The organism is Streptomyces sp. NBC_00670 (assembly GCF_036226765.1).
Lineage (GTDB): Bacteria > Actinomycetota > Actinomycetes > Streptomycetales > Streptomycetaceae > Streptomyces.
The window spans coordinates 4,155,001-4,212,671 of sequence record NZ_CP109017.1 but is presented as its reverse complement, the minus strand read 5'-3'; the positions used below and the strand labels follow the sequence as shown (position 1 = coordinate 4,212,671).

Here is a 57,671-nt window from a genome sequence, read left to right as displayed (position 1 = left end):
TCTATTACTCCTTCATGGAGCAGGAGAGCGACCCCAAGGTCAAGGCGATCTGGGAGCTGCACCTCAACATGGAGCTGGAGCACCTGCACGCCGCCTGCGACCTCATGCGCCGCCACGACGGCCGCGACCCCGCCTCGGTGCTGGCCCCGGAGCTGCCGAACGTGCTCACCTTCGAGCCGAACAAGGGCTACCTGCGCGAGCTGCTCGGCACCCAGATGGACCTGACCACGCTCGGCGCCGGCTACGTGCGTGAGGCGCACGAGCGGTTCGAGAAGATGCAGGAGCAGATCCACGGCGGCGAGGCGCCGCCGAGCGACCGGGTCATGACCGGGCACGACGAGATGTTCGGCCGCGAGTACCGCGTCCAGTCCGAGGGTGAGCACCCCGACCCCACGCAGCGCGAGAAGTAGGGGAGAGCCGAGATGTCCGATCTGCGCACCCCGCACGCGGGGGACGACCAGGCCGAGGACGACGACGTCGTCGCGTTGCTGATGCGCCAGCACGGCGACATCCGCAACCTCTTCGACGAGGTCGAGGCCACCAAGGGCGAGGAACGCCGCGACGCCTTCCACCGCCTGATGCGGTTGCTGGCCGTGCACGAGACCGCCGAGGAGGAGGTCGTCCATCCCTTCGCCCGGAAGGGCTTTCCCGGCGGCGAGCAGGTGGTGAAGGACCGTCTCGCCGAGGAGAAGGCGGCCAAGGAGACGCTGGCCGCCCTCGACGAGCTGGACACCGACGACCCGACGTTCATGCCCCAGTTGCTCAAGCTGCGCAAGGACGTCCAGGCACACGCGCGGGCCGAGGAACGCTACGAGTTCACCCACATCCGCCGCAGCACCGGCACCACCGATCTGGCCGCGATGGCCAAGGCCGTCAAGGCCGCCGAGGCCATGGCGCCCACCCGGCCCCACCCGGGCGTCGAGTCCGGGGCGAAGAACATGGCACTCGGACCGGTCGCCGCCCTCGTGGACCGCACCAGGGACGCCGTCCGCAAGGCCATGGGCAAGGGCTGACTCCACCTCCTCCCGGCCGGCCGGGCTCCGGTCGGCCGGCCGGGCACCGGTCGCGAGGACATACTCGCCGCGGCTCAGGACGTGTTCCTGCGCTTCGGGTACCGCAACACGTCCATGCACGAGGTGGCGCGGGCCGCGGGGTTGTCGCGGCAGGGGTCGTACCTGCGCTCCGCGACCAAGCAGGCGCTGTTCCACGCGGTGATCGAGCGCATGACCACCGTCCGTGCCCTCGCCGTCGATTCCCGTCGTCGCCGGTCATGAGGCCGTCGGCGTGGTCGGCGCCATCGGCTTCGCCGTCGACCCGAAGGTGCTGCCCATCGGCCGGCGCGTCGGCGTCGGCGCGTTCCTCGCCGTCATGGCGCGCATCGTGGCACACGGCCGATCGCCGTTTCGACGGCTGCCAGTCGGTCGGCGAGTACCGTCAGGGCGGTGACCGCCTGGGAGAGGTGGGCGTCCTCGGGGGTGCCGAGGGTGCGGGTGTGGGCCGTCTTCAGGGCCGTCCAGCGGGCGGCGCCCTCGGGGGTGAGTGTGCCGCGCAGTTCGGCGAGTTTGAGCAGGTTGGCCTCGGTGCCCGTGGTGAGGGTCTGCGCCTCGGCGCGGTAGTGGTCCTCGACGAGGGCCGTCAGTTCCGCCTCGTTCATGACGGGCTGGATCCGCTGGGCGATCCTGCGCATGTTCCGGTAGGAGCCCTGGAGTTGGAACGGCGGCTCGGTGCGGGTGGCGTCCGTCTGGGCGGCGGAGGCGATGTACGCGGCGTTCACCGCGAGGACCGTCGCGCGGGCGGTGAGCAGATGGCGCAGGGTGGCGAGGACCCGCTCCAGCTCGGCCGGTTCGTACGGGTGGACGAGCCGGTCCGCGCGGGCCGTCGGGTCGCCCTCGGCGAGGCGGAGCAGCAGGTCGAGGTCGGCCCGGTCGCGGCCGGCGAGCGGGGCGAGGTGCGGGTTGGCCGTCAGCGCGTTCTCCACGAAGCTCAGGCCGAAGACGTGCTCCTTGCCGGTGAGGACGTCGCCGAGGTTCCACACGTCGGCGCGGTTGGCGAGCATGTCGGGAACCCGGAAGCGGCCGCCGGACTCGGTGTACGGATTGCCGGCCATGCAGACCGCGAACCGCTTCCCGCGCAGGTCGTAGGTGTGCGGGACACCGTCTCGTACGCCGTCCACACGGCGCGTGGCGTCGCAGAGCGGGATGAACTTCTGGAGCAGTTCGGGTGAGGTGTGCTGGATGTCGTCCAGGTGGAGAAGGGTGTTGTTGCCGGCCGCCAGCGCGAAGTTGATCTTCTCGATCTCCTGGCGGGCGGTGGCGTTCGGGGCCTCGGCCGGGTCGAGCGAGGTCACGGTGTGCCCGAGCGCCGGTCCGCTGATCCGCACCAGCATCAGGCCGAGGCGGTCGGCGACGTACTCCATCAGCGTCGTCTTGCCGTAGCCCGGCGGGGAGACCAGCAGGAGCAGGCCGCCGGTGCCGGTGCGGTGGGCCGCGTCGGCGGTGCCGAGCTGCTTGGCGAGGCTGTCGCCGATCAGCGGCAGGTACACCTCGTCGATGAGCCGGTTGCGGACGAAGCCGGACAGGACGCGCGGACGGTGGTCGTCCAGGCGCAGCCGGGTCCGCTCGGCGGCGACCAGGGCGGCGCGGCGGGCGGTGTACGCGTGGTGGGCGGGGACGTCGTGGGCGCGGAACGCGCGGGTGCGGGCGAGGAGTTCGTCCACGCGGACGGTGAGGGCGCGGTCGGTGATGCGCGGGTGGGCGCCGAGCAGGCCGTGCACGGTCTCCGTCAGCGGGGCGTCGCCCGGGTAGCGGGGCAGGCCGGGGCAGAGCTCGGCGGCGACCGCCTCGGCGAGGTCGCCGGGTGCCGGGTCCGTGCCGGTGGCGGCCGCGTACGCCGTGAGCCATGCCTCGGCCAGCTGGCGGCGGGCGGCCAGGTCCTCGACGGCGGCCAGGTCCTCCGCGTACGCCGGGCCGCCGGCCGTGCGGTGGAACGTGTCGAGCAGGGTGCGGGTGCCGGCGCCGAGGACGAAGCCGTCGGGGCCGGTGGTCAGTTCGTCGAAGAGGTACGCGGCGGCGGCGGTTCCCTCCTCGACGGTCCCCTCCGCTGTCGCGCTCGCGTCCCCTTTCCCGATCGCCCGCGCCAGCTCCCCGCACAGGTCCGCGATCGCCGGCGCCGACCCGAACGTCTCCCGTGCCCGGGCCAGGGACTGTGCCCGGCGCCGCCAGTCCTGCCGCTGCTCCTCCGTCGTGCCGTGCGCCCAGAACAGCTGGGCGGCGGCGCGGGCGGCGGGCTCGTGGCGCAGCGGGCCCGCGCCCTCGTGCAGCCGCAGCAGCGCGGCGAGGATCGCCGTGGCGTCGTGGTCGTGGACGCCCCGCTCGTACCCCTCGTCGTACGCCGCCTCGGCCGCCTCCCGTACGAGCGCGGCCAGGTCGTCGGCGGCGGCGAGCGCGGCCGGGCCGTGCGCGTCGAGGAGCCGGGCCGCGAGGTGTTCGGCGCGGTAGACCTCGGGCGACTCCGACGGCAGCAGCCGGTCCCAGTGGGGGCGGGTGGCCGCGAACTCCGGGTCGGTGACCGGGGCGCGGTAGTCGGTGCCGGTGACGGCGAAGGCGAGGCCGTCGCCGTGCGGGACGAGGGTGAGGTCGAGGGGCTGGGTGGAGACGGCGAAGCGGTGGGCGCCCAGGCGCACGTTGCGGCCGTCGTCGGCGTACAGGTCGGTGCGGTCGCGCAGGGCGCGGGCGGCCTCCTGGCGGGCGGCGTCGAGGCGCCCCTCCAGCTCCTCCGCCCGTACCGCGTCGCCCAGTTCGCGCAGTTCCGCGGCGGTGCGGCGGACCTTGGCGGGCATCGGGTCGGAGGCGAAGTACGTGGTGACGGCGTCCGCGTCGGCGAGGCTCGCGGCGCGGCGGGCGACGGTGCCAAGGACGCGGGCGGCGGAGTCGGCGAGGCGTTCGGCACGGCGGGCGCGGACGTCGGCGAGGGACTGCTTGCGGGCGGAGAGCGCCTCGTGGATCTCCTCGCGCCTGTCGGCGAGCGTGTCGAGGAAGTCGTCGGACTCGGCGAACCGGGATTCCAGGTTCTCCACCTGGACCAGCAGCCGGGCGAGCTGTTCGTCACACGCCTCCGGGGTGTCGGCGACCGCGAGCGCGCCGGTGACGGCCTGGCCGAGCAGCGCGAACTCGGCGGTGAACCCGGCCCGGCCCTCCTGCTCCAGCAGGGCGCGGCGCCGGGCGTCGAGGACGGCGCGGGCCCGGTTGACGCCGCCGAGCGCCCCGGCGACGGCCTCCAGGACGGCGGTGCGGACGGTGGCGTCGCCGGTGTCGAGCCCGGCGACGACGTCGGTCACCGCGCCCAGCCCCTCGGCCAGTTCGTCGAGGCGGGCGGCGAGCGGCGCGGCCTCGGCGGCGGTGCCGATCTCCTCCGCGTCGGCGGCGATCCGTTCGACGTCGGCGTGGGTGCCGGCGAAGGCGTCCGGGCGGGCAAGGTGGGTGACGGCGCGCCGGCCGAAGGCGGCGAGGTCGGCCTCGGCGCCGGCGGCGAGCGCGTCGAGGCGGGCGGTGTCGGCGTACCGCGTCTCGCGCAGGGTCAGCAGGTGCCCCTGCGCGCGGCGCAGTTCGGTCAGTCCGGCCGCCCAGTCGGCGGCCCCGCGCGGTGCCTCGCCGCGCAGCCGGCGGACGACGGCGGCGAGGCGGGCGTCGGCCTCGTCGAGCGCGTCGGCCGCCTGCCGGGTCAGGGTGCGCACGGTGTCGAACTCGGCGAGCACCTGCTCGGCGGTGGCGCGCAGCCGGGCCAGCGGGTCGGCGAGGTCGCCGGCCTCCGGGTCGGCCAGCCAGTGGTGGGCGTCGGCGGTGCGGACGCAGGCGGCGGCCAGCTCCGCGTAGACCTCGCCGGTGGGCGTGGTCCCGGTGGCGGCGTGGGCCACGGACAGGCAGGCGGCGATGCCGCGCACGAGGTCGGCGTTGCCGATCCGGGCGAGGGGACCGGTACCGGCGGGGCGGGCGGCCTCGTAGGTGTCGGAGACGAACGGGGACGACCAGCGCTGGACGGGGTGCACCCGGGCGGGCTCGTCGCCCCCGCCGCGCAGCAGGGTGAGCGTGCCGTCGTCCGCGAGCGCCCAGCCCCGGCAGGACAGCGGGGCCGCGACCTCCTTGCGGATCGTGTGGTAGGGGAGCAGCAGGGTGCGGCCCCCGGCGGGCGCGCGGAACGCGAACAGCACGTCCTCGCCGTTGGGCGAGCGCACCTCACGCTCGAACTCCAGGCCCTCCGTGTCGAGTTCGTACGTGCGGTGAGTGCCGGTGGCCAGGCAGTGGCCGCCGGGGAAGACGATGCCCTGGTCGTCGGGGAGGCGGCGGCAGGCCCGCCCGATGCCGTCGAGGCGGACGACGGCCCTGGTGAGGGTGTTGAAGACCAGGTACCGGTCGGTGTCCTCCTTGTAGGGGCGCACCCGCAGCAGGATCAGCGCGCCGACCCGCGCGTGCGCGATGTCCGCGTCGGCGAGCGCCTGGAGCGGTTCGGCGACCGGCTCGGAGTGGATGCCGTCGGCGGTCTCGGTGTCGTTCTCCGTCTTGACGGTGAGCGTGCCGCCGACGGTGGCGACGTACACCTCGCCGCCGATGGAGACGTGCGGGTGGCGGCCGAGGACGTGGTCCTCGCGGGTGGTGGGGGTCCACGTGAAGTCGTGGGCGGGCGGCAGGACGTGGTCGCGGTCGCCGCGCGCGTCGAGGAAGGAGACGCGTCCGTCGTCGCCGACCGCCCAGCGCAGGACGCGGATGTCGTCGGCCTTCTCGCCGGTGCGGAACACGGCGAGCAGCCGGCCGTCGACCCGGCGCAGCCGCAGCAGGGTCGCCTCGCGGTAGTAGCGGTACAGGGCCGCGAACTCCCGTACGAACGCGGGGTCGTCGAGCAGCCCCGGTACGGCGTCCTCGGGCAGCCGGGCGAGATCGGGGCCGTGCAGTGCGAACACGTCCCCGACGGCCGTCCCGTCGGCGCTGCCGGCCGGGCCGGTCTCGTACCCGAGCAGCAGCACCTCGCCGAGGGCGACGGCGTCCTGCGCCACGCACGCGCTTTTGCTTTGCAACCGCTCGGTACCGGTGAGTTCGAGGCGGGCGGCGCCGAACTCCTCGACGCGGCGCGCGTTCAACGCCTCGGCGCGCCGGACGAGTTCGCCCGCCTGGGCGGTGAGCCGGTCCCGGAGGAGTTCGTAGGCGCCGGGGGCGGCGTCGGCTCCCGGGACGCCGGGGGCCGACGGTTCGTGCGTGCTGCTGTTCACCCCGGTCGTCATGGGGGTCCTTTCCTGCGGGGGCGCGAAGGTCCGTGCGGGGGCGCGAAGGGGTGTTCCGGAGCCGCCGTCCCCTGTGCGGCGGCTCCGGAAGACGAAAGGGGGCGGGGCGCCGGTCAGGCGCCGGCGCTGCCGTTCAGCGCCCCGGCCTTCAGGGACGTCAGCGGGGTGTCCGCGAGGCCCAGTTCGCCCGCCCGGTCGAGCAGCTTGCGCACCTGTCCGGCCTGCGCGCCGCCCGTCTGCATGAGCTTCATCAGCAGCGCGGAGACGGTCAGGTTCTGCACGTCCGCCGTGGAGACCGAGCCGAGCACCCGGCCGAGGTCGTCGGCGAGGCTCGACGTGCCGTCCAGGTACGGCCTGGCCAGCGCCTGCGCCGTCTGCGAGTGCTCGACGAAGCCGTCCACGCCCTTGCCGAGCGCGATGGACGACATCAGCCGGTCGAAGAAGACCGACTCGCCCCCGACGATGTCGATGTCCGCGTTCTCCAGCCCCGTGGCCAGCACCGTCGCCTGCGCCTCGGCGATCTGCCGCTGCACGTCGAGCCCGGCCAGCCGGATGTCCTTCTCGGCGGCCAGCCGCAGCCGGTACTCCTCGTGCGCGCGGGACGCCTCGTCGAGCGCGGCCATCGCCGCCGCCTTCTCCGTCAGCCCGGCCGCCTCGGCCTTCAGCTTCTCGCCGACGCCGTCCGCCTCGGCGAGCGCCTTGGCCCGGGTGCCCTCGGCGTCCGCGAGCGCCTTGGCCCGCGCTCCCTCGGCCTCCGCCCGCAGCCGCGCCTCGGCCGCCTCGGCCTCCGCCCGGCCGGCCTTGCCGATGACGTCCGCCTCCTTGTCGCGGACCTCCACCGCGGCCAGCCCCTCGGCCGCGCTCTCGGCCCGGGTGGCCTCCGCGAGCTTCAGCTTGGCCTGCGCCTCCAGCTCGGCGCTCTTCAACCGGGCCTCTGCCATGGTCAGTTCCTCGGCCGCGCGGTGCGTCGCGGACTGCTCGGCCGCCTCCGCCGCCTTGATGTCCTTGACCAGCTTCTCCTGCGCCTCCGCCTCGGCGGCGATGATCACGGCCTGCCGCTGCCGCTCCGCCTCCTCCACCGCGCGGAGCTTCTTGATGGACTCCTCCTGCTCGGCGACCGTACGGTCCACGGCGACCCGCTCGCGCACCACCTCGGCGATGTCCCGCTTCTCCGCCTCCACCTCCTTGGAGGCCGCGATCCGGGTCAGCTCGGTCTCCCGCTCCCGCGCGATGACCTCGAGGAGCCGGTCCTTCTCTATCCGCTCGCTCTCGATCGCGAGGACCCGTTCCCGGTTCTTCGCCGCGACGGCGACCTCGCGGGCCTGGTTCTCGCGCTGCACGCCGAGCTGTTCCTCCGTGCGCAGGAACGCGCCCTGCGCGCGCAGCCGCTCCTCCTCCACCACGCGCGCCGTCTCGGCCTCCTCGCGCGCCCGTACGGTCTCGATCTCCCGGCGCTGCTTGATCTCGGCGTCGGCCTGGCGCCGCTCCAGTTCCAGGACGGCCTCCCGGGCGTCCACGTTCTGCCGGGTGATCTCCTTCTCCTCCGTGCGCTGCGCCTCGTTGGTGCGCACGTGCTCCACGGCCGTCAGCTCGGTGATCTTCCGGATGCCCTGCGCGTCCAGGACGTTGGCCGGGTCGAGCTGGGTCAGCGGCGTCTGCTCCAGGTAGTCGATCGCCGCGTCCTCGAGGTGGTAGCCGTTGAGGTCGACCCCGATGACCTCGATGATCCGGTACCGCAGCTCCTCGCGCTTGGTGTAGAGGTCGGTGAAGTCCAGCTGCTTGCCGACGGTCTTGAGCGCCTCGGAGAACTTCGCGTGGAACAGCTCCTGGAGCGTGTCGCGGTCACTGGCCCGCGCCGTGCCGACCGCCTGGGCGACCTTCACGACGTCCTCGACGGTCTTGTTGACCTTGACGAAGAACGAGATGCGGATGTCCGCGCGGATGTTGTCCCGGCAGATCAGCCCCTCCTTGCCGGCCCGGGTGATCTCGATGGTCTTCACCGAGATGTCCATCACCTCGGCCCGGTGCAGCACCGGCAGCACGACCTGCCCGGTGAAGGTCACGTCCACCTTGCGCATCTTGGAGACGATGAGCGCCTTGCCCTGTTCCACCTTGCGGAACAGCCGGGAGAGAGCGAGTACGGCGAGCAGGCAGAGGACGACGAGCGCGCCCAGGCCCACGGTCATGGCATTCATCAGCGGTAACGTCCTTCACTGCTCGGCGTGCACGGCGTCCGTCCTCGACGGGTGGGGGGAGAGGAGAGGGCAGGCGCGGGCCGCGGTGCCGTCACCTGCCGGTGTCCGGCATCGAGTTGGTCCGATGCGGTTGCCCCGCCTTTATCCTGCCGACCATGTGCGCCTGCCGCATTGCCGACTTCCGGCAGTCTTTACACGCTCCTTAGTGCCGGAAGACATCGGAACCGACCAGCACCTCGCCCACGTCACCGCCCCCTTCGACCCGCCGCCCCCGACCTCCCTCGGCCTTTCCCGACCTCCCGTCCCCTCCCGTCCCCTCCCGTCCCTTCCCGTCCCCTCCCGTCCCCTCCCGTCCCCTCCCGGAAAGACTCCCGCCGTGCTCGTCGTCCGCTCCCTCGCCCTGTTCGCCGTCGCCGCGCTGTTCGAGATCGGGGGTGCCTGGCTGGTGTGGCAGGGCGTGCGCGAACACCGCGGGTGGGCGTGGATCGGCGCGGGGGTGATCGCGCTGGGGCTGTACGGGGTGGTGGCCACCTTCCAGAACGACGACCACTTCGGACGCATCCTCGCCGCGTACGGCGGCATCTTCGTCGCCGGCTCGATCGCCTGGGGCATGGTCGCCGACGGCTACCGCCCCGACCGCTACGACATCGTCGGAGCCCTGATCTGCCTCGCCGGCATGGCGGTCATCATGTACGCCCCGCGCGGCGGCAACTGAGGGGGTGGGCACCATGCATGTCGTACCGATGACCGGGACTCACGCGGACCAGGTCCTGGCCATCTACCGCGCGGGCATCGACGAGGGCGACGCGACGTTCGAGACGACCGCGCCCACCTGGCCGGTGTTCGACGCCGCCAAGCTGCCCGAACACCGGTTCGTGGCGGAGGACGGAACCGGGGCGGACGGCTCCGGGGCCGTGCTCGGCTGGGTCGCCGCGACGGCAGTCTCCGACCGCTGCGCGTACGCCGGCGTCGTCGAGCACTCGGTCTACGTCCACCCGGACGCCCGGGGCCGGGGCGTGGGCTCCGCGCTGCTGCGGGCGCTGCTCGCCTCCACGGAGGCGGCCGGCATCTGGACCGTCCAGTCCGGCATCTTCCCCGAGAACACCGCCAGCCTCGCGCTGCACGCCCGCCTGGGCTTCCGCGTCATCGGCACCCGCGAACGGATCGGCCGCCACCACGGCCGCTGGCGCGACGTCGTTCTGGTCGAACGCCGCAGCCTCGTGGTCGGCTGAGGGCGCGGAGCCGTGTCGATCTGCGGCTCCGCCGCGACCAGCCACGACGCACCCGCACCCGCACCCGCACCCGCACCACGACACGAACCCCCGAGCTGTCAGGCTCCCTTGGGCGCAGCCCCCGTCACCGTGAACCCCATGACCGAACCGCCGCCCTCCCGTCGGTAGGCGAACGCCGCGCCTCCGTGCGACGTCGCCACCTCGCGGACGATCGACAGCCCCAGCCCCGACCCCGGCAGGCTGCGCGCGTCCGCCGTCCGGTAGAAGCGGTCGAAGATCCGCTGGAGGTCCTCCTCCGCCACCCCCGGCCCCCGGTCCAGCACCTCCACCCGCACCGCGCCCGCGCGCGGCGGCGCCGCGTCCGTGCGGGTCGCCCCCGTGTGCGCCGGGCCCGCCACCGTCACCGTGATCGGGGCGGTACCGCCGCGGTCGAACTTCACCGCGTTCTCGACCAGGTTCGACACCGCCCGCTGCAACGCCGACGCCCGCCCGTCCACCGTCGTGTCCCCGGTGACCCGGACCGTCACCTCGCGCCCCGTACGGCGGCGGACGATCACCGCCACGTCCTCCGCGAGGTCGCCCAGCGCCACCCGCCGCACCGGCTCGGCGTCCGACTGCCCGGCCGCGAGGTCGACCAGCTCGTTGACGAGGTCCGTCAGCTCGCGGGACTCCTGCGCGAGGTCGGCGACGAGTTCCTCCCGCGTCGAGGGCGGCAGTTCGTCGATGCGGCGCAGCAGCGAGATGTTCGTCCGCAGCGAGGTCAGCGGCGTCCGCAGCTCGTGCCCCGCGTCCTGCACGAGACGGCGCTGGTCCTCCTCCGACTGCGCCAGCCGGCCGAGCATCCGGTCGAACGAGCGGCCGAGCCGGGCCACCTCGTCGTGCCCGGTCACCGGCACCTGGATGCCCAGCCGCCGGGTGCGGGCCACGTTCTCCGCCGCCTCCGTGAGCCGGACCAGCCGCCGGGTGATCCGCCGGGCCAGCCACCAGCCGAACAGCCCGGAGCCGCTCACCACCGCGGCGACCAGCAGGATCGTCCGTTTCTGCAGCTCCCGCAGCAGATCCTCGGTGTCGCTGAACTCCTGCGCCACCTGCACCGCGCCGCGCCCGCCGCCCAGCGAGACGATCGCCACCCGGTAGAAGTCGCCCGCGACCGCGACCTCGCCCTGCTCGACCAGCTGCCCGGCCGTCGCCGCCCCGGCCATCCGGCGGCCGGTGGCGTCCACCGGCAGCCGCGGCTTGCCGGGGTCGACGACCGTGCCGGACGGGCCGATGACCTGCACGTCCATCCGGCTGGAACGGAAGATCGCGGCACGCGGACCGTCCCGGTCGGGATCGTCCTTGGCGAAGTCGTCGGAGTCGAACCGCTGCTGCCGCACCTGGTTGCGCAGATCCTCCACGCGCTCGGAGAACACGGTCTTCTCGTCGACGCGGACGAGCCGGGCCGCGGCGTCGTAACTGAGGAACCCGATCAGCACGGTGACGCCGACGGCGACGGCCGCGAACGACACGGTGAAGGTCGTCCGCAGCGACGACACCGTCCTCAGCCGGCCGGGAACCCGGCTCACCGGGACGTCCGGTCCCGGCGCCTGCTCAGCCCTCGGCGCACGCCTAGTCCTCCCTCAGCACGTACCCCACACCCCGCACCGTGTGGATCAGCGCCGGCGCCCCCGGTTCGTCCAGCTTGCGGCGCAGATAGCCGACGTAGACCGCGAGGTTCTTGGAGCCGGGGCCGAAGTCGTAGCCCCAGATGCGGTCGTAGATCGTGGCGTGGTCGAGCACGATCCCGGCGTTGCGCGCGAGGAGTTCCAGCAGGTCGAACTCCGTGCGGGTGAGCTCCAGCTCCCGCTCCCCGCGCCACGCCCGCCGCGCCTGCACGTCCATGCGCAGCCCCGCCACCGACAGTTGCCCGCCGGACCAGCGCTCCCCCTTGAGCACCGCACCGCCGTTCGGACCGTCGGGACCGGCGTACCCGCCGTACCCCGCCGTCCCCGTGCGCCGCAGCAGCGCGCGCAGCCGGGCGAAGACCTCCTCCACGTCGAACGGTTTGACGACGTAGTCGTCCGCGCCCGCGTCCAGACCGGCGATCCGGTCCGCCGTCTCGACCAGCGCGGTCAGCATCAGGATGGGCGTACGGTCACCCTCCGCACGGAGTACACGGCAGACCTGAAGGCCGTCGATGCCGGGCATCATCACGTCGAGAAGCAGCACGTCGGGCGGGGTGCGGTGGGCGTGCGCGAGGGCCTCCACCCCGTCGGCCACGGCGGTCACCTCGTAACCCTCGAGCGTCAGGGCGCGTTCCAGGGCATGACGGATGGCACGGTCGTCCTCGGCCAGCAGAACTGTCTGGGTCACCCCACCAGTCTGCCAAGGCCGCGGCCGGGTACCCACCGGGTGGACCGGGGTGCGGGCGGGCTTCTTACCCGCCTCTCACCGCGGGCGGCCCGGTGGTTTACCTCGTCGGGCCACCGTGTCCCGTACGTCACGCGTCGCGCGTCCGGACAAGAGGTCGCGTCGGGAAGGCACTGGATGAACCGCACGACGAGCACGACGAGCCACCCCACGGGCCCCGGCCCGGCCCGGAGGGCCGCCGTCCGGCTGGCCCTCCACCTCTGGCGGCGCCGCCGCCGGAAGATCACCTTCCTGCTGCACAACGCGTACGCCATCGGCGGCACCGTCCGCACCACCTTCAACCTCGCCGCCGCGCTCGCCGACGACCACGACGTGGAGATCGTCTCCATGTCCCGGCACCGGGACACCCCCCGCTTCGACCTCGACCCGCGCGTCCGCCTCGTCCCGCTGGTGGACACCCGCCCCGGCAGCCCCGACCTGGACGACCCCGCCTACGCGCAACCCGCCGAGGACTTCCCCACCGCCGAGAAGCGGCACAAGCAGTACTCCCGCCTCACCGACCTGCGCGTCCGCGCCCACCTCGAACGGTGCGACGCCGACGTGATCATCGGCACCCGGCCCGGCATCAACGTCTACCTCGCCCGCTTCGGCCCCCGCCGCGCGCTGCGCATCGCCCAGGAACACCTGCGGCACGACGCGCACGGCAAGCGGCTGCGCGCCGAGCTCGCCCGCCACTACCGGTCCATGGACGCGGTGGTGACGATGACCGAGGCCGACGCGCGGGTCTACCGCAGGCGGATGCCGCTGCCGGGGGTACGGGTGGTGTCGGTGCCGAACATCGTGCCGCCGGTGGACGTCCCGCCGTCCGACGGCACCTCGAAGGTGATCGCGGCGGCCGGCCGGCTCGCCCCCGGCAAACGCTTCGACCTGCTGCTGGAGGCGTTCGCGACGGTCGCGGCCAAGGAACCCGACTGGCACTTGCGCATCTACGGCGGCGGCAACGCGAAGGAGGGGCTGGAGGCGTTGATCGACGAACTCGGCCTCGCGGGCCGGGCCCGGCTGATGGGGCCCTGCACCCCCATCGAGGCGGAGTTCGCGAAGGCGTCCCTGGTGGTGAGCGCGTCGGACGCGGAGTCCTTCGGGATGACGCTGGTGGAGGCGATGCGCTGCGGGGTACCGGTGATCAGCACGGACTGCCCGCTGGGGCCCGCCGAAATCGTCACGGACGGCGTCGACGGCCGCCTCGTCCCCGTCGACGACGCCCCCGCCCTCGCCGACGCGATCCTCGACCTCATCGCCGACGACGCCCTGCGCCACGGCATGGCAGCGGCAGCCCTGCGAAGCGCCCACCGCTACGACCCCGCCCCCATCACGACCCGCTACGACCACCTGTTCGCCACGCTGCGCATGACACGGGCACTCCGCGCCTGCCGCCGAAGCACGCGGTAGTGGGGGCGCCCCGAAAGGGGCGCGGGACTGTGTCCGACCTGCGGAGCCACCGCGCCCCGTAAGGGGCGCGGGGAACTGCGCGACCAGCCACATCCCACCCGCACCCGCCCACACACCCCACCCACCCGAGCTCTCCCGCGCACTCCCCACCCACCCCCACTCCCCCCCCACGGGGGGCCTGGGGGCAGAGCCCCCAGGTCAAGGACGCCTACCCCCGCAACGCCGCCAACCGCTCGGCGAACGGCACGACAACCTCCGCCGCATCCGCCACCACCGCCCGCCGACGCGGCTCGACACCCTTCAGCAGCCCGGCCAGCTCCCCCGCCGCCCTCTCGATCCGCTCCGCCAGCCCGTCCGCCCCCCAGTCCTCCGACGCCGCGTACACGCCCGTCGGCACCACCACCGCCCGCAGATACGCGAACAACGGCCGCATCGCATGCTCCAGCACCAACGAATGCCGGGCCGACCCCCCGGTCGCCCCCATCAGCACCGGCTTCCCCGCCAGCGCGTCCTTCTCCAGCACATCGAAGAACGACTTGAACAGCCCGCTGTACGACGCCGAGAACACCGGCGTCACCACGATCAGCGCGTCCGCCCCCGTCACCGCGTCCAGCGCCGAGGCCAGCGCCCGTCCAGGGAACCCGTTGGTGAAGTGGTGCGCGATCTCGACGGCGAGCTCACGCAACTCGACCACTCGGACATCGACACGCCCGGCCCCGGAGCCGGCCCCCGCACTGGCCCCGGCCCCGGCCCCAGCCCGGGCCTCCGACACCTCCCGCACCACCGCCGCGGCCAACCGATCCCCCAGCAACCGCGTGGACGACGGCACACTCAGCCCCGCCGAAACGACCACGACCCGCAGGGCACCCTCGGTCACCGCACCCTCGCCGCTCATACCGCGCTCACCCCGTCCACCGTCTCGTCCCGCCCCGCGTCCTTGGCCGCCGCCACCAGCCCCGCGTGGTTCGGCGCGTCCGGCACCCCGGCGGCCCGCCGCGCCGCGAACTCCTTGCGCAGCACCGGCACGACCTCCTCACCGAGCATGTCCAACTGCTCGAGCACCGTCTTCAGCGGCAGCCCCGCGTGGTCCATGAGGAACAGCTGACGCTGGTAGTCGCCCGCGTACTCGCGGAAGCCCAGCGTCTTCTCGATCACCTGCTGCGGCGAGCCCACGGTCAGCGGCGTCTGCTCGGTGAAGTCCTCCAGCGACGGTCCGTGCCCGTACACCGGCGCGTTGTCGAAGTACGGCCGGAACTCCCGCACCGCGTCCTGGGAGTTCCGCCGCATGAACACCTGACCGCCCAGCCCCACGATCGCCTGCTCGGCACTCCCGTGCCCGTAGTGGGCGTACCGGCTCCGGTACAGCTCGACCATCCGCTTGGTGTGGTCGGCGGGCCAGAAGATGTTGTTGTGGAAGAAGCCGTCGCCGTAGTACGCGGCCTGCTCGGCGATCTCCGGGGAGCGGATGGAGCCGTGCCAGACGAACGGCGGCACGCCGTCCAGCGGGCGCGGGGTGGAGGTGAAGCCCTGCAAGGGGGTGCGGAACGTGCCCTCCCAGTCGACGACGTCCTCGCGCCACAGCCGGTGCAGGAGGGCGTAGTTCTCCACCGCGAGGTTGATGCCCTGGCGTATGTCCTGGCCGAACCAGGGATAGACCGGGCCGGTGTTGCCGCGCCCCATCATCAGGTCCACCCGGCCGTCGGCCAGGTGCTGGAGCATCGCGAAGTCCTCGGCGATCTTCACCGGGTCGTTGGTGGTGATCAGGGTGGTGGAGGTGGAGAGGATCAGCCGCTCGGTGCGGGCCGCGACGTAGCCGAGCATGGTCGTCGGCGACGAGGGCACGAAGGGCGGGTTGTGGTGCTCGCCGGTCGCGAAGACGTCGAGCCCGACCTCCTCCGCCTTCAGCGCGATGGCGACCATGGCCTTGATGCGCTCGCGCTCGGTCGGCGTGCGCCCCGTGGTCGGGTCGGGCGTGACATCCCCGACGCTGAAGATCCCGAACTGCATGGCCGCTCACCCTCCAAATTGTTGACGGTTCAACTATACCCTGCCAACGATGCCCCCGCCCCGCCTATTCCACCCACCCCCGCGCGCCCGGACCACCCCGCATCCCCGCAAGCCGGGCCACCTATCCTGACGACCAGACCCCCAGCCACTCCCCCCACGGACGCACCGCCACTCATCCCCCTCTCCACCCACACCGCGCAGGAGCACCCATGACCTCCACCGCCTCCCGCATCGCCGTCGTCACCGGCGCGAGCAGTGGGATCGGTGCCGCGACGGCCCGGCAGCTGGCCGCCGCCGGCTACCGCGTCGTCCTCACCGCCCGCCGCAAGGACCGCATCGAGGCGCTCGCCGCGGAACTGACCGCGGCCGGCCACTCCGCGACGGCGTACGCGCTGGACGTCACCGACCGCGCGGCGGTGGACGAGTTCGCCACCGCCTTCCCCACCCTCGGCCTCCTGGTCAACAACGCGGGCGGCGCCCTCGGCGCGGACCCGGTCGCCACCGGCGACCCCGAGGAGTGGCGCCGGATGTACGAGACGAACGTCCTCGGCACCCTGCACATGACCCAGGCCATGCTCCCCGCGCTCACCGCGAGCGGCGACGGCACGGTGGTCGTCGTCTCCTCCACGGCCGGCCACGGCACGTACGAGGGCGGCGCGGGCTACGTCGCCGCCAAGCACGGCGAGCACGTGCTCGCCGAGACGCTGCGCCTGGAGATCGTCGGCACCCCGGTCCGGGTGATCGAGGTCGCCCCCGGCATGGTGAAGACCGACGAGTTCGCCCTGACCCGCTTCGCGGGCGACGAGACGAAGGCCGCGAAGGTCTACGAGGGCGTCGCCGAACCCCTCACCGCCGACGACGTCGCCGACACGATCACCTGGGCCGTCACCCGCCCCTCCCACGTCAACATCGACCTCCTCGTCGTCCGCCCCCGCGCCCAGGCCTCCAACACGAAGGTCCACCGAGAGCGGTGACGCCGAGCGGCCCGCGGCCCCCGGAGAGGGGAGCCGCGGGCCGCGATCGGTCCGTGCGCCGGTGTGCGTCAGCCCTTGACGCACACCACCTGCTTCAGCTTGGCCACGACCTCCACCAGGTCGCGCTGCTGGTCGATGACTTGCTCGATCGGCTTGTAGGCGCCAGGGATCTCGTCCACGACACCGGAGTCCTTGCGGCACTCCACGCCCCGCGTCTGGTCCTCCAGGTCCTTCGTCGAGAAGCGGCGCTTCGCCGCGTTGCGGCTCATCCGCCGACCCGCGCCGTGCGACGCCGAGTTGAACGCGGCCGCGTTCCCGAGGCCCTTGACGATGTACGAGCCCGTCCCCATCGAGCCCGGGATGATCCCGTACTCGCCGGAGCCCGCCCGGATCGCTCCCTTGCGGGTGACCAGCAGGTCCATGCCCTCGTACCGCTCCTCCGCCACGTAGTTGTGGTGGCAGGAGATCTCCGGCTCGAAGGTGGGCCGCGCCTTCCTGAACTCCTTGCGGACGACGTCCTTCAGCAGGGCCATCATCAGCGTGCGGTTGTACTTCGCGTACTCCTGCGCCCAGAACAGGTCGTTGCGGTACGCCGCCATCTGCGGAGTGTCCGCGACGAAGACGGCGAGGTCGCGGTCGACCAGGCCCTGGTTATGCGGCAGCTTCTGGGCCACGCCGATGTGGTGCTCCGCCAGTTCCTTGCCGATGTTCCGGGATCCGGAGTGGAGCATGAGCCAGACGGAACCGGTCGAATCAGTACAAACTTCAATGAAGTGGTTTCCGCCACCGAGCGTTCCCATCTGCTTCGTGGCACGCTCCTGACGGAATCTGACCGCCTCCGCGACACCCCCGAACCGCCCCCAGAACCCCTGCCACCCCGCCGTCGCCAGGCCGTGGAAGTGGCCGGGGTCGATCGGGTCGTCGTGCATGCCGCGGCCGACCGGGATGGACTGTTCGATCTTGGAGCGGAGGCGGGAGAGGTCGCCGGGGAGGTCGTTCGCCGTCAGGGACGTCTTCACCGCGGACATGCCGCAGCCGATGTCCACACCCACCGCCGCCGGGCAGACCGCCCCCTGCATCGCGATCACCGAACCGACCGTCGCGCCCTTGCCGTAGTGCACGTCCGGCATCACGGCCAGGCCCTTGATCCACGGCAGCGTCGAGACGTTGCGCAGTTGCTGCATCGCCACGTCCTCGACCCCCGCCGGATCGGTCCACATGCGGATCGGGACCTTCGCGCCCGGTACCTCCACGTACGACATGCCGTCCTCATTCCCCGTAAAACACAACAGAAGTATCGAAGCGCAAAAACCGTCGCCAAGGTCGGCGTAGCGGACAGCGGACCGGCGTCCACGGCAGCGCGTGCGATAGACATTGTCCCCAGGGGCACCTACCGCGCGGCAACCGAATAACCGCAGGGCACGCCCCGCCCCCGCCCGCCGGACCCGGCCCGGGGAACCCGACGAGAGGAGCCTGAACCGTGCAGCGGAAGGCGTACGTCCCGGCCGCCGTCGCGCTCCTCGCGGCGCTCCTCGCCGCGTGCACCGGCGGCTCCGGCGACGGCTCGGCCCAGGACGACAAGGCCGGCAGCTCCGCCACCTCCACCCCGGTCGCCCAGCCCGGCAAGTACAGCACCCTCTCCGACGCCTGCACCGCGCCCGACCAGGACCAGCTCGAGGCGCTGCTGCCCGGTCTGAAGCAGCTGACGGACGAGGAGCAGCGCGAGAAGGCGTACGACGGCACCGCGACCCTCACCTACGACAACGACCGCCGCTCGGGCTGCCGTTGGAAGGCGGAGTCGGACTCCGCCTCGGACCAGCTGTACATCGACTTCGAGCGGGTCGTGTCCTACGACTCCTCGGTCAGCGACGACGACAGCGCGGCGCGGGTGTTCGGCGAGAAGGAGGACGCGGCGGACATCCCGGAGGGGGGCGCCTCCACCTCCGTCGCCCCGTCCCGTACGGCGTCCCCCTCGCACTCGAAGGACGCGAAGGACGCCAAGGAGACAAAGGGCGCGAAGGGCTCCGAGGGTTCGGACGCCTCCGCGTCCGCCGGCCCCTCCTCCGACGCCTCCGCCTCGGCCACCGTCCAGCCGCGCGCGCTCGACGGTCTGGGCGACGAAGCGTTCCTCGACGACGAGATGAGCCCCACCCAGCAGCGCACGGTGACTGTGGTGTTCCGCACGTCCAACGTGCTCGTGACGGTCCAGTACGAGGAGCAGCCGACGCGTACCGGCACGGTCGCGGGCAGCGCGGAAATGCAGGACAGGGCCCAGATTCTGGCGCGGCAACTGGCCGACTCCTTCGAGGGTTAGCCGCCCCCCGGCGGTCGTCGGGGCGCGGGGAGGAAGCACCCGAACCGGAACCGCGGGCTGTTCCCACCGCGTACCGTGGCCCCTCGGACCCGTCCGACCGCACGAAGCACAGAAGCGTCATGAGTGAAGGAACCATGCACCGACCTGCACAGCGAGACCGTCGAGAGCATTCGCCCGCGGACGGCGCGGGGCACGAGGGGCACGGCCCGCGGGGCGCACGGCGGCCCGGCAGGCTGCTCATGGGTGCGGCCGCCGTCGTCCCGGCGCTGCTGCTCGCCGCCGGCTGCTCCTCCGGCTCCTCGGACGACGGCGGCGGCGACGCCAAGAAGCCGGAGTCGAGCGCGACTCCGTCCGGCTCGGCGTCCCAGTCGGCGAACGCGGTGCGCGAGGCGGCGTACGCGAAGCTGCCGGAGCCGTGTGACGTGTTGCCGAAGAAGACCTTGGAGGACTTGGTCCCCAAGGGCGTGAAGTCTCCCAAGAAGGGCGGTTCCGACGACACGGACACCCGCTCGAACTGCTCCTGGGACAGCCTCGACGACAACGGGGTGAAGGGTTCGCAGTACCGCTGGCTCAACGTCGCCCTGCTGCGCTTCGACTCGGACGCCTCGCGGGGCGAGGGCGAGGCGCGGGCGAAGGAGTACTACACCAAGCAGCTCGGCGACGCGCAGGCGGCCGAGGGCGCGAAGAACACGAAGACGGAGCCGGTGCCGGGCACGGGCGACGAGGCGACGCTGGTGCGGTACGACGTGAAGAAGAAGGAGGGCACCTTCAAGCAGCAGACGGTCGTCACGCGCGTGGAGAACGTGGTCGTCACGCTCGACTACAACGGCGCGGGGCTGGCCGGCGACAGGACGCCGGACGCGGACGACCTGGTGAAGCTGGCGAAGAAGGCGGCGAAGGAGGCGGTGGCCTCGGTGACGTCCGCCAACGAGGGCGGCGGTTCGGGTGCGGACTCGGACTCGGGCGCCGATGCGTCGAAGTCACCGTCCAAGGACTCCAAGGACTCCAAGGACTCGGAAGACTCCAAGGACTCGAAGGAGACCAAGGGGGCGAAGGACTCGAAGTCGTCGCCCTCGGCCGGGGCCTCCCTCAAGTCGGGTGCCGACAGCTGAGGTTGTGCGCGGAGTTTCGTGGGCCCGGTCCGGCGCGGACCGGGCCCTTCGCGTATCGGTTCCCGGTCGCTTCCGGACCGGGCGTCCGTGCACCCGCACATGTGTGCCACTCTGTTCCGCGCAACAACACGCACAGGGAGGGGAGTCAGGGTGGCCGCGCCACTGAAGCTGACACGGATGCACCGGGTGCTCATCGGCGTGGTCGTCACCGGTGCCGTCATCATCGCCGGGATCGGCTTCGCGGGATCGTACGCGGCCGTGCGGGAACTGGCGCTCAAGAAGGGCTTCGGGAACTTCAGTTACGTCTTCCCGGTCGGCATCGACGCGGGCATCTGTGTGCTGCTCGCCCTGGACCTGCTGCTGACCTGGATCCGCATACCCTTCCCGTTGCTGCGCCAGACGGCGTGGGTGCTGACCGCGGCGACGATCGCGTTCAACGGCGCGGCGGCCTGGCCGGACCCGCTGGGCGTGGGCATGCACGCGGTGATCCCGGTGCTGTTCGTGGTGTCGGTGGAGGCGGCCCGGCACGCGGTCGGCCGGATCGCGGACATCACGGCCGACAAGCACATGGAGGGCGTGCGGCTGACCCGCTGGATGCTCTCGCCGCTGCCGACGTTCCTGCTGTGGCGGCGGATGAAGCTGTGGGAGCTGCGCTCCTACGAGCAGGTGATCAAGCTGGAGCAGGAGCGGCTGGTGTACCAGGCGCGGCTGCGCTCCCGCTTCGGCCGGGCGTGGCGGCGCAAGGCGCCGGTGGAGTCGCTGATGCCGCTGCGGCTCGCCCGGTACGGGGTGCCGCTCGCGCAGACGGCGCCGTCGGGGCTGGCGGCGGCGGGCATCGAGCCGGCGGTGCTGCCGCCGGTGTCGCCGGTGTCGCCGGCGTCGGCGGAGCCGGTGGCCGATGGCATGTCCACCGCCGGGGCGGCCCCGTCCGGCGGTCACCGGCCCGAGCTGGCGGGCGGCGCGGCGCAGGGCCCCGCCGGGCAGCCGGGGCCGCAGGGCTACGAGGCGTACGAGGGCCCCGGCGGCTTCGAGGGCTACGAGGAGCAGCTGCCGCCCGACGTCCAGGGCGGCCCCGGCGGCGAGCAGAGCCCGTGGTTCAAGCCGCCGCGGAACATCGACTACCAGGGGGGCTACGACCCGTCGTACGACCCCGCGTACGGGCCCGAGGACCAGTACGAGCAGTGGTACGAGGAGCAGCCGGCGGAGCAGTTCGAGGCGCCGGGGCCGGAGGACACGGGGAGCTTCCCGATTCCGGCGGGGCCGAACCGGACGCGGGAGCTGGGCGAGGGCGGGGGGACGCCCGCGCCGGAGCCGGATGAGGACTCCTACTACCAGGTCTTCAAGAAGTCGATCAACGGGAGTTACCCGACGCCGAGGGAGTTCGGGGACAACGTGGAGGCGGAGTTCGGCAGCCGGCTGCCGGGCGAGGAGGCCAAGCGCATGGTCACCCGCTTCACCAACCGCCACACGGCGGAACTGGAGGACGACCACATCGCCTGACGGCGGAGCCGAGAGGGTGCGTCGTCGGCTGACGGCCGGTGGGCTTCTCGCGCAGCTCCCCGCGCCCCTGTCAGGGGCGCGGGGAGGGGAGAGAACTACTCCCCCAGCAACGTCCGCACCCGCTCCTGCCCCACCGCCAGCAGCAGCGTCGGCAGCCGCGGCCCCGTGTCCCGCCCCACCAGCAGCTCGTACAGCAACGCGAAGAACGCCCGCTGCGCCGTCTTGATCTCCGCCGGCAGCTCCTTCGGCGTGGCGTCCGCCGAGAACCCCGCCTGCACCTTCGGCACTCCGTACACCAGATGCGTCAGCCCGTCCAGGGACCAGTTCGCCTCCAGCCCGTCCAGCAGCAGCCGCACCGACTGCCGCCCCCGCTCGTCGAGCGACTTCAGCCGCTCGGCATCGGGCTCGGTCCGGACGATCGTGCGCTGGTCGGCGGGGACGTGCGTGTTGATCCACGCCTCCGCCCGGTCGTACCGCGGCCGCGCCTCGTCCAGCGACCCCAGCGGATGCGCCGGGTCCAGTTCGGAGAGGATGCGCAGCGCCTGGTCCCGGTGCCCGGCGGTGACGTCGGCGACGGAGGCCAGCGTCCGGTACGGCAGCGGCCGCGGGGTGCGCGGCAGTTCACCGGTGGCGGTGCCCACGGCCCGGGTGTACGCGGCGACGTCCCCCGGCAGCGCGGACCCGTCGGCGACCTTCGCGGCCAGTTTGTCCCACTCGTCGTACAGCCGCTGGATCTCCTGGTCGAAGGCGATCTTGAAGGACTGGTTGGGGCGGCGGCGGGCGTAGAGCCAGCGCAGGAGCTGCGGCTCCATGATCTTCAGCGCGTCCGCCGGCGTGGGCACGCCGCCCTTCGAGGACGACATCTTGGCCATGCCGGAGATGCCGACGAAGGCGTACATCGGCCCGATCGGGCGTTCGCCGCCGAAGAGGGTGACGATCTGGCCGCCGACCTGGAACGAGGACCCCGGCGAGGAGTGGTCGACGCCGCTCGGCTCGAAGATCACGCCCTCGTAGGCCCAGCGCATCGGCCAGTCGACCTTCCACACCAGCTTGCCCCGGTCGAACTCGCTGAGCCGCACGGTCTCGGTGTGCCCGCACGCCGTGCAGGTGTACGACAGCTCGGTGGTGTCGTCGTCGTACGCGGTGACCGTCGTCAGGTCCTTCTCGCAGTTGCCGCAGTACGGCTTGTACGGGAAGTAGCCGGCGCTCCCGGAGCTGCCGTCGTCCTCGGCGGCGGCGCCGGAGCCCTCGGCGGCCTCCAGCTCGGCCTCGTCCACCGGCTTCTGCTGCTGCTTCTTGGCCGGGGCCTTCTTCGTGCGGTACTGGTCGAGGATGGCGTCGATGTCGCCGCGGTGCTTCATCGCGTGCAGGATCTGCGCGCGGTAGGCGCCGGAGGTGTACTGCGCCGTCTGGCTGATGCCGTCGAACTCGACGCCGAGGTCGGCCAGCGAGGCGGTCATCGCCGCCTTGAAGTGCTCGGCCCAGTTCGGGTACGAGGACCCGCGCGGCGCCGGCACCGAGGTGAGCGGCTTGCCGATGTGCTCGGCCCAGGACTCGTCGATGCCGGGAACGCCGGCCGGCACCTTGCGGTAGCGGTCGTAGTCGTCCCAGGAGATCAGGTGCCGGACCTCGTACCCCCGGCGGCGGATCTCGTCGGCGACCAGGTGCGGGGTCATGACCTCGCGCAGGTTGCCGAGGTGGATGGGGCCGGACGGGGAGAGTCCGGACGCGACGACGATGCCCGGAGCGGTAGCGACTGATGTGCCAGTGCCCGGTGCGCGGCGCTCCGACGATGCGATGACCTCGTCCGCGAAACGGGAGACCCAGTCGGTGGTCTCGGTGCTCTGAGCCACGTTCGGCACGTCCTCTTGATTTCTGGTCCTCTTGATGGGCGTCTCCATCTTCCCATCCCGACTCGCGACCGGGAAAACCGCTTTACCCCCCATGGGATACTGGGCGTGCCCATCCGATCCCTCGAGGAGAACGGCAACCCTTCCTATGACCTCGGTCACGCCCCTCAGCGACTCCGTCCAGCAGCAGCTCGCGTCCGCCCTCTCGGCCACCCGGCCGGAGGCCGCCGGTGCCGACCCGCTGCTGCGACGTAGTGACCGGGCGGACTACCAGGCCAACGGCATCCTCGCCCTGGCCAAGAAGGCGAAGGCCAACCCGCGGGAGCTGGCGACGGAGGTGGTCGCCCACCTCACGACCGGTGACGAGCTGATCAAGGAGGTCGAGGTCTCCGGACCCGGCTTCCTCAACATCACCGTCGCCGACCGGGCGATCACCGCCAACCTCGCCGCCCGGCTCGCGGACGGCGAGCGCCTCGGCGTGCCGCCGAAGCCGGACGCGGGCATCACGGTCGTCGACTACGCCCAGCCGAACGTGGCCAAGGAGATGCACGTCGGCCATCTGCGCTCCGCGGTCATCGGGGACGCCCTGCGCAACATGCTCGACTTCACCGGCGAGCGGACGATCGGCCGGCACCACATCGGCGACTGGGGCACCCAGTTCGGCATGCTCATCCAGTACCTGTTCGAGCACCCCGGTGAGCTGGCCCCGGCCGACGACGTCGACGGCGAGCAGGCCATGTCGAACCTGAACCGGGTCTACAAGGCCTCGCGCGCGCTCTTCGACGCGGACGAGGAGTTCAAGGAGCGGGCCCGCAAGCGGGTCGTCGCCCTGCAGTCCGGCGACAAGGAGACGCGCGAGCTGTGGCAGCAGTTCGTGGACGAGTCGAAGGTCTACTTCTACTCCGTCTTCGACAAGCTCGACATGGAGATCCGTGACGAGGAGATCGTCGGCGAGTCCGCGTACAACGACGGCATGCCCGAGACCGCCCGCCTCCTGGAGGAGATGGGCGTCGCGGTCCGCTCCGAGGGCGCGCTCGTGGTGTTCTTCGACGAGATCCGCGGCAAGGACGACCAGCCGGTCCCGCTGATCGTGCAGAAGGCCGACGGCGGCTTCGGCTACGCGGCCTCCGACCTGACCGCGATCCGCAACCGCGTCCAGGACCTGCACGCCACCACGCTGCTGTACGTCGTGGACGTCCGCCAGGCGCTGCACTTCCGGATGGTCTTCGAGACCGCCCGCCGGGCGGGCTGGCTCGGTGACGACGTCACCGCGCACAACATGGCCTACGGCACGGTCCTCGGCGCGGACGGCAAGCCCTTCAAGACGCGCGCGGGCGAGACCGTACGCCTGGAGGACCTGCTGGACGAGGCCGTGCAGCGGGCCGCGGAGGTCGTACGGGAGAAGGCGCGGGACCTCACCGAGGACGAGATCCGGGAGCGGGCCGCGCAGGTCGGCATCGGGGCCGTGAAGTACGCGGACCTGTCGACGTCGGCGAACCGCGACTACAAGTTCGACCTGGACCAGATGGTCTCGCTCAACGGCGACACCAGCGTCTACCTCCAGTACGCCTACGCCCGGATCCGGTCCATCCTCCGCAAGGCCGGCGAGGTCCGCCCCGCCGCCCACCCGGAGCTGGCGCTGCACGAGGCGGAGCGCGCGCTGGGCCTGCACCTGGACGCGTTCGGGGACACCGTCCTCGAGGCGGCCGCGGAGTACGCCCCGCACAAGCTGGCCGCGTATCTGTACCAGGCGGCGTCGCTGTACACGGCGTTCTACGACAAGTGCCCGGTGCTGAAGGCCGAGTCGTCGGCGCAGGTCGAGAACCGGCTCTTCCTGTGCGAGGTCACGGCGCGCACGCTGCACCGGGGCATGGCGCTGCTCGGCATCAGGACGCCCGAGCGGCTCTGAGGGGTACCGGGATTCCCGGGTTCCCGTATGCACGGAAAGGGGCGGCATCGCGACGGCGGTGCCGCCTCTTTCTGCGGGGCATGCGAGTACGGTCCGGACCGTCCGCGCAAGCGGTTCGGGAATGAACAACCCGGGAGAGTTACACAGCTCTTGTTCTCTGCATACGAACGCCGCCGGGGGTCGTAGGCTGCCGCGCATGTTCCCCACAGTGGACACATTCGACGAGCTGCAAGCGGTGCGCGCCGACGAGAAACTGACGCGGGCCGCCTGCCGGGAACTGGTGCACCAACTGGGGCTCTACGGAGCACCGGTGGTTCCGTTCGAGAACGGCTCCCTGCCGGTGTTCGCGGTCGGGGACGACATGGTGTTCAAGTTCTATCCGGGGTTCCAGGCCGCCAAGTCCTCCTTCGAGGCGGTCGTCCTCGACCATCTGTGGCGCCAACTGCCCGTCGAGACCCCGCGTCTGATCACCACGAACGAGCACGTGAACGGCTGGCGCTATGTGATGATGACGCGCCTGACCGGCATCGACATGGCCCGCGGCTGGCACCGGATCCCGCCGGCCGACAAGGACCGGCTGATCAGCGAGTCCGCCGAGGTCCTCGCCGCGCTGCACAAGATGGACATCACCCCGCTGAAGGGCGCGATCCCCCCGCTCGACTGGGACGAGTTCGTCGCGCAGCAGCGCGCGGACGCGATGAGGCGGCACAGCGCCAAGCAGGTGCCCCGGGTCTGGCTGGAGCAGATCCCCGACTTCCTGGACTCGGTACGGCTCCCGGCCACGGACGAACGCGTGCTGCTGCACACCGAGTTCATGCGCGAGCACCTGACCGTCGCACCCCGCGAGAACTGGCGCCTGACGGGCCTGTTCGACTTCGAGACGGCGCTGATCGGCGACCCGGTGTACGACTTCGCCAGCGTCGGCGCGTTCGTGACGTACGGGCAGCCGCGGCAGATGCGGCGCTTCTTCCGGGCGTACGGGCGCGAACCGTTCGATCCGGACCAGATGCTGGCGTACCTGCTCCTGCACCTGTACTGCGACCTGCCGTTCCACTTCCGCGAGCTCCCGACTCCTGCGGAACCGCGCCTCGATGTGCTGGCGGAGACGTGGTTCGGGACGGGTGGGTGACTCTTGCTCGACGGCTGCGGGCCGGTGGGGGCCGGTCGCGTCCCTCAGTCCTCGTTCTCCACCCGCTCCCACCCCCCGTCCCCCGTCAGGGCGTACGCGTAGTACGACTTCTCCCCCGCACTCGTACGGAACGGCTGCCCATGGTTGTCGATCCGGATCGTCCCCTTGCGGCTCCCGCTGGACCAGTCCATCTCCAGGTACCAGCGGACGTCATGCCCGCTGGTGTGCGCGTTGACGTAGAAGACCTCGGGGTCGGACTCGCTCACCCGGTACGGGAAGTTCCGCTGCCCCCCGATCGGCATGGCCAGCGGGTTGCCCTGGTCGAGCGAGACGTCGAAGGACTTCGTGTTCACGGTGCCGCCGCAGCCGACGCCCATCGCATACCTGGACCAGTTGAGCGGCGCGTTGCTGCTCACCACCCGCACATGCAGTTCCCGCAGCACCACGGTCTCCTGGCCGGTGCCCTGCACGGTGAGCGCGACCATCTGGCTGTCGGCGGCGACCCCGTCGAACGGGGTGACCCAGCCGACCACGTTCTGCTGGGCCGGCGGCGGCGGAACGTTCTCCGGCTTGCGGTCCAGCAGGAAGTGCTGTTCGCAGGGCGCGTCCCAGTAGTACGGATTGGTGGTCACGGCCAGCGGTACGCCGCCGGAGGTCCCGGAACCGTTCGCGCCGCCGGCGCGTGAGGACGTGGCCTTCGGAGTCGCCGTGCGCTTGGTGGACGCGGTCGGCGAGGGCGAGGCGCTCGCGCTCCTGGACGCCTTGCGGGTGGCGTGCGAGGCGGAGGCGGAGGAGTCGGCGGAGACGGTGGCCGCGGCTCCCTTCGTCGCGCCGGTCCCGCGCTCGCCGTCGCCCGGCAGCAGGCTGACGAGCAGCGCCACGGTGGCGACGGCGACGGCCCCGCCCCCGGCGAGCACCGCGGTCCGCCGCGGGCGGCGGGGTGCGGAGGGGGTGAGGGAGGTGACGGGGTCCTGGAGATCGGAGACACCGGACTCCGCGGACTCGGAACCAGTCGGAGCGTGCGACGCCTCCGATGCCGCCGGACCGGCCGGTGCCCCCGAACCCGCCGAAGCCGCCGGCGCCTTCGAGTCCGTCGGCGCATCCGCGGCCTCCGAAGCCTCCGGTGCCGCCGAGGCCACCGAACCCGCCGCCTCCGGAGCCTCACTCGCCCCCGTCCCCGTCCCCGCCGCCGGCTCCCCCTTGACCCCCCGCAACGCATCCGCCCGCACCCACCGCCGGTGCAGTTCGAGGAGTTCGTCGGGTGTGGCCCGGCACAGTCGGGCGAGGCGTTCGACGGGTGCGTACTCCACGGGTACGACGTCCCCGTTGACGTACCGGTGGAGCGTCGAGGCACTCATGTGCAGCCGCTTGCCCAGCACCCCGTAGCTGAGCCCCGAACGCTCCTTCAGCGTCCGCAGCAGTTCGGCGAAATCATCCCCCGCCACCGTTTCTCCCTCTCCCCGCGTCCCGGACGCGCATTCCAGCTGGTTGTCGTTTCCCCAGGTCAGGGCCGTTCTCAGCGTTCCATTGTCCCGTATCCCCCGGCGGCTGTGGCGACTGGGACGGCTGCTGACCCAAGCTGTGGTCATCCAAGCACGCCGCTCCCGGCAACCGGTCGAGTGGCACCCCATTCCCCGCTTTCTGCAAGGAGTTCAGCCATGTCCGCTCGCACGGCTCGTACCGCCCGCACCGCCTCCCGCGCCTCCTTCCGCACCCCCCGCACCCGTCTGCTGGCGGCCGCCACGATCGCGGTGGCCGCGTTCGCCCTGACGGCCTGCGAGGACGGCACGGGTACGGAGACCAGCTCGCTCGGCTCCACCTCGGCGGGCACCTCGGCGGCCGGTTCCGCCTCCAAGGACGCCTCGTCGGCCGGCACGGCCGAGTCCGGTTCCGGCTCCGGTTCCGGCGCCGCGAAGGGCGGCACGAACACCGGGAGCGACACGAACGCCGGCGGCGGCGGTTCCAAGGCCTCCGGTTCGCAGGGGTCCGGCAAGCAGAGCTCCGCCGGGCAGAGCGCCGGCAAGGAGGACTCGGGGAAGCCGGGCAAGTGCACCGCGTCCACCGTGCGGTTCACCGCGACGGTGGTGAGCCGCCCCGTCAACCACATGCTGCTGACCGCCACCAACCACGGTGCGAAGTCCTGCGTCCTGCCCGCCTACCCGATGGCGAGGTTCGGCGAGGCGCAGTCCGTGCCGCCGGTCATGGACGCCTCGCGTCCGCAGTCGACGGTGGTGCTGTCCCCGGGCGGCTCCGGGTACGCGGGGGTCCTGCTGTCGGCCGCCGACGGCAGCGGCTCGAACGGCTACACCGCGAAGACCCTGACCGTCCCGTTCGACGACGACTCGGTGGGCAGCGCGGCCCTGCCGTCGGGCGGCGTCCACGTGGACGACTCGCTGAAGGTGACGTACTGGCAGAGCGGCATGGACGACGCCCTGGCGTACTGAGAGCTCTGAGGTAGTGAGCGCTCCGGCGTACTGAGGCGCAGCCCCGCACAGGCGCGGCCGTCCCGACGGGGACGGACCGCGCCTCAGCGCAGCCGGTGGGCGACCTCGACCGCCCAGTACGTCAGGATGTTCCGCGCCCCGGCGCGCCGGATGCCGAGCAGGGACTCCATGATCGCCGCGTCCCGGTCGATCCAGCCCTTCTCCGCGGCGGCCTCGATCATCGAGTACTCGCCGGAGATCTGGTACGCCGCCACGGGCACGTCGACGGCCTCGGCGAACCGCGCGAGGATGTCGAGGTAGGGCCCGGCCGGCTTGACCATGACCATGTCGGCGCCCTCCTCCAGGTCGAGCGCCAGCTCCCGCAGGGACTCGCCGATGTTCGCGGGGTCCTGCTGGTAGGTCTTGCGGTCGCCCTTGAGGGAGGAACCCACCGCCTCGCGGAAGGGGCCGTAGAAGGCGGAGGAGTACTTGGCGGTGTAGGCGAGGATGGAGACGTCCTCGCGGCCGATCTGGTCCAGGGCGTCGCGGATGACGCCGATCTGTCCGTCCATCATGCCGCTGGGGCCCACGACGTGGGCGCCGGCGTCGGCCTGGACCTGAGCCATCTCGGCGTAGCGCTCGAGCGTGGCGTCGTTGTCGACGCGGCCCTCGGCGTCGAGGACGCCGCAGTGGCCGTGGTCGGTGAACTCGTCCAGGCACAGGTCGGACATGACGATCAGCTCGTCCCCGACCTCGGCGCGGACGTCGCGCAGGGCGACCTGGAGGATGCCGTCGGGGTCGGTGCCGGCGGTGCCGCAGGCGTCCTTCTTCTCCTCCTCGGGCACGCCGAACAGCATGATCCCGGAGATCCCGGCCTCCACGGCCTCGACCGCGGCCTTGCGCAGGCTGTCCCGGGTGTGCTGCACGACTCCGGGCATCGCCCGGACGGGCACGGGCTCCCCGACGCCCTCGCGCACGAAGGCGGGGAGGATCAGGTCGGCCGGGTGCAGCCGGGTCTCGGCGACCATGCGGCGCATGGCCGGGGTGGTACGCAGACGCCGGGGCCGCGTACCCGGAAAGGATCCGTACGTCGTCATACCATCCACGCTACGCCTGCGGGAGACATGCCTTTGCCGACGCGGAGTCGGGCGGGGGCGCCCCTCGCGGCGGGGGCGCCTCCGCCGCGAGGGGGCGCCTCCGCCGTGGGGGGGGGCGCCTCCGCCGTGGGAGGGCGCCGGCGCCGTGGGGGGGCGCCTGCGTGACCGCAGCGGGCCCTGGTCACCCGGTCAGATCTCGAGCTCCGCCTCCAGCCGCTTCAGCCCGTGCCGGGCGAGCGCCAGGTTGCCGCGCGACCGGTCCAGCGCGAGGTACAGGAACAGCGAGCCGCCGGCGCTGGTGAGCGGCCGGATCAGGTGGTACTGCCCGCTGAGCGTGATGAGGATGTCCTCGATCTCGTCGCTCAGCCCGAGCGAGGCCAGCGTGCGCTGCTTGGCCCGGACGACCTCGGTGTTGCCGGCCGCCGCCAGCTCCAGGTCGAGGTGGGGCCCGCCGCCGAGGGAGCCCAGCGCCATGCCGCTCTCGTAGTCGACGACGGCGACGCCCAGGGCCCCGTCGATGGCCATGGCTTCCTTGAGCGCTGTCTCGATGTTCACGCCGGTGCCCTCGTTCCCTTGCCTGTCGGGTCAAAGTCACTTCATAGGCGGACTCCTGGTGACTTTTGTGGGTCAACTCGGAGTCATCGCGGTGTCCGCTGAAGCATCATTTTTGACCGGTGTTGCGCTGGTTGGCTCATAAAGTACTGTGCTCGGCAGCACAACTGAAGGGGGGAGTCGATGAGTTCGCTCGACGCCGTGCTCGACGGGGTCCTGACGGCGCCCGGTGTCACCGGTGCGGTCCTCGTGGACGGGGTGACGGGCACGTCGTACGCCGCGCAGGGCGAGGCGGGCGCGGCCCAGGACGCCCACCGGATCGCCTCGCTCGCCGCCGTCCATCTCCACCGGGCGGGGTGCGAGGGGGAGGTGGAGAGCGTCGTCGTGACCACGAGAACCAGCCACCACGTGACGCTCCGGGTCCAGCGGCAGGGCGACCCACTGCTGCTGTCGGCCGTCCTCGACCGCGAACGGGTCGCGCTGGCCTGGGCGATGCGGGACCTGACCCGGCACGCGGAGACGCTGCTGGCATGAGCGAGCCGTCTCCCGACCGGGCGCACCGGCCCGGCTCCGCACCTCTCCCCCTGTCCGGCGCCCGGAACATCCCCGCCCTCCTCTCCGCCCTGCACGCGGAGAAACGCTCCTGCACGGTGGTGCTGTCCGGTGCGCCCGGCGGCGGGATCCATCTGCGCGACGGCCTCGTCGTCGCCGTCGAGACGCCCGGCGCGCCCGGCGTCGAGGCGCTGCTGCTGAGGTCGGGCCGGCTCACCGAGGAGGCGTGGGCGGAGGTCCGCGCCGCCGACCCCGCGCACGAGCGACTGCGCGAGGAACTCGTCACGCGCGGACTGCTCGGTGCGGCGGAACTGGAGATCACGGGCCTCGCGGCCCTCTACGACGCGGCCTTCGCGCTCTCGCTCACCAGCACCGTCGACTGGGAGGTGACCGGGGAACGGCCGCTGCTGCACACGGGGGCCGGGGTGACGCCCGAGCGGCTCGTCGCCGAGACCTCGCGCCGCATCGGGATGCTGGCGATGGAGCCGGGCGCGACCGCACGGTTCGCCCGCGCACGTCCTCGGGCGACGGCGGGAGCGGGCGGGGGACCGGGAGCGGGCGGGGGAAGCCGTCTCCCGTCCCGGCTGCGCGAGGTCCTGACCGCGACGGACGGCCGCCGCACCCCGCGCGACCTGGCGTTCGCGCTGGGCCGCGGGCTGTTCGCGGTCATGCTCGACCTGCGCCGGCTCATCGCCCTGCACCTGGTCGAGGACCCGGGCGCACCGGTGGCCTCCGGCCGCCCGAGCACGGCCCCCCGCACCCCGGGCCCGGCCGCACCACGGCCCGCCGCCCCGGCCTCGACCCTGCCCCGCCGCAACCCCGGCCACCACCTCCCCGACCCGTCCGCCCCGCCTCCCGTACTGCCCTGACCTGCCCTCCTCCGCCGCAGCCCGCGCGCAACAGGAAGAAGCGACCCACCATGAGCGACCGCGTGACCAACCCGGCGAACGACCCGGTGAACGACCTCCTCGTCTCCCTGCGGGACAAGGTGATGGGCGTGTCCGAGAGCACCCTGGCGACGGTGGACGGCCTGGTCGTCGCCACCGACGCCGCCAAGACGCACCCCGAGTCGATGGCCGCCCTCGCCGCGGCCACGCTCTCCCTCGGCCACCGCCTGGCCGACCAGGGCGCCGCCGGCACCCTGCGCCAGATGACCGCCCAGTGCAGCACCGGCCACGTCATCGTCACCGCCGTCGGCACCCGCGCCCTCCTCGCCGTCGTCGCCGACGAGGGCCTGGACACGGCAGCCTTCCAACGCGAGATCCCGTCCGTGGTGGCATCCCTGAACACCATCCTGACGGCGGACACCCCGGCCTGACGGCCCGGCGCCCGCCTTCACCAACCGGCGGCGTCGGGTCGAAGGCCCGTCTGGGCGAGGCTCACGCCGCCTCACGCCGCACAAATGGCATCGTCCGTCCCCTTCTCCTCGAAGCGGCAGTCGCCGCAGCGGCCCGGCCGGGGCGCGCGGAAGACGCGGTCGCAGCCGGGGCAGTCCTGGAAGGGGTGGGGGCGGGGCGGGGGTTCCTCGCGGGTTACGGGCGCGCGGGGTGGGAGTGCCGGTGGGAGCAGTTCGTGGAGGCGGTGGGCGATCAGGGCGGCGGGGTTTCTGATGTCCGTCGGCAGGTTCGCGGTGAGGGTGCGGAGCACGGCCGTGGCGCTGAGCCCGCAGTCGAGCCAGGGCATGGCCGCGTCCGCGAGCCGGTCCACGTCCCGGAGGGACAGGACGAGCCGGTCGTCGATCCGGCGCAGCCGCGCGAGGAGCGTGACGGCCTCGCCGTGCCGCTCGCCGCGGCGGGGCGGTTCGACGGGCGAAGCGGTCGGGACGACCGGGGCGTCCTCGGGCCCAGAGAACTCTGGCCCCGGCCCAGGCCCAGGCTCCGGCTCGGGCGGGGTGGGGGCCGGTGGCGGCGGTGCCGCGTCCTGCCGCTCCTCCCTGGCCCGCGTGGCGGCCGGGGCGTTGAAGGCATACGTGCGCGTGACCACCCTGCCGCCCGGCGTACGTTCCCGTACCCGCCGCAGGTAGCCGTGGGTCTCCAACTCCCGCAGGGCGAAGGCGATACGGTCGCGGCTCTCGGGGAACCGGTCGGCGAGCGTACGGATGTCGACGGGGGTGCCGTCGGGCAGCGACAGGATGTACGTGGCGAGCCCGATCGCGAGCGCGGACAACTCGCGGTGCTGGGCGAGATGGTTGCCGATGATCGTGTACCGGTCGCGCTGGTACTCGCGGATGTGCGTGACACCGGAGTGGGTGGCGGTTCGCCGAACTCGGGTCGGTGAGCGTAGGGCAGAGATAGGCTTTTCAACAGCCATAGGGAAGAGACTCCTTCCTGCTTGGTCAGGCCCTCGCCCCGGGATGGCAGTCCCAGCGGGGGCCGACATATGTCGGCCGGATGGTCAGGCCCGAGACTGCCCGCCCCCACACCCCCCACGCCAGCCACACCAGCCGCTTTCACCCACCCGAGTGACATACAGCAGGTTTGGCAGGTGGGAAGGGTTCTTTCCCCCGCTTCTTTACTCCTTGACCACCCACCCCTCCACCCACCACACCACCGGGTCCCGCGTTTCCGGGCTCCGGTGAACCGGGGTCCACGCCGGGGTTCGTCACCGCGCGGGGCGAAGGCGTCCGGCCGGTGCCAGAGGTGGCGCGGGTCAGTCCGATACCCCCGCCGACGTCTCCCCCCGTCAGCGGCCCGCGTGGCCCCACCAGCCGCCGTTCCGCTGTGTGACCTGCGCGGCGACCCGCTGGATGGACTTGACGGCAATGTCCTTGCGGTCGACGTAGATGTAGTGACCGCTGCCCTCCGCCTTGTGGACCGTCGCGCGGCCGGAGACCGCCGCCCACGCGTACTGGCCCTTCGTCCAGTCCGCCTCCAACTGCGGGCCGTACGTCGGGAACTCCGACAGGTACGGCTGCCCGTGCCGGATGACCTGCGTCGGGATCCAGCCCGCCGAGCGCACCCGGCCGTCCGGCACGACCAGGTTCTCCGGGTTCTGCCCCTGCATCACCGCGACCGTCTGCGCCCGCAGATCACCCGCGTCACCCGTGGCCGACTCCGGGATCGCCCGGGTCACATCCGCCGACGTCGTCGACGACGTCGCATCCAGCAGCACCAGGCCCTTGACCTTGTCCCGGTGATCGGGCGCATACCGCGCGGCGATCAGACCACCCAGCGAGTGGCCCGCCAGTACCACCGGGGAGTCACCCGCGACCCTGTTGATCACCCCGGTCAACACCCGCCCCGTGTCCGCCATGCTCTGCGGGCCCTCCGGCTTGTCACTCTTGCCCTCGCCCAGGCGGTCGTAGGAGCAGACCCGGTTCTTCTTGCTCAGGGTCTTCTGCAGGTCGGCCATCTTGTCCAGACCGTCCCCAAGGCCCGCCACCAACACCACCACCGGGCCCCGGCGCGACTGCCGGCCCTCGCAGGAGACGTTCACCGCGTGACCGCCGACGTTGATCTTCTTCTCGCCGACGAAGGCGTCCGCACGGTCGGCGGCGTGAACCGTGCGCGTCGTCCACGCCGCACTCGCCGCGTCCCGCACACCCAGCCCACCGTCCCCCTTGGCCTGTGCCACGCCGATGTACCCGAGACCGGCGGCGGCGGTGCAGCAGAGGGTGGCGACGGCGGTGGCCTTGAGCATGCGGTTCATGGGGTCCTCCAGACGGACAAGGAAGCGATCAGCGAACGGTGGACCCGTTCACCAGGCCCTCGGCCCAGTCCCTGCGGCCATGACTGAACGCTATGGATTTCCGCCGTCGGAATCGTCACCCCACCGTGGACACCTGCGCGTAGCTCCCCAGGGGGACAGGTATCAGGGACGTGGCCCCTCGCGGGACAGCCGGTTGGTGATCCGGTCGAACAGTTCGGTCAGCGGCTCGCCGACCTCGCGGCCGAACTCCGTCAGCCCGTACGTCACTTGGGGTGGCGTCGTCGGCTCGACCTTGCGCCAGACCAGTCCGTCCTGGACGAGCGTGCGCAGGGTCTGGGCGAGCATCTTCTCGCTGATGCCCTGGATGCTCTCGCGCAGCTCGTAGAAGCGGAGGTCGGTGTTCCGCAGGGAGATCAGCACCCAGACGCCCCATCTGCTGGTCACGTGGTCGACCATGTCCCGCGCGAGGCAGTCGGTGTGAAACACGTCATAGCGCCTGCCGGTCCCGGCCTGTCTGTCCTGCACGCCTTCCGCCATGTCATGAGCTTACCTCCAGGTATGCCCTTACAAAAAGTAAGCCTGCACTTCTAGCGTCCGGAGGACACCTCACACACGACCACAAGGAGCTGAACATGATCGTGGTGACCGGAGCCACCGGAAACATCGGACGGCCGTTGACGCGCGCGCTCGCCGAGGCGGGCGCGCAGGTGACGGCGGTCTCACGGCACCCGGCGGCGGTGCCGGACGGCGTCCGCCACATGGTGGCCGACCTCGCCGAGCCGGCCGGGCTCGGGCCCGCGCTGACCGGCGCGAAGTCGCTGTTCCTCCTGCTCTCCGGCGATCTGCACGCGACGGGGGCCAACCCCGCCGACCTCATCGCCGAAGCCGCGGCCCACGGGGTGCGCCGTATCGTCCTGCTCTCCACGCTCGGGGTGGTGACCAGGCCCTTCGGCACCACCCGGGTCGCGATGCGCGCGCTGGAGGACACCCTGTGCGAGTCCGGCCTGGAGTGGGCCGTCCTGCGGCCGGGCGGCTTCGCCTCCAACGCCCTGTGGTGGGCGGAATCCGTCCGCACCCGGCAGCTCGTCGCCGCGCCCTTCGGTGACGTCGGGGTGCCCGTCATCGACCCGGCGGACATCGCCGCGGTCGCGGCGGCCTGCCTGCTGGAGGACCGGCACACCGGCCGCGCCTACGCGCTGACCGGCCCGGAGGTGATCACTCCGCGCGAGCAGACCGCGGCCCTCGCCGCCGCGTTGGGCTCACCCGTCCACTTCCAGGAGCTCACCCGCGCCGAGGCCAAGGCCGCCATGTCGCAGGCCATGCCGCCGGAGCTCGCCGACGACACGCTGGACATCCTCGGCTCCCCGAGCCCGGCGGAGGTGGAGGTCAGCCCGGACGTCGAACGGGTACTGGGCCGCGCCCCGCACACCTTCGCGGACTGGGCCGCCCGCAACGTGGCCGCGTTCCGCTGAGCCCTGCCGACACGGCTGTGCCCCGCACCCGGACGAACCCGGGTACGGGGGCACAGCCGTAAGCAGGACAGCGAACCGTTACGTCGTGGTCGTCGACCGCCTCCGCCGCGAACCGGGGCGGCGTTCGCTCGGGCGGGTGACCGGGTCGCCCGCCTCCAGCGCCGCACGGCGGCGGCGGGCGCCGAAGTCCGCCAGCGCCTCCGCCAGCTTCTGCACGGACGGCTCGGGGGACATGACGTCCACCCGCAGCCCGTGCTCCTCCGCCGTCTTCGCCGTCGCCGGGCCGATGCAGGCGATGACCGTGACGTTGTGCGGCTTGCCGGCGATGCCGACCAGGTTCCGGACCGTCGAGGACGACGTGAACAGGACCGCGTCGAAGCCGCCGCCCTTGATCGCCTCACGCGTCTCCGCCGGCGGCGGCGAGGCGCGCACCGTGCGGTAGGCGGTGACGTCGTCGACCTCCCAGCCCAGCTCGATCAGGCCGGCCACCAGCGTCTCCGTGGCGATGTCGGCACGCGGCAGGAAGACCCTGTCGATCGGGTCGAACACCGGGTCGTACGGCGGCCAGTCCTCCAGCAGACCCGCCGCCGACTGCTCGCCGCTCGGCACCAGATCCGGCTTGACGCCGAAGGCGATCAGCGCATTGGCGGTCTGCTCGCCGACCGCGGCGACCTTGATGCCCGCGAAGGCGCGCGCGTCCAGGCCGTACTCCTCGAACTTCTCCCGGACCGCCTTGACCGCGTTGACCGAGGTGAACGCGATCCACTCGTAGCGGCCGGTGACCAGGCCCTTGACCGCGCGCTCCATCTGCTGGGGCGTGCGCGGCGGTTCGACGGCGATCGTCGGGACCTCGTGCGGCACGGCGCCGTACGAGCGCAGCTGGTCGGAGAGCGAGGCCGCCTGCTCCTTGGTGCGCGGCACGAGCACCTTCCAGCCGAACAGCGGCTTGGACTCGAACCAGGACAGCCGCTCGCGCTGGGCGGCGGCGGAGCGCTCGCCCACGACGGCTATCACCGGGCGGCCGCCCTCCGGCGAGGGCAGCACCTTGGCCTGCTTCAGCGTCTGCGCGATCGTGCCGAGCGTGGCGGCCCAGGTGCGCTGACGGGTCGTCGTCCCGGCGACCGTCACGGTCAGCGGGGTGTCCGGCTTGCGCCCCCCGGTCACCAGTTCGCCCGCGGCGACGGCCACCGAGTCCAGCGTGGTGGAGACGACGACCGTGCAGTCGGAGGCGCCGACCTCGCTCCAGCAGCGGTCGGAGGCGGTACGGGCGTCCACGAACCGGACGTCCGTGCCCTCGGCGTCCCGCAGCGGCACCCCGGCGTACGCGGGCACGCCGACGGCGGTCGCGATGCCGGGCACCACCTCGAAGGTGACGCCCGCGGCGGCGCAGGCCAGCATCTCCTCGGCGGCGCACGTGTCGAGCCCGGGGTCCCCGGTCACCGCACGCACGACCCGCCTGCCGCCCCGCGCGGCCTCCATGACAAGATTGGCGGCATCCCTGGATGCGGGGACCACGGCGGTTGTTGACGCATCGTCAACGACTGCCAGTTGAGGCGTGCCCGTGCCCGCGTACGTAGAAGACGTAGAGGAAGACGACCACGCAGCGGCGTCCGCGGGCAGTACGGAGACGCCCGGCGGGGCGTGCACGCGTACGACGTCGAGCACGTCCGGCTCGGCGACGAGGACGTCCGCGTGCGCCAGCGCCTCCACGGCGCGCAGGGTCAGCAGCCCCGGATCCCCGGGTCCGGCACCCAGGAAGGTGACGTGCCCGGATACGTGGCCGGCGGGAAGGTTGGTGGGGCTCACTGCGCTCGCTCCCCCATCAGACCGGCCGCGCCCTTGGCCAGCATCTCGGAGGCGAGTTCGCGACCGAGCGCCATTGCCTGGTCGTGCGTCTCGGGCACGGAACCGGTGGTGGACAGCTGCACCAGCGTCGAGCCGTCGGTCGTGCCGACGACGCCGCGCAGGCGCATTTCCTTGACAATCTGCCCGTCGGCCTGGAGGTCGGCGAGCGCGCCCACGGGGGCGCTGCAGCCGGCCTCCAGGGCGCCGAGCAGGGCTCGCTCGGCGGTGACGGCGGCCCGGGTGAACGGGTCGTCGAGCTCCGCGAGCGCGAGGGTGAGTGCGGCGTCGGCGGCGTTGTCCGCCGTCCGGCACTCGACCGCCAGGGCCCCCTGGCCGGGGGCCGGCAGCACGGTGTCGACCGACAGGAAGTCGGTCACCTCGGACGTCCTGCCGATCCGGTTCAGGCCGGCGGCGGCCAGTACGACCGCGTCCAGCTCACCGCTGCGGACGTATCCGATCCGGGTGTCGATGTTGCCGCGGATCGGCACCGTCTCGATCCGCATGCCGTGGTTGCGGGCGTACGCGTTCAGCTGCGCCATGCGGCGCGGCGAGCCGGTGCCGACGCGGGCGCCGGCCGGCAGCTCGGTGAAGGTAAGCCCGTCCCGCGCGATCAGCACGTCCCGCGGGTCCTCGCGCTTCGGCACGGCGGCCAGCGTCAGCTCGTCGGGCTGCGTGGTCGGCAGGTCCTTGAGCGAGTGGACGGCGAAGTCGACGTCGCCGCGCACCAGCGCCTCGCGCAGGGCGGCGACGAACACGCCGGTGCCGCCGATCTGCGCCAGGTGCTCGCGCGAGGTGTCGCCGTACGTCGTGATCTCCACGAGCTCGACGGGCCGTCCGGTCACCTGGCTGACGGCATCGGCCACCTGTCCGGACTGGGCCATGGCCAGCTTGCTGCGCCTGGTCCCCAGCCTCAGTGCCTGCTCAGTCATGCTCGCCCTCGGTTCCTGGCGTTCTCGGTGTTCTTCATGGTGCTCGTGGGACCCGGGGCCGCGAGGCCGGTGACCGCGCCGACCGGGGGCCGGTCGGCACCGTCCGCCCGGGAGACCCGGGCGACCGTCTCGGGGTCCAGGTCGAACAGGGTGCGCAACGCGTCCGCGTACCCGGCGCCGCCGGGCTCGGCGGCCAGCTGCTTGACCCGTACGGTCGGGGCGTGCAGCAGTTTGTCGACGACGCGCCGCACGGTCTGGGTGATCTCGCCGCGCTGCTTGTCGTCGAGGTCCGGCAGGCGTCCTTCGAGCCGGGCGATCTCGCTCGCGACCACGTCGGCAGCCATCGTACGCAGCGCGACGACCGTCGGGGTGATGTGCGCGGCCCGCTGGGCGGCGCCGAACGCCGCGACCTCGTCGGAGACGATGCGGCGGACCTGCTCGACGTCGGCCGCCATCGGGGCGTCGGCGGAGGCGTCGGCCAGTGACTCGATGTCGACCAGGCGTACGCCGAGCAGCCGGTGCACGGCCGCGTCGACGTCCCGGGGCATCGCGAGGTCGAGCACCGACAGCACGGGGGTGGGGCGCGGGATCTCGGCCACGGGCTCGGGGACGCGGCGCTCGGGGATGCGGCCGACGGCGGTGGCCGTGGCGGCGAGCGCGGCGATCAGCTCGGCGTCGTCCTCGGGGGTGCGCTCCGGCGTACGGCGGCCGCCCTCGCGGCGGTCGGCGGTGCCGGTGCCCTTGTCGACCCAGGCGGCGTGCTGTTCGAGCGCCGCGGCGTCCAGACCGGCGACGGCGGCCTCGCCCGCGACGGAGAAACCGGTGGCGGCGCCCCGCACGGCGGACAGGTCCAGCGGACAGTTCTCGTCACCGGTGGCGGGCTGCGCGGGGCTCGCGGCGGCGGGCGCGGGAGCGGTGGCACCGGCCGTGACGCGCGGCGCGGGGACGCGGCCCTCGACGGCCGCGGCGACCTCCTGGGCGCTCAGCACCAGGCCGGTCGCGCCCGTACAGGACACCGCGACGTCGGCACGTGTCAGCTCGGCGGGCACCGTTTCCATCGCAACGGCCCTGGCGAGGACGTCCGTGTCGTCGCCCTCGGTGAGGATCCGCGCGAGCCGTTCGGCGCGCTCCCGGGTGCGGTTGGCGATCACGACCTCGGCCACCCCGGCCCGGGCGAGCGTCGCCGCGGCCAGCGAGGACATGGAGCCGGCGCCGATCACCAGGGCGCGCTTGCCGCGGGCCCAGCCCTCCACCGGGGCGCCGGCGGCGAGCTGTTCCAGGCCGAAGGTGACCAGGGACTGGCCGGCGCGGTCGATGCCGGTCTCGGAGTGGGCGCGCTTGCCGACCCGCAGCGCCTGCTGGAACAGGTCGTTCAGCAGCCGTCCGGCGGTGTGCAGTTCCTGCGCGGTGGCGAGGGAGTCCTTGATCTGGCCGAGGATCTGGCCCTCGCCCACGACCATCGAGTCCAGCCCGCAGGCCACCGAGAACAGGTGGTGGACGGCGCGGTCCTCGTAGTGCACATAAAGATAAGGAGTGAGCTCGTCCAGACCGACCCCGCTGTGCTGGGCGAGCAGCGTGGACAGCTCGGCGACGCCCGCGTGGAACTTGTCCACGTCGGCGTAGAGCTCTATGCGGTTGCAGGTGGCGAGCACCGCGGCCTCGGTGGCCGGTTCGGCGGCGACCGTGTCCTGGACCAGCTTGGCCTGGGCGTCCGCGTTCAGGGCGGCGCGCTCCAGGACGCTGACGGGGGCGCTGCGGTGGCTCAGTCCGACGACGAGGAGACTCATGCCGGCATCACGGCGGGGACGTCCCCGTCGGGCCCCTGATCGGGGGAGACGGACTGCTCGGCGACGGCCGGGGCCTGGCTCCTGGCGGTCCGCTTGACGGCGGCCGGGGGCTCCTCGGCGGCCGGGAGGGCGCCGTCGATGCCGGCGCCCGGGTTCTCCTCGCCGGCCTTGCGCTGTTCGTGGAAGGCGAGGATCTGCAGCTCGATGGAGAGGTCGACCTTGCGCACGTCGACGCCGTCGGGGACGGACAGCACGGTCGGCGCGAAGTTCAGGATGGAGGTGACACCGGCGGCGACGAGCCGCTCGCAGACCTGCTGGGCGGCGCCGGCCGGGGTGGCGATGACGCCGATCGACACGCCGTTGTCGTCGATGATCTTCTCGAGCTCGTCGGTGTGCTGCACCGGGATGCCCGCGACGGCCTTGCCGGTCAGCGCCGGGTCCGCGTCTATCAACGCGGCGACACGGAAGCCGCGGGAGGCGAACCCTCCGTAGTTGGCGAGGGCGGCGCCGAGGTTTCCGATACCGACGATGACGACCGGCCAGTCCTGCGTCAGCCCCAGCTCACGGGAGATCTGGTAGACGAGGTACTCGACGTCGTACCCCACGCCACGGGTCCCGTAGGAGCCGAGGTAGGAGAAGTCCTTGCGCAGCTTGGCGGAGTTGACCCCCGCCGCGGCCGCGAGCTCCTCCGAGGAGACCGTGGGCACCGAGCGCTCCGACAGTGCGGTGAGGGCTCGGAGGTACAGCGGGAGACGGGCGACGGTGGCCTCGGGAATTCCTCGGCTGCGGGTCGCCGGTCGGTGAGTTCGGCCAGTTGCCACGGTGCTCCTGCGGGTAGAGCGGGGCTGCAGGCGGTCGTGTGTCCCCGGACCGCCCCGTCGAAAGCAGGCTATGTCTTTGTGAACGCGTGCACAAAGATGGTGTCCGATTTGCCCGGCCAACGTGACCGGGCTCACGCGGGGGTGGTGGGGTTCTTGGGAACCGGTGCGAGTGCACACGTGTTCCTCTCCTCCTGGGGGCAAAACCGCACACTCTCCTCGACGATCCCGCCCCCCGAGATACGAACGCCTTCGATCCTAAGCGACGGAAGGGGTTTGTTGGACTGGTCGGTCAGGTGGGCCGGCCGGGCGGGGTGACGCCGGGGGATCAGCCGAGGGCTTTACGCAGGCGGTCTTCGTTCACTCGCCAGAAGGTGTGCTGTTCACCGTCGATGAGGACGACGGGGATCTGCTCCCAGTAGCGGCGGTTGAGGTCCTCGTCCTGGGTGATGTCCTTCTGCTCCCAGGGGACGCCGAGGTCGGCACACACCTTGGCGACGACGGCCTCAGCGTCGTCACAGAGGTGACAGCCGGGTTTGCGCACGAGGGTGACGAGCGAAGCGCGCGAAGCGCGCCGAAACAGAGGCGGCATACCCCTTATTCTCCCCCGGGCGCGCCCCCTACGACCTTCCTTCGCCCCCGCCGCCCCTACCCTTCCCGTCCCCGGGGGCAAGCCCCCGGACCCCCAAAAGATGCGCAGTTCCCCGCGCCCCTAAAAGGGGCGCGGGGAACTGCGCGAGAAGACCCCACCCACCCGCACGTCCGGGGTCCAAGGGGCGGAGCCCCTTGAAGGGACGGGAAGGGTAAGGGCGGCGGGGGCGAGGAAACCGCGCGAATGGCTCCCGACGCCCCGCAGCCGGACACGCACCCCCGCCCCCGGAGGGACCGGCACGTTCACGACCCGGCCACCTCCGCGGAGCGGAACGCGCAAACCGACTGGCTATGCTCACCGCATGGCCGCTCTCGCATGGCTCACCCCCCGTAGGCGCTCCGCCACCGCGCGCAGCGTGCTCGCAGGCGAGGCCTCGGCGGAGGCCGCGCGCAAGACGTCCCAGGACGCCACCGCCCAGGCCGCCCCCGAACAAGAGGCACAGGAACCCGAGTTCCCCGTCCTCGGCGACGACCGGGCCGCCGCCTTCTTCGACCTGGACAACACCGTCATGCAGGGCGCCGCCCTGTTCCACTTCGGCCGCGGCCTGTACAAGCGCAAGTTCTTCGAGACCCGCGACCTCGTCCGCTTCGCCTGGCAGCAGGCCTGGTTCCGACTGGCCGGCGTCGAGGACCCCGAGCACATGCAGGAGGCCCGCGACTCCGCGCTCTCCATCGTCAAGGGCCACCGCGTCGCCGAGCTCCAGTCGATCGGCGAGGAGATCTACGACGAGTACATGGCCGAGCGCATCTGGCCCGGCACCCGCGCCCTCGCCCAGGCGCACCTCGACGCCGGCCAGAAGGTCTGGCTCGTGACGGCCGCCCCCGTCGAGATCGCCACGGTGATCGCCCGCCGCCTCGGCCTGACCGGCGCGCTCGGCACCGTCGCCGAGTCGGTCGGCGGCGTCTACACCGGCAGGCTCGTCGGCGAACCGCTGCACGGCCCGGCCAAGGCGGAGGCCGTCCGCGCCCTGGCGACGGCGGAGGGCCTGGACCTCACCCGCTGCGCCGCGTACAGCGACAGCCACAACGACATCCCGATGCTGTCCCTCGTCGGACACCCGTACGCCATCAACCCCGACGCCAAGCTCCGCAAGCACGCCCGGCAGCTGGACTGGCGCCTGCGGGACTACCGCACCGGCCGCAAGGCGGCCAAGGTCGGCATCCCCGCGGCGGCGGGCGTCGGCGCCGTGGCGGGCGGCACGGCCGCCGCGATCGCCCTGACCCGCCGGCGTCGCTGACCCGCACCCGGGCGTCGCCGCCCCGCGCGCAGGCATCGCCGGCATCCCCGTCGTCGGCACCCACCGGCGCACCCGTTCGAGGCCCCCTCCCACCCCCGTAGCCGATCGCCGCCAATACGTCGGACATAGCCGGAACCCGAAGCCGAGCGGTCAACAAGCGGTCACTCGGTGACACGCAAACGCGCTTCGAAGCGCAACAGAAGCGACGTAATCGATGATTTCAGCAACTGGGCGTAGCGCAGCCTGTACGAAGCGTTATTCTCCTCAGACGCAAACCGGTACCCCTCCGTCGCTACGACGGGTGAATGGTTCCGTACTGCACGTGATGGAAGCTCTGCCTCTGGGAGTCCCGTGTACCCACACGTCGGGGTTGACGCCTCGGGCCTGGCTACGCTCCGCGCTACGGTCCACAACCTGCTGCGCGGTCTCGTCCCGACCGCGTACGCCGTCCCCGCCTTCGCCGCCACCGCGCCCGTAGGCCCCTGCTACGCACTGGCGGACGGCAGCGCCGCCGTCGGCGGAAGACGCGGCCGGCCGAGTTCCGCCCCCACCGCCCGCCGCCCGGCGGCGGACAGTGACAGCGCCCGCATGATGGAACTCGTCGAGCGCGCCCAGGCCGGCGAGGCCGAAGCCTTCGGGCGCCTGTACGACCAGTACAGCGACACCGTCCACCGCTACATCTACTACCGCGTGAACAGCAAGGCCACGGCCGAGGACCTCACCAGCGAGACCTTCCTGCGCGCCCTGCGCCGGATCGGCACCTTCACCTGGCAGGGCCGCGACTTCGGCGCCTGGCTGGTCACGATCGCCCGCAACCTCGTCGCCGACCACTTCAAGTCCAGCCGCTTCCGGCTGGAGGTCACCACCGGCGAGATGCTCGACGCCAACGAGGTCGAGCGCTCCCCCGAGGACTCCGTCCTGGAGCACCTCTCCAACGCCGCCCTCCTCGAGGCCGTCCGCAGACTCAACCCCCAGCAGCAGGAGTGCGTCACGCTCCGGTTCCTCCAGGGGCTGTCCGTCGCCGAGACCGCCCGGGTCATGGGCAAGAACGAAGGCGCCATCAAGACCCTCCAGTACCGCGCCGTGCGCACCCTCGCCCGGCTGCTGCCCGAGGACGCCCGCTGACGTCAGGGGAAGCGGGCTCGACGCCAGGGACACAGGCTGACGTCCAGGGGCGCCGGCCGACGCCCACCGACCCCCGCTCACGGGGTGTCACCTCAACTCACCTTCTGTCGACGGCCGGTTGGCCGTACAGCCGGATCGTCCGGCGTCCGTAACCCAAGTGCCAAGCCGCTCGTTGTGCGGGATACAGGCTCCCTGTGGTCACACCTTGCCGACTCTGCTCACTCGTTCGTGTGCACTGGTCGGAGGTGTGCAACCCTCAGGACCCCCTGGGGAGTCGACCGTCATGACGAGAGGAGGTGCCGCCAGTGATCGCGAACGTATCGGCGCACCGGCGGGCGAACGCCTTCGCCCAGGCCCTGGAGGAGCTGACCGACCGGGGCCCGGCGGCCGAACAGCCCGACCTTCCGGACACGGCCCCGACCACGGAGGAGGCCGGGCAGCAACGTCTGCTCGCCCTCGCCGCGGGCCTCGGCGAGCTGCCCAAACCGCAACTGGACCCCGAGGTCAAGGTGGTCCAGCGCGCCCAGCTCGTGGCCGCGATGGAGGCCATGCTGCGCGAGGGCACGGCCGGGGGCGGGGCGCCGGATCCCGCGGTGCCCGAACAGCGCGACGCCCGCGCGCGGGGTGCGCACCGGGCGAGCCCGCTGGGCAAACTCCGCCCGCGCACCCGGCTCGCCAAGGGCCTCACCGCCGGCGGGCTCGGCCTCGGCGTGGCCGCCGCGTCCTTCGGCGGAGTCGCCGCCGCGAGCACGGACGCCCTGCCCGGTGACTCGCTCTACGGCCTCAAACGCGGCATCGAGGACGTCCGGCTCAACCTGGCCCACGGCGACTCGGACCGCGGCCGGCTCTACCTCGACCAGGCGTCCACGCGGCTCAGCGAGGCCCGCCGGCTGATGGAGCGCGACCGCTCCGGCCCCCTGGACCACGAATCCCTGGGCGAGGTCCGCCGCGCGCTCAACGGCATGCGGCACGACGCCTCCGAGGGCCACCGCCTGCTGCACGAGGCCTACGCGCACGACCCCGACTCACTCGGCCCCATCCAGGCCCTCTCCGCCTTCTCCCGCTCGCACCGCGAGGCGTGGAGCGAGCTGAGCAGGCGCCTCCCGGTCCAGCTCGGGGACGTCGCGGGTGAGGTGACGGAGGTCTTCGCCGCCATAAACGACGAGGTGGCCCCGCTGCGCTCGCTCCTGCCCCCGGCCCCGACGGAGGACGGCACCGACGACGAACAGGGCTCCGCCCCGGCCTCGTCCACCGGCTCCGCCCGCGGCGACGACCCGGAGCCCGGCACCGGCCACCGCAGCGCGTCGGGCAGCAGCCGCAGCGGCGGCGCCGACACACCCGAGCCGTCCTCCTCGCACGGTCACGACGAGGGGCTGCTCGGCGGCAACACCGGCGGCCTGCTCGACCCGCCGGAGCACAGCACCGGCACCAGCCCGTCGGCCGGCAGCAGCAAGAACCCGACGATGGAGCCCGACGTCACCCTCCCGCCCCTCCTCCCGGGCCTGCTGCCCGGCCTCGGCATCGACAGCGAGGACGCGGAGTAGGAACGAGGGCGCGTACGAGCACGGGTACGGCTACGACGGCGGGGGCGCCCCTTGTGCCAGGGGGCGCCCCCGCCGTCGTACGTCCTCGCCGTCGTACGTCCTCGCCGTCGTACGTCCTCGCCGTCGTACGTCCTCGCCGTCGTACGTCCTCTGAGAACGGTGACCGGCTCAGAAGAAGACCGACCTCCGCTGCACCAGCAGCTTGTACAGCGTGTGCTGGATCTGCTCCCTGACCTGGTCGGTCAGGTTGAACATCAGCATCGGGTCCTCGGCCGCCTCCGGCGGATAGCCGTCCGTCGGGATCGGCTCGCCGAACTGGATCGTCCACTTCGTCGGCAACGGCACCGCGCCCAGCGGCCCCAGCCACGGGAACGTGGGCGTCAGCGGGAAGTACGGGAAGCCCAGCAGCCGCGCCAGCGTCCTGGAGTTGCCGATCATCGGGTAGATCTCCTCCGCCCCGACGACCGAACAGGGGATGATCGGCGTGCCGTGCTTCAGCGCCGTCGAGACGAAGCCGCCGCGGCCGAAGCGCTGCAACTTGTACCGGTCGCCGAAGGGCTTGCCGAGCCCCTTGAACCCCTCCGGCATCACCCCGACCAGTTCCCCCTGCTCCAGCAGCCGGGCCGCGTCCTCCGCGCAGGCGAGGGTGTGGCCGAGTTTGCGGGCCAGCTCGTTGACGACCGGCAGCACGAACACCAGATCGGCCGCGAGGAGGCGCAGATGCCGCCCCGCCGGATGGTGGTCGTGGACGGCGACCTGCATCATCAGGCCGTCCATCGGCAGCGTCCCGGAGTGGTTGGCGACGATCAGCGCCCCGCCCTCCGCCGGGATGTTCTCGATGCCCTTCACCTCGACCCGGAAGTACTTCTCGTACAGCGGGCGCAGCAGCGACATCAGGACCTGGTCGGTGAGCTCCTCGTCGTAGCCGAAGTCGTCGACCTCGTACTCGCCGGTCAGCCGGCGGCGCAGGAAGGCGAGCCCGCCGGCGATGCGCCGCTCCAGACCGCCGTCGCCCTCGCCCGGCCCCGTCTCTTCACCCACGTCCGTCACGGGGACATCCTCCTGCGCGCCCGCCCCGTCGGGCACGGCCGTGACACCGCGGGCCCCCGCCGCCGGTTCGCCGCCGCGCCGGGCGGCCGGGCCCCGGCGCCGCGGGGACCGGTGCGCGGCGGGCCCGCGGGACCGGTCGTCGTCGAACGGAATGACCTTGGCGTCCGCCATCGTTGCTGCGCTCCTCGGTTGGCGCTCTGCTGGGCGCTCTGCGTCAGTGGGCGTTCCCGGCGCCCGGCGCCGAAGGACGGGCCGGGGGCCGGCCGCCTGCCCGCGCGGGCAGGGCGGCGATCCGGTCGACGATCCCGGCCACGGCCCGCGGCGGGAGCAGCCCGGGCCCCCGGCCGCGCGCGAAGTCCTCGAACGTCCCGGCGGTCGTGTACGCGGGGGTGAAACCCAGCGTGTCGCGCATCTGGTTCGTCGCCACCACCCGGCCGTGCGTCAGCAGCCGGATCTGCTCGGGCGAGAAGTCCGTCATCCCCAGCGTACGGACGGCCGAACCGGCCCAGGTGACGGCGGGCAGCAGCAGCGGCACGGTGGGCCGGCCGAGCCGCCGTGCGCACTGCGACAGCAGCAGCACCCCCTCGCCCGCGATGTTGAAGGTGCCACTGTTGAGCGTGGCCCGCCGCTCCTCGCCGGCGCCGATCCGCAGCGCCTCGATCACGTCGTCCTCGTGCACGAACTGCAACCGCGGGTCGTAGCCGAACACGGTGGGCAGCACGGGCAGCGAGAAGTACGAGGCGAGCGGCGAATCCCCGCTCGGGCCCAGGATGTTGGCGAACCGCAGCACGCACACGGCCACGTCCGGACGGCGCCGCGCGAACCCGCGGACGTACCCCTCGACCTCGACGGTGTCCTTGGCGAAGCCGCCACTGGGCAGCGACTTCGGCGGCGTCGTCTCGGTGAAGACGGCCGGGTCGCGGGGCGCGGAGCCGTACACGTTCGTGCTGGACTTCACGACCAGCCGCGAGACCTTCGGCGACTTCTGGCAGGCGCCGAGCAGCTGCATCGTGCCGATGACGTTGGTCTCCTTGACCGAGGCCCGGCTGCCGCTGCCCAGCGGGGTGCCGCTGATGTCCATGTGGACGACCGTGTCGACGGAGGTCTGGGCGAGCACGCGGGCGATGGTCGGCTGCCGGATGTCGGCCCGGACGAACTCGGCGCCGCCCAGGTCGTGCTCGGGGGTGACGGCGTCCACGGCGACGACCCGGTCGACGTCCGGGTCGCGCCCGATCCGCCGCACGAACCGGCCCGCCAACGGACGGGCCACCCCGGTCACCAGCACGACCTTTCCCAAGACCAGTGCCTTCCTTCCGCCGCCGTCGGCTCCGGTGGGGCTGTGCCGCACCCACACCCGCTGTCGCCATCCGATCAGAACCGGACGCCCGCTGTCACGCCCAACCACCGGATCCGGCCGACGGGACCGGTGCCCGGAGACGGCTGTGGCCCCCCGCCCCGAAAGGCGGAGGGCCACAGAACACGCCGCGACGCGTCGCGCGCGCCACCGCATACCGCGTACTGCGGGCGCGGCTTACTTCTTGTTGCGGCGCTGCACTCGCGTGCGCTTCAGCAGCTTGCGGTGCTTCTTCTTGGCCATCCGCTTGCGCCGCTTCTTGATAACAGAGCCCACGACTACCCTCGCTCACTTCTCATCACTCGGTGCTGGGCGCCATGGGCCCATACGACCTACGAGGGGCCAGCCTACCCGCACCGGGCGCCGAGCTTGTAATCGAGGGTTCCGGGGGGCCGAGGACCGTACGAGGACCGCCCGGAGACCGTCCTCGCACCGCCCCCTTGGACCGCCCTTGGACTGTCAGGCCGTCTCCACCCCCACGAAGCTGTCCTTGAGGTAATCGTGCACCGCCTGCTCCGGCACCCGGAAGGACCTGCCCACCCGGATCGCCGGCAGATGACCGCTGTGCACCAGCCGGTACACGGTCATCTTCGACACTCGCATCACCGCGGCGACCTCCGCCACGGTCAGGAACTGAACCTCGTTCAGAGGCCTCTCGCCAGCAGCAGCCATGACACACCTGAACCTTCCGCACTCGACGGCCACCGGCTTCCCCTTCCGGTGACTCTTCGTCGTTGCGTGCTCACTCCCCAGACTAGGGGCGGGTGATGCAAGTGGGGAAGAGGGGGATCTCACCGGCGGCCTACTGTGACAGACACGCTCGATTGAGTACATAGCGAGTAAGCGGCCGGTAGTAAGAGGACCGCGCAGCGTCATCGAGGGGCACGACGACGGACACGCGCCCCTCCGCCTGCCCCACGAAGGGCGCGGGGTCGTTCACATCGGCCGGTCCGATCGCCTCGAACCCCAGCTGACCTGCGCCGCAGAGCCATCCATGATCGCCGATCACCAGCGCGGGAAGGGGCTCACCGGCCGCCGCGGCCGCCGCCAGGGCGAGCCGGACGGGCAGCGGCGAGTGCGCGTGTGCGCCGGGCTCACAACCGGCGGCTTCGGCGGCGGGGTCCCGGACGCACCCGACTCCCCGTACGTACGCGAGGTTGTGGGTGCGTAGACCGAACCGGGTCGTTATGTCGACACAGCGACCCTGCGCGGGGGTGAGGACAGTACATCCCGCCGTCGACAAGGCGTCTGCGAGCGCGGCGTAGAAACCGAGGAGCCGGTGCGGGTGACCCGTGCCGAGCAGCACGGGTTCCCGGTACCGCGCGGCCCGCTCGAGCCGGGCGGCGAACGCATCCAGGGCGACGACGGTACGACCGGGGTCGATCACATCCTGACCGGAAGTGCACCGGGGGTCGGCCGAAACGCCACACTTCTCGGCCATGAGCCGCAGCACATCCCGCTCGTCCCATACCCCTTCGGGATCGACCCCGATCGTCACCCGCGGATCCCGCACCCCGAACAACCGGTAACTCCGCAGACTGACCTCCCGCGAAGTCCCCACGACCCCCGCGAGCCCCACCCGCACGAGATACTCCCGCAACCCCTCGGTAACCGCCACGCTACGGAATGCTACGACGGGGGGCGCCCCCGGGTTTTTGAGGGGCGCGGGGAACTGCGCAACGGGGCGAAGCCCCGTGCCGGGGTCCAAGGGCCGGAGCCACTTGAAGGGATGGGAAGGGTAGGGGCGGCGGGGGCGAGAAACCTCCCGGGCGCACCCCCTACGGCAACAACCCCCGCAGCGGAAACGCCGCCCGCCGCGTAGCCAACACCGCCTGGTCCAACCGATCCGCCGGGTCGTACCCCGCCTCCCACCCCGCGTAAGAGACAGGCCACCGCCCGTCCGTCATCCGCCCCGGTCCCAACTGCCGCGTCCGCGCATACACCTTCTGCCGCCACCCCTCCGGAGTCACCGTCTCCGGCGCCACCTCCCGCCCCGCCACCACGCCCACCAGATGCGCCCACGACCGCGGCACCACGTCCACCACCGCATAGCCGCCCCCACCGAGCGCCACCCACCGCCCGTCCGCGTACTCGTGCGCCAGCTCGTGACACGCCACCTGCACCGCCCGCTGCGCGTCCAACGACACCGCCAGATGCGCCAACGGATCCTCGAAGTGCGTGTCCGCCCCGTGCTGCGACACCACCACCTGCGGCCGGAACCCCGCCACCAGCTCCGGCACCACCGCATGGAACGCCCGCAACCACCCCGCGTCCCCCGTGCCCGCGGGCAGCGCCACGTTCACCGCCGATCCCTCGGCCCCCCGCGCCCCCGTCTCCTCCGGCCACCCCGTCTGCGGGAACAGCGTCCGCGGATGCTCGTGCAGCGAGATCGTCAGCACCCGCGGGTCCTCCCAGAACGCCGCCTGCACCCCGTCCCCGTGGTGCACGTCGACATCCACGTACACGACCCGCTCCGCGCCCAGCTCCAGCAGCCGGGCGATCGCGAGCGCCGCGTCGTTGTACACGCAGAACCCGGACGCCCCGGCCGGCATCGCATGGTGCAGCCCGCCCGAGAAGTTGACCGCGTGCAGCGCCTCCCCGCGCCACACCGCCTCCGCCGCACCCACCGACTGCCCCGCGATCAGCGCGGACACCTCGTGCATCCCGGCGAACGCGGGATCGTCCAGCGTGCCGAGCCCGTACTTCGCGTCGGCCGCCGCCGGATCCGCGGACGCCGCCCGCACCGCCGCGATGTAGTCCTCGCGGTGCACGAGCCGCAGCGTCGACTCCCCGGCGGCCCGGGCCGCGACCACCTCCACGTGCCGGTCGAGCCCGAGCGCGTCGACGAGGTCCTTCGTCAGCGCCAGCCGGACCGGATCCATCGGATGGTCCGGCCCGAAGTCATAGCCCGTTACCCGCTCGTCCCACATCAGCCGTGCGCGCCCGCTCATGCCCGTCACCGTATCTGTCCGCGCGCGGCGCGAACGAGCGGGCGTACCCCAGCGTCACAAGGACGAGCACCATCGGCACGCACATGGCGCCCCGGTAGCTCCACGCATCCCCCAACGCCCCGACCAGCGGCGATCCGATCAGGAAGCCGACATAGTTGAAGACGTTGAGCCGTGCGATCGCCGCGTCCGACGCCTCCGCCCCACCGTGCGCGAAGGCCCGCCGCCCGGCCGCCGCGAACGTCCCCGGCACCAGCACGCACAGCCCGAGCCCCAGCAGCGTGAACCCCAGCATCCCCACCCAGGCCCCCGGCGCCGACGCCACCACCGCGAACCCCACCGCCGCGACCACCGCCCCGACCCGTACGACCGCCGCGGCACCGAACCGCCGCACCCCGAGATCCCCGAGCGACCGGCCCACCAGGGTCGTCACCATGTACACGTTGTACGGCACGGTCGCCAGCTGCTCGCTGCTGCCCAGCACGTCCTGCAGGTACTTCGCGCTCCAGTTCGACACGGTCGAGTCCCCGATGTACGCGAAGGTCATCACCAGGCAGAACGGCAACAGCATCCGGAAGACAAGGGCCCCGCCCCCGGCACCACCGGCAACCACCTCCGACGGCTCGACCCGCTCCCCGTCGACGTACCACCGGCTGCCCACGAACGCCGCCGGCAGCAGCACGAGCACCACCGGCGCGTACGACACCCACAGCGCGAGGTGCCAGTGCGCCCCGGCCCAGGCGAGCGAGGCACCGAGGATGCCGCCCAGACTGTACGCGGCGTGGAAACCGAGCATGATGCTGCGCCCGTACGCCCGCTGCAGGCTCACCCCGAGCATGTTCATGGACGCGTCCAGCGCCCCGACGGACAGCCCGAACACGGCGAGCGCGACGCCGAGCACGGGCATCCGGTCCCCCGAGCCGACCCCGACCAGGGCCAGCAGCACCACCGGCTGCGACCACCGCAGCAATCGGCTCGGCCGGATTCGCCTGACCAACTGCTCGGTCGTCACACTGCCGACGCCCGCGAGGATCGGCACGGCGGCGAGGAAGACGGGGAGCAGCGCGTCGGAGACGCCGTAGCGGTCCTGGATCGCGGGGATGCGCGTGACGAGGAGAGCGAAGGCGACGCCCTGCGCGAAGAAGCTGAACGCCAAAGAGGCCCTACCGCGCCGCAGCACATCTGTCATGGCGGCGAGCGTAGGGCCCCGGGCTACCGGTGGGTAGATGCGGTGAAAGATGAACTTCACTCAGCTTCGGGCGAGGCCGACCGGTCCCGACCGGCCTCGGCGTACGGCGCCTCAGCGGGCGACGGCCGCGGCGACCGGCGCAGCGGGGGCGGCGGAGACGGCAGGGGCGGCAGGGGCGATGACGACGTCCTGCCGCTTCTCGCCCATCGCACCCTCCGCCTCGGCGATCAGCATGTGCGCCATGGGCGCGGCGGCCACCGCACCGCTGACGAGGAACCCGAGAGCCATCGCGGCGACCATGACGACCGAGCCCAGCCACACCATGGTGTCCACGGGGATCGTGTACGCCCCGACCACCCGCAGCACGCACTCGCCGAGCAGCACCGCACCCCACACCAGCGAGAACCGCCGCTCGGCCCGCCGGAACGCCGGCGACCCGCCCAGCAGCCGCTCCCAGGCGGCCTCGCGCCCGGCGTCCCCCTTGACCAGCCACGGCTTCAGCGCCGCCGTCATCATGGGCCGGCCGAGCGCGACGGAGACGAGGATGCCGATCCCGATCGCGCTGCTGACGCCGCTGTCCTTGGCAAGCATCAGCCGCGGATCACCGGCGAGGAAGCTGAGCAGCACCCCGACGACGTTGACGAAGAGGATCAGGCTCGACAGCACGTTGAACGTGCGCTCCTTCACCAGGCCCCACACGGTACGCACGGCGGGCGGGACGCTGCTCCAGGCCAGAGCGGCGACGGTGCCGAGTCCGAGGGCGTCCTTGAGGAGGTAGTACGACCCGATGGGCAGGCCGACGTCGAGGAGGAGCGGCTTGAGGTGGGCGAGGGGGCTCCGGCGGGCTGCTGCGGTGTTCGTCGTCATGGGTAAAGCTTCGCGTCCGGACCCCCTCGGCCAGTAGAAACGATCGTCCGGAGCTCCGCATGACAAATGTCAGCCCGGGACCATGGACGGGGTCATGCCCCGCCTCATCGCAGCAGGTCGAGCAAGTCCCCCATGTCCCCGAACAGTTGAGTGGCCTCGGCGAGCCGCTCGGGCGGTGTCATCGCGGTGAACCCGTACACGTCCATCCCGGCCGCGACGGCCGCCCGCACCCCGAGCGGACTGTCCTCCACCACCGCACACCGCTCGGCCGGCACACCCATCCGCTCGGCGGCGTACAGGAACAGATCCGGCGCCGGTTTTCCCCGCCCCACGTCCTGCGAGGAGAAGATCCGGCTCTCCTCGAACCACTGGCCGAGCCCGGCCGCCCGGTGCCCCACCCGGATCCGCTCATGGCTCCCGGACGAGGCCACGCAATACGGCACCCCGTCCGCCGCCAGCTTCTCCAGTACGGCGCCGACACCGGCCACGGGCCGCAGCTCCCGCTCGAACGCGGCGAACACGCGCGCGTGGAAGACGTCGTCGAAGTCCTCCGGCAACCGCTGTCCGGTCCGCTCCTCGATCAGATCGTGCACACGGTGCATCGCGGCGCCCATGTAGTCGCGCAGGGAGTCCTCGTAGGAGGTGGGATGCCCCAGCTCGGTGAGGTAGGCGGCGAGCAGGGTGTTGGAAAGGGGCTCACTGTCGACGAGGACACCGTCGTTGTCGAAGATGACGAGGTCATAGCGCATGAACGCCACCCTAAACGCAGAAAACCCCGCACCGTGAGGTGCGGGGTTTTCTATACGTATTGTTCGGCGGTGTCCTACTCTCCCACAGGGTCCCCCCTGCAGTACCATCGGCGCTGTAAGGCTTAGCTTCCGGGTTCGGAATGTAACCGGGCGTTTCCCCTACGCTATGACCACCGAAACACTATGAAACACACAACCCGGCACACCATTCACATGGCAGCGGTTGTTCGTGGTTTCAGAACCAACACAGTGGACGCGAGCAACTGAGGACAAGCCCTCGGCCTATTAGTACCAGTCAACTCCACACCTTACAGTGCTTCCATATCTGGCCTATCAACCCAGTCGTCTACTGGGAGCCTTACCCCATCAAGTGGGTGGGAGTCCTCATCTCGAAGCAGGCTTCCCGCTTAGATGCTTTCAGCGGTTATCCCTCCCGAACGTAGCCAACCAGCCATGCCCTTGGCAGAACAACTGGCACACCAGAGGTTCGTCCGTCCCGGTCCTCTCGTACTAGGGACAGCCCTTCTCAAGACTCCTACGCGCGCAGCGGATAGGGACCGAACTGTCTCACGACGTTCTAAACCCAGCTCGCGTACCGCTTTAATGGGCGAACAGCCCAACCCTTGGGACCGACTCCAGCCCCAGGATGCGACGAGCCGACATCGAGGTGCCAAACCATCCCGTCGATATGGACTCTTGGGGAAGATCAGCCTGTTATCCCCGGGGTACCTTTTATCCGTTGAGCGACGGCGCTTCCACAAGCCACCGCCGGATCACTAGTCCCGACTTTCGTCCCTGCTCGACCCGTCGGTCTCACAGTCAAGCTCCCTTGTGCACTTACACTCACCACCTGATTACCAACCAGGCTGAGGGAACCTTTGGGCGCCTCCGTTACCCTTTAGGAGGCAACCGCCCCAGTTAAACTACCCATCAGACACTGTCCCTGATCCGGATCACGGACCCAGGTTAGACATCCAGCACGACCAGACTGGTATTTCAACGACGACTCCCACCGAACTGGCGTCCGATGTTCACAGTCTCCCAGCTATCCTACACAAGCCGAACCGAACACCAATATCAAACTGTAGTAAAGGTCCCGGGGTCTTTCCGTCCTGCTGCGCGAAACGAGCATCTTTACTCGTAGTGCAATTTCACCGGGCCTATGGTTGAGACAGTCGAGAAGTCGTTACGCCATTCGTGCAGGTCGGAACTTACCCGACAAGGAATTTCGCTACCTTAGGATGGTTATAGTTACCACCGCCGTTTACTGGCGCTTAAGTTCTCAGCTTCGCCCACCCGAAAGTGAGCTAACCGGTCCCCTTAACGTTCCAGCACCGGGCAGGCGTCAGTCCGTATACATCGCCTTACGGCTTCGCACGGACCTGTGTTTTTAGTAAACAGTCGCTTCTCGCTGGTCTCTGCGGCCACCCCCAGCTCACCGTGCAAGACGGATCACCAGGTGTGGCCCCCCTTCTCCCGAAGTTACGGGGGCATTTTGCCGAGTTCCTTAACCATAGTTCACCCGAACGCCTCGGTATTCTCTACCAGACCACCTGAGTCGGTTTAGGGTACGGGCCGCCATGAAACTCGCTAGAGGCTTTTCTCGACAGCATAGGATCATCCACTTCACCACAATCGGCTCGGCATCAGGTCTCAGCCCCATGAACGGCGGATTTACCTACCGTCCGGCCTACACCCTTACCCCGGGACAACCACCGCCCGGGATGGACTACCTTCCTGCGTCACCCCATCACTCACCTACTAACCGCTTGGGCCGGCGGCTCCACCACTCCGAGATTGTCCGAAGACGCACCCGGCGGCTTCACGGCCTTAGCATCACGATGCTCGATGTTTGACGCTCCACAGCGGGTACCGGAATATCAACCGGTTATCCATCGACTACGCCTGTCGGCCTCGCCTTAGGTCCCGACTTACCCTGGGCAGATCAGCTTGACCCAGGAACCCTTAGTCAATCGGCGCACACGTTTCCCACGTGTGAATCGCTACTCATGCCTGCATTCTCACTCGTCAACCGTCCACAACTACCTTCCGGTGCTGCTTCACCCGGCAGACGACGCTCCCCTACCCATCACGATCCCCGTTGGGGGTACATATCGCAATGACACGACTTCGGCGGTACGCTTGAGCCCCGCTACATTGTCGGCGCGGAATCACTAGACCAGTGAGCTATTACGCACTCTTTCAAGGGTGGCTGCTTCTAAGCCAACCTCCTGGTTGTCTCTGCGACTCCACATCCTTTCCCACTTAGCGTACGCTTAGGGGCCTTAGTCGATGCTCTGGGCTGTTTCCCTCTCGACCATGGAGCTTATCCCCCACAGTCTCACTGCCGCGCTCTCACTTACCGGCATTCGGAGTTTGGCTAAGGTCAGTAACCCGGTAGGGCCCATCGCCTATCCAGTGCTCTACCTCCGGCAAGAAACACACGACGCTGCACCTAAATGCATTTCGGGGAGAACCAGCTATCACGGAGTTTGATTGGCCTTTCACCCCTAACCACAGGTCATCCCCCAGGTTTTCAACCCTGGTGGGTTCGGTCCTCCACGACCTCTTACAGCCGCTTCAACCTGCCCATGGCTAGATCACTCCGCTTCGGGTCTTGAGCGTGCTACTAAAAACGCCCTCTTCGGACTCGCTTTCGCTACGGCTACCCCACCCGGGTTAACCTCGCAACACACCGCAAACTCGCAGGCTCATTCTTCAAAAGGCACGCAGTCACGAGACACCAGCAAGCTGATGTCCGACGCTCCCACGGCTTGTAGGCACACGGTTTCAGGTACTATTTCACTCCGCTCCCGCGGTACTTTTCACCATTCCCTCACGGTACTATCCGCTATCGGTCACCAGGGAATATTTAGGCTTAGCGGGTGGTCCCGCCAGATTCACACGGGATTTCTCGGGCCCCGTGCTACTTGGGTATCTTCCAAACGAGCCGCTGACGTTTCGACTACGGGGGTCTTACCCTCTACGCCGGACCTTTCGCATGTCCTTCGCCTACATCAACGGTTTCTGACTCGTCCTGTCGCCGGCAGACGACAGAAGAAAGAACCCACAACCCCCACGACGCAACCCCTGCCGGGTCTCACACGTCGAAGGTTTGGCCTCATCCGGTTTCGCTCGCCACTACTCCCGGAATCACGGTTGTTTTCTCTTCCTGCGGGTACTGAGATGTTTCACTTCCCCGCGTTCCCTCCACACTGCCTATGTGTTCAGCAGCGGGTGACAGCCCATGACGACTGCCGGGTTTCCCCATTCGGACACCCCCGGATCAAAGCCTGGTTGACGACTCCCCGGGGCCTATCGCGGCCTCCCACGTCCTTCATCGGTTCCTGGTGCCAAGGCATCCACCGTGCGCCCTTAAAAACTTGGCCACAGATGCTCGCGTCCACTGTGCAGTTCTCAAACAACGACCAACCACCCATCACCCCGGGAACAACATCCCGAGTGCACTGGGGCCAGCATCCCGAAGACCCAGCCTCACGGCCGTGCCCTCAGACACCCAACAGCGTGCCCGACACCCTCAC

At 71.4% G+C, this 57,671-nt stretch carries 47 protein-coding genes, 2 rRNA genes and 1 pseudogene (1 of these 50 running past the window's edge); 20 read left to right on the top strand and 30 right to left on the bottom strand.

The genetic code is table 11. The features are described from left to right. The 3 genes and pseudogenes from OIE12_RS18680 to OIE12_RS18670 form a co-directional block, all read left to right on the top strand. Window positions 1-410 (top strand): annotated as a pseudogene (locus tag OIE12_RS18680) (hypothetical protein); it begins 791 nt to the left of the window's first position. Between the two features lie 12 nt (window positions 411-422). Then, a complete protein-coding gene (locus OIE12_RS18675; RefSeq protein ID WP_329136794.1) occupies window positions 423-1,013 on the top strand; it encodes a hemerythrin domain-containing protein in 591 nt (196 codons plus the stop codon). Between the two features lie 60 nt (window positions 1,014-1,073). Then, a complete protein-coding gene (locus OIE12_RS18670; RefSeq protein ID WP_329142040.1) occupies window positions 1,074-1,274 on the top strand; it encodes a helix-turn-helix domain-containing protein in 201 nt (66 codons plus the stop codon). Window positions 1,275-1,366: 92 nt separating this feature from the next. Here the strand turns inward: OIE12_RS18670 and OIE12_RS18665 are convergent, their stop codons facing one another. Beyond that, on the bottom strand, window positions 1,367-6,271 hold the full coding sequence (locus OIE12_RS18665; RefSeq protein ID WP_329136792.1) for a DNA repair ATPase: 4,905 nt from the start codon (window positions 6,269-6,271) through the stop codon (window positions 1,367-1,369). Between the two features lie 113 nt (window positions 6,272-6,384). Continuing rightward, window positions 6,385-8,466: a flotillin family protein gene (locus OIE12_RS18660; protein ID WP_443053852.1), complete on the bottom strand. Its 2,082-nt coding sequence runs from the start codon at window positions 8,464-8,466 to the stop codon at window positions 6,385-6,387. 376 nt (window positions 8,467-8,842) lie between these two features. Here OIE12_RS18660 and OIE12_RS18655 point away from each other — a divergent pair, with 376 nt between their 5' ends. Both OIE12_RS18655 and OIE12_RS18650 read left to right on the top strand, forming a co-directional pair. Beyond that, window positions 8,843-9,181: a YnfA family protein gene (locus OIE12_RS18655; protein ID WP_329136789.1), complete on the top strand. Its 339-nt coding sequence runs from the start codon at window positions 8,843-8,845 to the stop codon at window positions 9,179-9,181. A gap of 28 nt (window positions 9,182-9,209) precedes the next feature. After that, complete coding sequence (locus OIE12_RS18650; RefSeq protein ID WP_329136787.1) at window positions 9,210-9,698, top strand: GNAT family N-acetyltransferase; 489 nt, start codon at window positions 9,210-9,212, stop codon at window positions 9,696-9,698. Between the two features lie 98 nt (window positions 9,699-9,796). Here the strand turns inward: OIE12_RS18650 and OIE12_RS18645 are convergent, their stop codons facing one another. Further along, complete coding sequence (locus OIE12_RS18645) at window positions 9,797-11,263, bottom strand: sensor histidine kinase (RefSeq protein ID WP_329136785.1); 1,467 nt, start codon at window positions 11,261-11,263, stop codon at window positions 9,797-9,799. 43 nt (window positions 11,264-11,306) lie between these two features. Beyond that, complete coding sequence (locus OIE12_RS18640) at window positions 11,307-12,050, bottom strand: response regulator transcription factor (protein WP_329136783.1); 744 nt, start codon at window positions 12,048-12,050, stop codon at window positions 11,307-11,309. A gap of 174 nt (window positions 12,051-12,224) precedes the next feature. Between OIE12_RS18640 and OIE12_RS18635 the strand changes: the two genes are divergently transcribed. Further along, window positions 12,225-13,496, top strand: coding sequence for a glycosyltransferase family 4 protein (locus OIE12_RS18635; RefSeq protein WP_329136781.1), 1,272 nt, complete (start codon window positions 12,225-12,227; stop codon window positions 13,494-13,496). A gap of 208 nt (window positions 13,497-13,704) precedes the next feature. Here OIE12_RS18635 and OIE12_RS18630 read toward each other — a convergent pair whose 3' ends face one another. Continuing rightward, entirely contained in the window at window positions 13,705-14,358 is a 654-nt protein-coding gene (locus OIE12_RS18630) for an FMN reductase (RefSeq protein ID WP_329142034.1), read from the bottom strand. A gap of 29 nt (window positions 14,359-14,387) precedes the next feature. Continuing rightward, entirely contained in the window at window positions 14,388-15,503 is a 1,116-nt protein-coding gene (locus OIE12_RS18625; RefSeq protein WP_329136779.1) for an LLM class flavin-dependent oxidoreductase, read from the bottom strand. A gap of 209 nt (window positions 15,504-15,712) precedes the next feature. Here OIE12_RS18625 and OIE12_RS18620 point away from each other — a divergent pair, with 209 nt between their 5' ends. Then, entirely contained in the window at window positions 15,713-16,477 is a 765-nt protein-coding gene (locus OIE12_RS18620; RefSeq protein ID WP_329136777.1) for an SDR family oxidoreductase, read from the top strand. Window positions 16,478-16,545: 68 nt separating this feature from the next. On the opposite strand, the gene OIE12_RS18615 is transcribed toward OIE12_RS18620, so the two are convergent. Further along, window positions 16,546-17,739: an RtcB family protein gene (locus OIE12_RS18615; RefSeq protein ID WP_329136775.1), complete on the bottom strand. Its 1,194-nt coding sequence runs from the start codon at window positions 17,737-17,739 to the stop codon at window positions 16,546-16,548. Between the two features lie 218 nt (window positions 17,740-17,957). On the opposite strand from OIE12_RS18615, the gene OIE12_RS18610 reads away from it, so the two are divergent. The 3 genes from OIE12_RS18610 (at window position 17,958) to OIE12_RS18600 (ending at window position 21,403) form a co-directional block, all read left to right on the top strand. After that, the gene (locus OIE12_RS18610; protein ID WP_329136773.1) at window positions 17,958-18,791 is read left to right on the top strand and encodes a DUF3558 domain-containing protein; all 834 of its coding nucleotides are present in this window, start codon (window positions 17,958-17,960) and stop codon (window positions 18,789-18,791) included. 134 nt (window positions 18,792-18,925) lie between these two features. Further along, entirely contained in the window at window positions 18,926-19,903 is a 978-nt protein-coding gene (locus OIE12_RS18605) for a DUF3558 family protein (protein ID WP_329136771.1), read from the top strand. A 177-nt stretch (window positions 19,904-20,080) separates the two neighbouring features. Further along, window positions 20,081-21,403 carry a DUF2637 domain-containing protein gene (locus OIE12_RS18600; protein WP_329142032.1) on the top strand — a complete coding sequence of 441 codons (1,323 nt, stop codon included), beginning with the start codon at window positions 20,081-20,083 and terminating at the stop codon, window positions 21,401-21,403. 95 nt (window positions 21,404-21,498) lie between these two features. Here OIE12_RS18600 and lysS read toward each other — a convergent pair whose 3' ends face one another. Next, window positions 21,499-23,265, bottom strand: coding sequence for a lysine--tRNA ligase (gene lysS / locus OIE12_RS18595; RefSeq protein ID WP_329136769.1), 1,767 nt, complete (start codon window positions 23,263-23,265; stop codon window positions 21,499-21,501). A 136-nt stretch (window positions 23,266-23,401) separates the two neighbouring features. Here lysS and argS point away from each other — a divergent pair, with 136 nt between their 5' ends. Then, a complete protein-coding gene (gene argS, locus OIE12_RS18590; RefSeq protein WP_329136767.1) occupies window positions 23,402-25,162 on the top strand; it encodes an arginine--tRNA ligase in 1,761 nt (586 codons plus the stop codon). A gap of 196 nt (window positions 25,163-25,358) precedes the next feature. After that, window positions 25,359-26,291, top strand: a complete 933-nt coding sequence (locus OIE12_RS18585; RefSeq protein ID WP_329136766.1) for a phosphotransferase family protein — start codon at window positions 25,359-25,361, stop codon at window positions 26,289-26,291. Between the two features lie 44 nt (window positions 26,292-26,335). Here OIE12_RS18585 and OIE12_RS18580 read toward each other — a convergent pair whose 3' ends face one another. Next, window positions 26,336-27,736 carry a helix-turn-helix domain-containing protein gene (locus tag OIE12_RS18580; RefSeq protein ID WP_329136765.1) on the bottom strand — a complete coding sequence of 467 codons (1,401 nt, stop codon included), beginning with the start codon at window positions 27,734-27,736 and terminating at the stop codon, window positions 26,336-26,338. Window positions 27,737-27,949: 213 nt separating this feature from the next. Here OIE12_RS18580 and OIE12_RS18575 point away from each other — a divergent pair, with 213 nt between their 5' ends. Then, window positions 27,950-28,735 carry a DUF4232 domain-containing protein gene (locus tag OIE12_RS18575; protein WP_329136764.1) on the top strand — a complete coding sequence of 262 codons (786 nt, stop codon included), beginning with the start codon at window positions 27,950-27,952 and terminating at the stop codon, window positions 28,733-28,735. A gap of 83 nt (window positions 28,736-28,818) precedes the next feature. Here OIE12_RS18575 and hemB read toward each other — a convergent pair whose 3' ends face one another. Further along, the gene (hemB, locus tag OIE12_RS18570) at window positions 28,819-29,811 is read right to left on the bottom strand and encodes a porphobilinogen synthase (protein WP_329136762.1); all 993 of its coding nucleotides are present in this window, start codon (window positions 29,809-29,811) and stop codon (window positions 28,819-28,821) included. A 189-nt stretch (window positions 29,812-30,000) separates the two neighbouring features. Next, the gene (locus OIE12_RS18565; protein ID WP_329136760.1) at window positions 30,001-30,366 is read right to left on the bottom strand and encodes a hypothetical protein; all 366 of its coding nucleotides are present in this window, start codon (window positions 30,364-30,366) and stop codon (window positions 30,001-30,003) included. Between the two features lie 180 nt (window positions 30,367-30,546). Here OIE12_RS18565 and OIE12_RS18560 point away from each other — a divergent pair, with 180 nt between their 5' ends. Genes OIE12_RS18560 through OIE12_RS18550 form a run of 3 tightly spaced genes read left to right on the top strand, consistent with a single transcriptional unit; the run spans window position 30,547 to window position 32,233 of the window. After that, window positions 30,547-30,897 (top strand): hypothetical protein, encoded by a 351-nt coding sequence (locus OIE12_RS18560; protein ID WP_329136759.1) that lies wholly within the window; start codon window positions 30,547-30,549, stop codon window positions 30,895-30,897. Continuing rightward, window positions 30,894-31,784: a hypothetical protein gene (locus tag OIE12_RS18555; RefSeq protein ID WP_329136757.1), complete on the top strand. Its 891-nt coding sequence runs from the start codon at window positions 30,894-30,896 to the stop codon at window positions 31,782-31,784. Before OIE12_RS18560 ends, OIE12_RS18555 begins: the two co-directional genes overlap by 4 nt. A gap of 50 nt (window positions 31,785-31,834) precedes the next feature. Further along, window positions 31,835-32,233: a roadblock/LC7 domain-containing protein gene (locus OIE12_RS18550; protein ID WP_329136755.1), complete on the top strand. Its 399-nt coding sequence runs from the start codon at window positions 31,835-31,837 to the stop codon at window positions 32,231-32,233. 71 nt (window positions 32,234-32,304) lie between these two features. On the opposite strand, the gene OIE12_RS18545 is transcribed toward OIE12_RS18550, so the two are convergent. The 3 genes from OIE12_RS18545 to OIE12_RS18535 all read right to left on the bottom strand — a co-directional run bounded on the left by OIE12_RS18545 (window position 32,305) and on the right by OIE12_RS18535 (window position 35,100). Then, window positions 32,305-33,225, bottom strand: coding sequence for a helix-turn-helix domain-containing protein (locus OIE12_RS18545; RefSeq protein WP_329136752.1), 921 nt, complete (start codon window positions 33,223-33,225; stop codon window positions 32,305-32,307). 372 nt (window positions 33,226-33,597) lie between these two features. Further along, window positions 33,598-34,563 carry an alpha/beta fold hydrolase gene (locus OIE12_RS18540; RefSeq protein WP_329136750.1) on the bottom strand — a complete coding sequence of 322 codons (966 nt, stop codon included), beginning with the start codon at window positions 34,561-34,563 and terminating at the stop codon, window positions 33,598-33,600. Between the two features lie 162 nt (window positions 34,564-34,725). After that, window positions 34,726-35,100 (bottom strand): winged helix-turn-helix transcriptional regulator, encoded by a 375-nt coding sequence (locus OIE12_RS18535; protein WP_329136747.1) that lies wholly within the window; start codon window positions 35,098-35,100, stop codon window positions 34,726-34,728. A 95-nt stretch (window positions 35,101-35,195) separates the two neighbouring features. On the opposite strand from OIE12_RS18535, the gene OIE12_RS18530 reads away from it, so the two are divergent. Beyond that, a complete protein-coding gene (locus OIE12_RS18530) occupies window positions 35,196-36,035 on the top strand; it encodes an SDR family oxidoreductase (protein ID WP_329136745.1) in 840 nt (279 codons plus the stop codon). A gap of 78 nt (window positions 36,036-36,113) precedes the next feature. On the opposite strand, the gene OIE12_RS18525 is transcribed toward OIE12_RS18530, so the two are convergent. From OIE12_RS18525 to OIE12_RS18505, 5 genes are all read right to left on the bottom strand, one after another. Continuing rightward, complete coding sequence (locus tag OIE12_RS18525) at window positions 36,114-37,841, bottom strand: bifunctional uroporphyrinogen-III C-methyltransferase/uroporphyrinogen-III synthase (RefSeq protein WP_329136743.1); 1,728 nt, start codon at window positions 37,839-37,841, stop codon at window positions 36,114-36,116. After that, window positions 37,838-38,809, bottom strand: a complete 972-nt coding sequence (hemC, locus tag OIE12_RS18520; protein ID WP_329136741.1) for a hydroxymethylbilane synthase — start codon at window positions 38,807-38,809, stop codon at window positions 37,838-37,840. Before hemC ends, OIE12_RS18525 begins: the two co-directional genes overlap by 4 nt. Further along, window positions 38,806-40,596, bottom strand: coding sequence for a glutamyl-tRNA reductase (locus OIE12_RS18515; protein ID WP_329136739.1), 1,791 nt, complete (start codon window positions 40,594-40,596; stop codon window positions 38,806-38,808). The genes hemC and OIE12_RS18515 overlap by 4 nt, the downstream gene beginning before the upstream one ends. Continuing rightward, window positions 40,593-41,417: a redox-sensing transcriptional repressor Rex gene (locus OIE12_RS18510; RefSeq protein WP_329136737.1), complete on the bottom strand. Its 825-nt coding sequence runs from the start codon at window positions 41,415-41,417 to the stop codon at window positions 40,593-40,595. The genes OIE12_RS18515 and OIE12_RS18510 overlap by 4 nt, the downstream gene beginning before the upstream one ends. Window positions 41,418-41,742: 325 nt before the next feature. Beyond that, a complete protein-coding gene (locus OIE12_RS18505) occupies window positions 41,743-42,006 on the bottom strand; it encodes a glutaredoxin family protein (protein WP_329136735.1) in 264 nt (87 codons plus the stop codon). A 361-nt stretch (window positions 42,007-42,367) separates the two neighbouring features. Between OIE12_RS18505 and OIE12_RS18500 the strand changes: the two genes are divergently transcribed. The 3 genes from OIE12_RS18500 to OIE12_RS18490 all read left to right on the top strand — a co-directional run bounded on the left by OIE12_RS18500 (window position 42,368) and on the right by OIE12_RS18490 (window position 45,972). Further along, window positions 42,368-43,303, top strand: a complete 936-nt coding sequence (locus OIE12_RS18500; RefSeq protein ID WP_329136733.1) for an HAD family hydrolase — start codon at window positions 42,368-42,370, stop codon at window positions 43,301-43,303. Between the two features lie 351 nt (window positions 43,304-43,654). Beyond that, on the top strand, window positions 43,655-44,428 hold the full coding sequence (locus tag OIE12_RS18495; protein ID WP_329136731.1) for an ECF subfamily RNA polymerase sigma factor, BldN family: 774 nt from the start codon (window positions 43,655-43,657) through the stop codon (window positions 44,426-44,428). Window positions 44,429-44,733: 305 nt separating this feature from the next. Further along, window positions 44,734-45,972, top strand: coding sequence for a DUF5667 domain-containing protein (locus OIE12_RS18490; protein WP_329136729.1), 1,239 nt, complete (start codon window positions 44,734-44,736; stop codon window positions 45,970-45,972). Between the two features lie 168 nt (window positions 45,973-46,140). On the opposite strand, the gene OIE12_RS18485 is transcribed toward OIE12_RS18490, so the two are convergent. From OIE12_RS18485 to OIE12_RS18435, 11 genes are all read right to left on the bottom strand, one after another. Continuing rightward, a complete protein-coding gene (locus OIE12_RS18485; protein WP_329136728.1) occupies window positions 46,141-47,193 on the bottom strand; it encodes a lysophospholipid acyltransferase family protein in 1,053 nt (350 codons plus the stop codon). Between the two features lie 43 nt (window positions 47,194-47,236). After that, window positions 47,237-48,319: an NAD-dependent epimerase/dehydratase family protein gene (locus OIE12_RS18480; RefSeq protein WP_329136726.1), complete on the bottom strand. Its 1,083-nt coding sequence runs from the start codon at window positions 48,317-48,319 to the stop codon at window positions 47,237-47,239. A gap of 234 nt (window positions 48,320-48,553) precedes the next feature. Further along, the gene (locus OIE12_RS18475) at window positions 48,554-48,652 is read right to left on the bottom strand and encodes a 30S ribosomal protein bS22 (protein ID WP_003948845.1); all 99 of its coding nucleotides are present in this window, start codon (window positions 48,650-48,652) and stop codon (window positions 48,554-48,556) included. 183 nt (window positions 48,653-48,835) lie between these two features. Further along, window positions 48,836-49,048 carry a helix-turn-helix domain-containing protein gene (locus OIE12_RS18470; RefSeq protein ID WP_329136724.1) on the bottom strand — a complete coding sequence of 71 codons (213 nt, stop codon included), beginning with the start codon at window positions 49,046-49,048 and terminating at the stop codon, window positions 48,836-48,838. Between the two features lie 130 nt (window positions 49,049-49,178). Continuing rightward, window positions 49,179-49,994, bottom strand: a complete 816-nt coding sequence (locus tag OIE12_RS18465; RefSeq protein WP_329136722.1) for a phosphatase — start codon at window positions 49,992-49,994, stop codon at window positions 49,179-49,181. Window positions 49,995-50,154: 160 nt separating this feature from the next. Beyond that, window positions 50,155-51,327, bottom strand: a complete 1,173-nt coding sequence (locus OIE12_RS18460; RefSeq protein WP_329136719.1) for an acetoin utilization protein AcuC — start codon at window positions 51,325-51,327, stop codon at window positions 50,155-50,157. Then, on the bottom strand, window positions 51,278-52,513 hold the full coding sequence (locus OIE12_RS18455; protein ID WP_329136716.1) for an MFS transporter: 1,236 nt from the start codon (window positions 52,511-52,513) through the stop codon (window positions 51,278-51,280). Before OIE12_RS18455 ends, OIE12_RS18460 begins: the two co-directional genes overlap by 50 nt. 111 nt (window positions 52,514-52,624) lie before the next feature. After that, window positions 52,625-53,380 carry a VC0807 family protein gene (locus OIE12_RS18450; RefSeq protein ID WP_329136714.1) on the bottom strand — a complete coding sequence of 252 codons (756 nt, stop codon included), beginning with the start codon at window positions 53,378-53,380 and terminating at the stop codon, window positions 52,625-52,627. A 104-nt stretch (window positions 53,381-53,484) separates the two neighbouring features. Continuing rightward, window positions 53,485-54,129, bottom strand: coding sequence for an HAD family hydrolase (locus OIE12_RS18445; RefSeq protein ID WP_329136712.1), 645 nt, complete (start codon window positions 54,127-54,129; stop codon window positions 53,485-53,487). 61 nt (window positions 54,130-54,190) lie between these two features. Further along, window positions 54,191-54,307 (bottom strand): 5S ribosomal RNA (rrf, locus tag OIE12_RS18440). Window positions 54,308-54,394: 87 nt separating this feature from the next. Next, window positions 54,395-57,518: ribosomal RNA gene (locus tag OIE12_RS18435) — 23S ribosomal RNA — on the bottom strand. Window positions 57,519-57,671 lie beyond the last annotated feature (153 nt).

Coding starts and splice junctions, on each gene's coding strand:
- OIE12_RS18675 (WP_329136794.1), top strand. CDS start 423: ATGTCCGATCTGCGCACCCCGCACGCGGGGGACGACCAGGCCGAGGAC.
- OIE12_RS18665 (WP_329136792.1), bottom strand. CDS start 6,271: ATGACGACCGGGGTGAACAGCAGCACGCACGAACCGTCGGCCCCCGGC.
- OIE12_RS18660 (WP_443053852.1), bottom strand. CDS start 8,466: ATGAATGCCATGACCGTGGGCCTGGGCGCGCTCGTCGTCCTCTGCCTG.
- OIE12_RS18650 (WP_329136787.1), top strand. CDS start 9,210: ATGACCGGGACTCACGCGGACCAGGTCCTGGCCATCTACCGCGCGGGC.
- OIE12_RS18635 (WP_329136781.1), top strand. CDS start 12,225: ATGAACCGCACGACGAGCACGACGAGCCACCCCACGGGCCCCGGCCCG.
- OIE12_RS18625 (WP_329136779.1), bottom strand. CDS start 15,503: ATGCAGTTCGGGATCTTCAGCGTCGGGGATGTCACGCCCGACCCGACC.
- OIE12_RS18620 (WP_329136777.1), top strand. CDS start 15,713: ATGACCTCCACCGCCTCCCGCATCGCCGTCGTCACCGGCGCGAGCAGT.
- OIE12_RS18615 (WP_329136775.1), bottom strand. CDS start 17,739: ATGTCGTACGTGGAGGTACCGGGCGCGAAGGTCCCGATCCGCATGTGG.
- OIE12_RS18605 (WP_329136771.1), top strand. CDS start 18,926: ATGCACCGACCTGCACAGCGAGACCGTCGAGAGCATTCGCCCGCGGAC.
- OIE12_RS18600 (WP_329142032.1), top strand. CDS start 20,081: ATGCACCGGGTGCTCATCGGCGTGGTCGTCACCGGTGCCGTCATCATC.
- argS (WP_329136767.1), top strand. CDS start 23,402: ATGACCTCGGTCACGCCCCTCAGCGACTCCGTCCAGCAGCAGCTCGCG.
- OIE12_RS18585 (WP_329136766.1), top strand. CDS start 25,359: ATGTTCCCCACAGTGGACACATTCGACGAGCTGCAAGCGGTGCGCGCC.
- OIE12_RS18575 (WP_329136764.1), top strand. CDS start 27,950: ATGTCCGCTCGCACGGCTCGTACCGCCCGCACCGCCTCCCGCGCCTCC.
- hemB (WP_329136762.1), bottom strand. CDS start 29,811: ATGACGACGTACGGATCCTTTCCGGGTACGCGGCCCCGGCGTCTGCGT.
- OIE12_RS18560 (WP_329136759.1), top strand. CDS start 30,547: ATGAGTTCGCTCGACGCCGTGCTCGACGGGGTCCTGACGGCGCCCGGT.
- OIE12_RS18555 (WP_329136757.1), top strand. CDS start 30,894: ATGAGCGAGCCGTCTCCCGACCGGGCGCACCGGCCCGGCTCCGCACCT.
- OIE12_RS18550 (WP_329136755.1), top strand. CDS start 31,835: ATGAGCGACCGCGTGACCAACCCGGCGAACGACCCGGTGAACGACCTC.
- OIE12_RS18545 (WP_329136752.1), bottom strand. CDS start 33,225: ATGGCTGTTGAAAAGCCTATCTCTGCCCTACGCTCACCGACCCGAGTT.
- OIE12_RS18540 (WP_329136750.1), bottom strand. CDS start 34,563: ATGAACCGCATGCTCAAGGCCACCGCCGTCGCCACCCTCTGCTGCACC.
- OIE12_RS18535 (WP_329136747.1), bottom strand. CDS start 35,100: ATGGCGGAAGGCGTGCAGGACAGACAGGCCGGGACCGGCAGGCGCTAT.
- OIE12_RS18530 (WP_329136745.1), top strand. CDS start 35,196: ATGATCGTGGTGACCGGAGCCACCGGAAACATCGGACGGCCGTTGACG.
- hemC (WP_329136741.1), bottom strand. CDS start 38,809: ATGACTGAGCAGGCACTGAGGCTGGGGACCAGGCGCAGCAAGCTGGCC.
- OIE12_RS18515 (WP_329136739.1), bottom strand. CDS start 40,596: ATGAGTCTCCTCGTCGTCGGACTGAGCCACCGCAGCGCCCCCGTCAGC.
- OIE12_RS18505 (WP_329136735.1), bottom strand. CDS start 42,006: ATGCCGCCTCTGTTTCGGCGCGCTTCGCGCGCTTCGCTCGTCACCCTC.
- OIE12_RS18500 (WP_329136733.1), top strand. CDS start 42,368: ATGGCCGCTCTCGCATGGCTCACCCCCCGTAGGCGCTCCGCCACCGCG.
- OIE12_RS18485 (WP_329136728.1), bottom strand. CDS start 47,193: ATGGCGGACGCCAAGGTCATTCCGTTCGACGACGACCGGTCCCGCGGG.
- OIE12_RS18470 (WP_329136724.1), bottom strand. CDS start 49,048: ATGGCTGCTGCTGGCGAGAGGCCTCTGAACGAGGTTCAGTTCCTGACC.
- OIE12_RS18460 (WP_329136719.1), bottom strand. CDS start 51,327: ATGAGCGGGCGCGCACGGCTGATGTGGGACGAGCGGGTAACGGGCTAT.
- OIE12_RS18455 (WP_329136716.1), bottom strand. CDS start 52,513: ATGACAGATGTGCTGCGGCGCGGTAGGGCCTCTTTGGCGTTCAGCTTC.
- OIE12_RS18450 (WP_329136714.1), bottom strand. CDS start 53,380: ATGACGACGAACACCGCAGCAGCCCGCCGGAGCCCCCTCGCCCACCTC.
- OIE12_RS18445 (WP_329136712.1), bottom strand. CDS start 54,129: ATGCGCTATGACCTCGTCATCTTCGACAACGACGGTGTCCTCGTCGAC.